The organism is Streptomyces sp. A1136 (assembly GCF_004795055.1).
Classification (GTDB): Bacteria; Actinomycetota; Actinomycetes; order Streptomycetales; family Streptomycetaceae; genus Streptomyces.
In genome coordinates this window covers 57226-113442 of sequence record NZ_SSBJ01000025.1, presented here as the reverse complement: position 1 = coordinate 113442, position 56217 = coordinate 57226, and the positions used below count along the sequence as shown (strand labels likewise).

The following is a 56217-nucleotide window of genomic DNA, read 5'->3' as shown; positions in this document are numbered from 1 at the left end:
GTCGACACCCTGCACACGTACCTCTCCCGCCGGGGGTCCATGGACGACGTCGTGGGGAAGCTGCTCGACACCATGCGGACGTCCGTGCCCGAGCACCTGACCCACGCGCCGAAGGACTTCGTGAACCGCGTCGACTACCAGCCGATCGCGTTGTTCCACCGCCTCGTCGCGGGCGACCGGGACGCCTTCGCGCAGACGCTCGCCGAAGCGCTGTCGGAGCACGGCGGATACTGGGGAGACTCGGCGGCGCCGCGTGCCCGAGTGGCCCTGGGACCGCTCGCGATGGCGAGCATCGCCTACGACCGGGGGTTCCCGATCGACGCCAGGCAGCCGTACCTGCCGGCCTACCTGCTCAATCGGGAGCGGATCGAGACCATCCCCGACGCCGGGGCGCCGTCGTGATTTGTGCCGTGGTCGGCCGGAACCCAAGATGAGCGGATGTTCGGATTCCTCTTCCTCGCCGTCCTGGCCGTGCTGACGGGCCTGCTGGTCCGGCGCCTCAAGCGCCGACGGGCGGCGGCAGGCCCCCCGGCCGGCGTCCCCTGCATGGCCCGCCGGCCGGCGGGTCGGGGACGCTGGAGGGCCGGCCGGGTGGAGGTCGACCGGGGAGCGGCCCGTCTCGCCTGGCGGGGCCCGGACCTCGACCTCGCCGGGGCTCGCGCCACCGCCGTCCGGCCGCCGTCGGTGCGGGAGGGCCTCTCCATCAACCCCGGCTCCCGCATCGTCACCTGCGCCCTCCCGGACGGCCCCGCCATCGAGATCGCCGTGATGTCGCCGGACCTCGGGGAACTGCTCGCGGCCGTGCCGGAGGCGCCGGTGGAGACGACGCCCTAGCTGTTGAGTTCGGCGAGGACCCGCAGGGTGTGGGGGTCGGGGGCGGTCAGGAGGAGGTCGGTGACCGGGCCCTCGCGCCACAGGTCGAGGCGCTCCGCGATCCGCTCGCGCGGTCCGATCAGGGAGATCTCGTCGGCGAAGGCGTCGGGGACCGCCAGCACCGCCTCCTGCCTGCGGCCGGCCAGGAAGAGCTCCTGGATGCGGCGGGCCTCCTCCTCGTAGCCCATCCGGGCCATCAGGTCGGCGTGGAAGTTGCGGGCCGCATGGCCCATGCCGCCGATGTAGAAGCCCAGCATCGCCTTCACCGGCAGCAGTCCCTCCGCCACGTCGTCGCAGACCTTCGCGCGGGCCATCGGCGCGATCACGAAGTTCTCGGGGAGCGCGGCGAGGGAGGCCACGTAGACGTCGGTGCGGGTCGGCGACCAGTACAGGGGGAGCCAGCCGTCCGCGATCCGGGTCGTCTGCGCGATGTTCTTCGGCCCCTCCGCGCCGAGCAACAGGGGCAGGTCCGCGCGCAACGGGTGGGTGATGGACCTCAGGGCCTTGCCGAGGCCCGTGCCGTCCGCGCCGGCGTACGGGTGGCTGTGGAAGCGGCCGTCGAGGGAGACGGGGGCCTCGCGGCGCAGCACCTGGCGGATGACGTCCACGTACTCCCGGGTGGCGGTGAGCGGGCTCGCGGGGAACGGGCGCCCGTACCAGCCCTCCACCACCTGCGGCCCCGACAGGCCGAGGCCCAGCGTCATCCGGCCGCCCGAGAGGTGGTCCAGGGTCAGGGCGTGCATGGCGGTGGCGGTGGGGCTGCGGGCGGCCATCTGCGCGATGGCGGTACCGAGCCGGATGCGGGAGGTGTGCGCGGCGATCCAGGTCAGCGGGGTGAAGGCGTCCGAGCCCCAGGCCTCGGCGGTCCATACCGAGTCGTACCCGAGCCGCTCGGCCTCCTGCGCGAGGGCGAGGTGGTCGGGGCCGGGGCCGCGGCCCCAGTAGCCGAGTGCGAGTCCCAGGCGCATGTGCGGTCCCCCTGTGAGTCCCGGTGAGGCCCCGGCGGGTGGCGCGGCCCTTACCTGACGATGCGTCAGGAAACTGTAGGGCAACGGCCCCCCCACCCGGAAGGGTGGGGGGCCGTCGGGGAGACCGGGGGCGGTTACCCGCGCTGGATGCCCGAGGTGTCGTTCAGAACGCCGCGGCGGCCGTCCTGGGTCTGGGCGACCAGGGTGGAATCGCCGCGCTGCTCCACGGCCAGGTACCAGGTGCCGGGCGCGAGTTCCGCGATCGGGGTGGGCGAGCCGTCCTCGGCGAGGAGCGGACGGGCCACGGGGACGGCGAACCAGAACGGGGAGAAGTCCGCCGCCGGCGCGGGGGCCGGGGCCGGGGTCGGGTTCGCGTCGTGCGGGCCGGGGCCGGGCGTCGGCGTGCCGCCGTAGGGCGGGACCGGCTGCGGGGTGGCCCCGTACGGCTGCTGCTGGGCGCCCGGGTATCCGTAACCGGCGCCGGGCTGGCCCCCGTACGGCGGGACGGCCGCCGGCCGGGGCTCGGGGACGAGCTGACCGGCCAGCGCCGGGATCATCGGCCCGGCGACGGCCACGCCGGCCAGCGCGAGGACGGCGAGGAAGGACAGGATGCAACCGGCGCCGAGGTCAAGCCGGGACGGGCAGACGATGAGCGACCACAGGGCGTTCCAGGCGGCCGCGACGGCGAGCACCGTGCCCCACGCGGCCAGGGGCAGACCGAGGACCTTGCGGGACTCCGGCTGGAAGCGGGCGGCGATCAGCAGCCCCGCCGCGACGAAGCCGAGCAGGAAGATGGCCGGCAGGGCGAGGCCGCTGTAGTCGGTGTTCCACACGCTCGGCATGTCGGCGCCGGTGACGGTGTAGAAATCGAGGAACGAGGCGATGAACAGCAGCACCGCTGCTCCGATCACCACGCCGTCGCCTCGAGTGAGGGAGCGGATGTTCACGTCTTAGGTGTCCTTCTCGGTCTCGGTCGTCTCGTGGTGCCGCGGTCGCAGGTCAGGGCTGGAGCGGGGCGGGCGGCACCATGGTACGTAGGTTTCCGTGGCCGAGAGGGCCGGGGCGGCGGGCCGCCCCGGCAGGACTACCCGCCCAGGAAGCCGACGATGCCGTCCGCGATCCCCTGTGCCGCTTTCTGGCGCCACTGCGGATTGGTCAGTTGCGCCGCGTCCTTGCTGTCACGCATGTTGCCGCATTCGATGAACACCTTGGGCCGGGTTGAGAGGTTCAGTCCGCCCAGATCGTCGCGGATCACCAAACCGGTTCCGCCGCCGAGGTAGTTGGCGGGGCTCGATCCCGTGGTGCGGGCGAAGTTGCGCGCGATGCGTTCGCCGAGCAGTCGGGAGGGTTCCACGATCTTGGCGGTGTCCGCCTTGCCGCCCTTGACCTCGGCCGGGAGGATCACGTGGTAGCCGCGGTTGCCCTCGGAGACGCCGTCCGCGTGGACGGAGACGACGGCGTCGGCCTTCGCGTCGTTGCCGATGCGGGCCCGCTCGTCGATGCACGGACCCCAGGCACGGTCCGTCTCGTGGGTGAACACCACCTTCAGGCCCTTGGCCTCCAGGAGGGTGCGCAGCCGACGGGACACGTCCAGGGTGAACTCGGCTTCCATGTAGCCCGAGTTGGTGGTGGTGCCGGTGGTGTCGCACTCCTTGCGGTTGGTGCCGATGTCCACCTGGCGGTCGATCTCGGTGGTGTGGTCGAAGTTGCCGGTGTTGTGCCCGGGGTCGACGACCACGGTCCGGCCGGTCAGCGGGCCCTTGGCGGGCGGCTGCGCGGAGGGGGAGCCGCCGGTGGGGGTGGCGCCGGCGGCCGGGTTCGGCTTGCCGTCCAGGGGGGTGGTGTGGGAGGCGGGCACCGCGGCGGCCGGGGGCGGCTGTCGGTCCCGGCCGGACCCGGCCTGCGTCTGGGTCAGCACCCAGGCCGCCAGCGCGGCCGGGGCGAGGGACGCGACCGCGATGGTGAGGGCGGAGCGGCGCGTGAACCAGCGCCGGTCCGGACTGATCGAGGAGGCGGACTCTGGGGGCGGGGGACTCTCGTCGTAGCGCACGTCGCGATGCTAGACCGGCCCCACCCGGGGAGGCCCGGGCTGGGCCATCCGAGGGCGTGGTCGGGTTATATGCCCGGGGTCGGTGCTTCCGGCCGGTGCTTCCGGGCGGGGCGGCCGGGTGGTGTTTCCGGACGGTGCGTCCGGGCGGTGCGTCCGGGCGGGGCGGCGGGCCGGGCTCGATGTCAGACGCCCTCGCGGGTGCGTCGCAGCACGCGCAGCGAGTCGGTCACCGAGACCTCCTCGAACGCCCCGGAGGCGAGGGCGCGCAAGTAGACCCGGTACGGGGCCTGTCCGCCGTCGGCCGGGTCCGGGAAGACGTCGTGGATCACCAGGGTGCCGCCCACCGCCAGGTGGGGGGCCCAGCCCTCGTAGTCGCCGTTCGCGTGCTCGTCCGTGTGCCCGCCGTCGATGAAGACGAGGCCGAGCGGGCCGCCCCAGGCGGCCGCGACCTGCGGGGACCGACCGACGATCGCGATCACGTGCTCCTCCAGACCGGCCCGGTGCAGGGTGCGGCGGAAGGTCGGCAGCGTGTCCATCAGTCCGACCTCGGGGTCCACCACCGTCGGGTCGTGGTACTCCCAGCCGGGCTGCTGCTCCTCGCTGCCCCGGTGGTGGTCCACGGTCAGCGCGGTCACACCCGCCTCGCGGGCGGCGTCGGCGAGCAGCAGGGTGGAGCGCCCGCAGTACGTGCCGACCTCCAGCAGCGGCAGCCCGAGCGCGGCCGCCTCGGTCGCGGCGGCGTACAGGGCGAGCCCCTCGCCCACGGGCATGAACCCCTTGGCGGCCTCGAAGGCGGCGAGGGTCTCCGGCTTGGGGCTGGCCATGGTGTTCCTCCTGCTGGGCGGCGTGCGCGTGGGCGGCCCATGCTGCCCTACCCACTGGTAGGGCGCCACGCCCGGGTCCGGTGTGGAAGGGGCGGGGGTGCGGGGTCGGGCGTGACCGAGGGTGAGGCCTTGGGTGGCGGGCGGGGCAAAATCCGCTCGGAAGTGTTCAGTTGGGACCTTCGGGCCACGCGGTAGGTCATGGCGCGACTACGCTCGGCAACAGACCGCACGTGTACGCCGCAGGGCGTGTAGTTGGGGGTGACCGCTCCATGGTCGGCAGCCGCGAACTCGATCCCAGCGCCTCTCCGCTGGATTACTACGGCGCCGAACTGCGCCGATTCCGGGAGAACGCCGGAATGAAACAGGCGGAGCTCGGGAGCAGTGTCTTCTGCACCGGCTCGCTGGTCGGCATGATCGAGAAGGCCCGCCGGGTGCCGACCCGGGACTTCTCGGAGCGGGTGGACGCGGTGCTCAACACGGGCGGCTTCTTCTCCCGGCTGGTGGGGCTGGTGCTGCGAAGCCAGCTGCCGGCGTGGTTCCAGGCGTACGCGGAGATGGAGGCGTCTGCGACGTACATCTCCTCGTACCAAGCGCAGCTGATCGATGGTCTGCTGCAGACGGAGGCGTACGCGCGGGCGGTGCTGGGGTCACGGAGCAACGGCGACCTCGACGCGAAGGTGGCCGCGCGGATGGACCGGCAGCGCATCCTGGACCGCGAGAACCCGCCGCTGATGTGGGTGGTGATGAGTGAGGCCGCCCTGCACCAGGAGATCGGCGGCCGGGAGGTCATGCGGGAGCAGTTGGCCCATCTGCTGGAGCAGCGGCGACAGGAGTGGGTGCAGGTACAGATCTTGCCGTTCGAGGCAGGAGCGCATGCGGGGCTGCCGGGCTCGTTCAACCTCCTGCGGCTCGATGACGGACATGACCTCGTCTATACCGAGGACTTCGTCCAAGGCCATATGACGGCCAATCCACAAGCGTTCAGGGAAGGTTCGCTCCGATACGATCTTTTGCAGGCCGCCGCCCTCTCCGTGGAGGACTCGGCGGCACGGATCGCCCGCGTAGTGGAGGAACGTTATGGACACCATCCAGCAGATGACGGGCACGTCGTGGCGTAAGTCCTCGTACAGCTCCGACACCGGCGGCCAGTGCGTCGAGTGCGCCCCCCTCGGCGGAGCCGCCTGGCGCAAGTCCTCGTTCAGTGGCGACACCGGCGGTGACTGCGTCGAGGTCGCCGCTCGACCCTGCCTCGTCGCCGTCCGGGACTCCAAGAACCCCGGTGGGCCCGCGTTCACCGTGACTCCCGACGCCTTCGCGGTGTTCGTGCGCGGTCTCTGACCCCACCGGGCGCACGCGCCCGTCCGGGCCCGGCCCGGCCCCCTTCCGGCGCGAGGTACCTGCCTCGCGCCGGTTTTCGTGTGCCCGCGCCGCGTCCGGGGCGCCACCGACCCGGACACGTCGTGGAGCCGGCGAAAACGACGACGATCTGACCTTCCGTCAGAATGGAACGTGTTCTAATCTGCCGCGCATGGGCATCGGAATCACGCAAGAGCACCGGGAGTTGGTCGACGCCGTGCGCGGTCGCCTCGCGCGGGACGTGCCGGTCGAGGAGGTGCGCAAGCTGCTCGACACCCCGCCGCGGACCGGGGTGCGGCCCGCCTACTGGGACGCCCTGGCCGATTCGGGGTTGCTGTTCCCGCACCTGGAGGGCGGGACCCTGCTCGACCTCGCCGTCGTCGTGGAGGAGGCCGCCCGGGCGGCGCTGCCCGGGGCGTACCTGCCGAGCGCGCTGGCCTCCGTACTCCTGGGGCGGGCCGGCGCCGAGCCGCTCGGCGGGCGGGTGGGGGCCGTCGCGCTCGGGCCGGGGACCATGACCGCCGTCGCGGTCGAAGGCGGCGGCCGCCTGCTGGACGGTCTCGCACCGCCCGTGCTCGGGGGCGGGGAGGCGGAGCTCGTGCTCGTCGCCGCCGAGAGCGGGCGGGGGACGCTCTGGTTCGCCGTCGACGCCACCGCCCTGGAGGTCCGTACCCACGACAGCGCCGACCCGACCCGGCCCACCGCCGAGGTGCGGGCGCGCGGGGTCGTCGTACCGGCCGGGCGGCTGTTGAAGCTGGACTCCGACCTGGTGCGGGACGCCGCCTGCGCGCTGTTCGCCGCCGACGCCTGCGGGACCGCCGCCTGGGCGGTGCACACCGCCGCCGAGTACGCGAAGGTGCGCGAACAGTTCGGCCGGCCCATCGGGCGGTTCCAGGGCGTCAAGCACCTGTGCGCCGACATGCTGGTACGGCTGGAGCAGGCGCGGGCCCTGGCCTGGGACGCAGCCCGGGTGTTGGACGAGCCGGTCGGGGTGCGCTCTCTCGTGACGGCGCTCGCGGCCGCGACCGCCCTGGACGCCGCGTACTCCTGCGCCAAGGACTGCATCCAGGTGCTCGGCGGGATCGGCTTCACCTGGGAGCACGACGCGCACATCCACCTGCGCCGGGCCCTCGTCGCCCGCCAGCTCCTCGGCTCCGGCGACGCGCACCGGGTCCGGGCCGCCGGACACGCGGCGGCGGGCGCACGTCGGGAGCTGCGGCTGGACCTCCCGGCGGAGGCCGAGGCGTACCGCACGCGGGCTCGCGGGGTCATCGAGGGGGCGCGGGGCCTCGACCCGGCCGCGGCCCGCAGAGCCCTGGCACCGACCGGCTACGCGGCCCCGCACCTGCCGGCGCCGTACGGCCTGGGCGCCGGGCCCGTCGAACAACTGGTGGTGCAGGGGGAACTGGCGGCGTCCGGCGTCCGGCTCCCCGAACTCGGGATCGCCACCTGGGTCGTGCCCTCCCTGATCGCCTACGGCACGGCGCGCCAGCGGGACACCTACCTGCTGCCCACCCTGCGCGGGGACGTCACCTGGTGCCAGCTCTTCTCGGAGCCGGGCGCGGGCTCGGACCTCGCCTCGCTGCGGACCAGGGCGGAGCCCGCGGCCGGGGGCGGCTGGATGGTCAACGGACAGAAGGTGTGGACGAGTTCCGCGCACAGCGCCGACTTCGGCATCCTCCTCGCCCGGACCGACCCGCGAGCGCCCAAGCACAAGGGCCTCGGGTACTTCATCGTGGACATGCGCACGCCCGGCATCGACATCCGGCCCCTCAGGGAGATCACCGGCGAGGCGCTCTTCAACGAGGTCTACTTCGACGATGTCGCGCTCCCGGCCGACGCGCTGGTCGGGGCGGCCGACGAGGGCTGGAAGGTGGCCCGCCACACGCTCGGCAACGAACGCGTCCACATGGCCGACCAGATGACCTTCGACACTCCCCCTGGGCCTGACGGCCCGGGAGGTGCCCCCAGCTTGGAGGCGCTGATCGCGGCCTGCGCCGCCGCACCGGACCCCTCGTACCGGGCACGGGTCGGCGCGCTGGTCGCCGAGGCGCACGCGCTGGCCTGCATCGGCCTGCGGACCACGCTCCGGCAGGTTTCCGGGCTGGAGCCGGGCGCCGGGGCGTCCGTACGCAAACTCGTCCAGACGCCGCACCAGCAGCGGCTGGCCGAACTGGCGCTGGAACTGCTCGGGCCGGCGGGCGCGGTCCGCGAGGGGGCGGGGGAGCGGGCGGTGCACGCCCTGCTCATGTCCCGCTGCCTGACCATCGCCGGGGGCACCACGCAGGTCCAGCTGAACGTCGTCGCCGAGCGCATCCTCGGCCTTCCCAGGGACTGAAGAGGAGCGGCAGGGATGAAGTCGTACATCGTGGGCGTCGGCATGACGAAGTTCGAGAAGCCGGAGTCGCGGGACTGGCAGTACTGGGACATGGCGAAGGAGGCGGGGAGCGCGGCGCTGGCGGACGCGGGGATCGGGTACGAGCTGGTGGAGCAGGTGCCGGTGGGGTACTGCTTCCAGGCGTCGACGGCCGGGCAGCGGGCGGTGTACGAGCTGGGGCTGAGCGGGGTGCCCGTCTACAACGTGAACAACAACTGCGCCACCGGCTCCACGGCGTTGATGATGGCGAGGCAGTTCGTGGAGGGCGGCCTGAGCGACTGCGTGCTGGCGCTGGGCTTCGAGAAGATGAAGAAGGGCGCCTTGGGCGGCGGCGCGGACGGGGGCGACTTCAAGGTCTCGCCGGTCGCGCGGCACTACGGGATCATGGCAGCCGGCCACGGCTTCGAGATGTCGCCGCCGACCGCCCAGATCTTCGGGAACGCGGCGCGGGAACACATGGAGCGGTACGGGACCACGGCCGCGCAGCTCGCGGCGGTGGCGGCGAAGAACCACCGGCACTCGGCGAACAACCCCAACGCGCAGTTCCGCGACGTGTACACGGTCGACGAGGTCCTCGCGGCGAAGAGCATCCACGAGCCGCTGACGAAGTTGCAGTGCTCGCCGACCTCGGACGGAGCCGCGGCGGCGCTGGTGGTGTCGGAGCGGTTCGTGGTCGCCCACGGGCTGCACGACAAGGCGGTGGAGATCGTGGCGCAGGCGATGACGACGGATACGGAGGCGTCGTTCGCGTCCGGCTCGTGCATCGACGTGGTCGGCAAGCCGATGTCGGCGGCGGCGGGCCGGGCGGTGTTCGAGGCGTCGGGGCTGGGCGTCGAGGACGTGGACGTGATCGAACTGCACGACTGCTTCTCCGTCAACGAACTGCTGACGTACGAGGCGCTCGGGATGTGCGCGGAGGGCGGGTCCGGCGAACTGGTGGCGAGCGGCGCCACGACGTACGGGGGACGGTGGGTGGTGAACCCGTCCGGGGGCCTGATCTCCAAGGGCCACCCGCTGGGGGCGACGGGGCTGGCGCAGGCGGCGGAGCTGGTGTGGCAGCTGCGGGGCGAGGCCGGCGCGCGTCAGGTCCCCGGGGCCGGGGTGGGGCTGGCGCACAACATCGGCCTGGGCGGCGCGGCGGTGGTGACGCTGCTGCGGCGGTAGCCGCCGGGCGTGACGCCGGGGCGGTGGTGGTGGGGGCCTGTGGCTGCGGTGCGCTGCGCGACCCCCGGCCACATCGGGCTTTCGGGGCCCCGCCCCGGACCCCGCGCCGCACACGCAGGCGGGGCCCGGCTCGGCCGACGCGGCCGTAGGGGGCGCGGGACGCCCCTGCGGGCCGGACGAGGGGTCAGGGGACGTCCAGGGCCGGGTCGATCACCGGTTCGCCGCGGGAGGCCCGGTGGAGGGACAGGGTCAGGTCCGAGACCGGTCCGTCCCGCAGGACCAGCCCCGCCGCGCCCGCCGCCAGGGCGGCCTCCCGCAGGCCCGGCCGGGCGGAGCCCACCAGTACCAGGACCGCGCACTCCGGCGCCTCCTCCCGCACCTCCCGGACCCCGTCCACCGACTCCACCAGGGCCACCGCCGGGCGGCCCATCGGTGAGGACACCACCTCGATGTCCTGCTCCAAGCCCAGCCGCACGGCCAGCGCGGGGTTCGCGGGCCACAGCAGAACCCGCAGGGACCGCCCCGTTTCGTCCATCCGGCCAGGGTAGGGTCCCCGACCCCCGCACACCGTGGAACCATGCCGCGAAACGACCGATCTGACGTTGGGTCAGCGGTCTTCCCAACTGTTGGGGGGTGCGTTATACATGGCCTCACCGGCCGCCTAGAACGCGTTCTACCCGCTCGTCGGCGGCCCGCAGACGACCTCGGTGCGGCCGACGGTGCGGACGACCGCGCCGAGGTCTTCCCCTCACGGAGCACCCACCCAGCACCCACCAGCACTCACCGGCACCCACCCAGCAAGGAGCAGCATCCGAATGCCGATCGATGCCGCCAAGGCCCTCGCCGCCGAACCCCGTCGGGGGGACATCGCCTGGGACCACAAGGACATCCAGCTCTACCACCTCGGCGTCGGCGCCGGCCTGCCCGCCACCGACCCCGACGAGCTGCGCTACACCCTGGAGTCCGAACTCCACGTACTGCCCAGCTTCGCGACCGTCGCCGGCGCCGGCATGGCCATGCTCGGCGGCCTCGCCGCCCCCGGCATCGAGGTCGACCTCGCCTCCGTCCTGCACGGCGGCCACTCCATCGAGCTGCACCGCCCGATCCCCGTCAAGGGCCGCGCCACCTCGCGCTCCGCGGTCGCCGCCGTCTACGACAAGGGCAAGGCGGCGGTCATCGTGCTGCGCTCCGAGGTCGAGGACGCCGACGGGCCGCTGTGGACCAGCGACGCGCAGCTCTTCGTGCGCGGCGAGGGCGGGTTCGGCGGCGACCGGGGGCCCTCCGTCCGGGAGGAGGCGCCCGAGCGGGCCCCCGACCGCACCGTCGAGCGGCACATCCGTGAGGACCAGGCACTGCTCTACCGGCTCTCCGGCGACTGGAACCCGCTGCACGCCGACCCGGAGTTCGCCAAGCTCGCCGGTTTCGACCGGCCGATCCTGCACGGCCTGTGCTCCTACGGGATCACCCTCAAGGCCGTCGTCGACACCGCCCTGGCCGGGGACGTGGCCCGGGTCCGGGCCTACCGCACGCGTTTCGCCGGGATCGTCTTCCCGGGCGAGACCCTGCGCATCCGCATGTGGGAGGAGCCCGGCCGGGTGCGGGTGGCGGTGACCGCCGTCGAACGGGACGACGCGCCGGTCCTCGCCGACACCGTCGTGGAACACGCCTGACCGCGCCCCCCGGGTCCCGCCCACGCCCACGAACGAACCGAAGGAGCCGCACCGTGCGCGCAGCACTGCAGAGCGAGATCGGCCAGGACAAGCTGGAGGTCGTCGAGGACATGGAGGCCGTGGGCTTCGGCCCCGGCAAAGTCAGGCTCCGCATCAAGGCCACCGGCCTGTGCCACTCCGACCTGTCCGCGATGAGCGGCGTACTGCCGCAGCCCGCGCCCTTCATACCGGGCCACGAGGGCTCCGGCGAGATCACCGACGTCGGTGACGGCGTCACACAGTTGAAGATCGGCGACCGGGTGCTGGTGTGCTGGCTGCCCCCGTGCGGCCACTGCCCCTCCTGCAAGCGCGGCCAGGGCCACCTGTGCCTGGAGGCCTTCGGGAACGTCGCCACCCCCAACTTCCGTCGCGCGGGCCACGAGATCTTCGGCTTCGCGGGAACCGGCACCTTCGCCGAGGAGGTCGTCGTTCCGGCCGGGTGCGCGATACCGATCCCCGACGACCTGCCCCACGACATCGCCGCCCTGATCGGCTGCGGCGTGACCACCGGACTCGGCGCGGCGATCAACACCGCCAAGGTGGAGGCGGGTTCGTCGGTCGCGGTCATCGGCTGCGGCGGCGTCGGCATCTCCGTCATCCAGGGCGCCAAGGTGCAGGGCGCGGCGCAGATCGTCGCCGTCGACCCGGTGGCCTCGCGCCGCGAGGCGGCGCTGCGCTTCGGGGCGACGGAGGCGGTCGCGCCGGACGCCTTCGGCGACGCCAAGAACCGGATCACCGCCGGGGAGGGCTTCGACTACGTCTTCGAGGTGGTCGGAAAGTCCGCGACCACGCAGACCGCGTACGAGATGACCCGGCGCGGCGGCTCCGTCGTGGTGGTCGGCGCGGGAGCGCTGGACGACACCTACTCGATCAACATGTTCTCGCTGTTCTTCGACGAGAAGAAGATCCTGCCCTCGATGTACGGGGGCGGTGACGTGCTCCGCTCCTACGACCGCACCATCGCGTTGTGGCGGGCCGGCCGGGTGGACCTGGCGGGCCTGATCACGCACCGCGTGCGGCTCGGGGAGATCAACGACGCCCTCGACCAGATGCGTACGGGCGTGGCCCTGCGCACCTGCATCGAACTCTGAGCGCGACGAGAGGAATGCGGTAGATGTCACTGCCACTTGAGGGGCTCGGCGCCATCGTCACCGGCGCGGGCCGGGGGCTCGGCCGGGCCGAGGCGATCGAGTTGGCGCGGCTCGGGGCGAGCGTGGTCGTCAACGACTTCGGGCAGCCCGGCCGCGACGGCTCGGGGGAGGCGTCGGCGGCCCCGGCGCAGGAGGTGGCCGACGAGATCCGGGCCGCGGGCGGGCAGGCGGTCGCGCACCTCGGTGACGTGGCCGACTTCGCGCAGGCGCGCGAGCTGGTCGACCTGGCGGTGTCGAGCTTCGGCAAGCTCGACATCCTGGTCAACAACGCGGGCATCCTGCGCGACCGGATGGTCTTCTCCATGTCGGAGGAGGAGTGGGACTCGGTGATACGCGTCCACCTCAAGGGCCACTTCAACACCACCCACTTCGCCTCCGCGCACTGGCGGGAGCGATCCAAGGCCGCGGGCGGCCCGGTCTACGGCCGGATCGTCAACACCTCCTCCGAGGCCTTCCTCGGCGGCAGCGCCGGGCAGCCGAACTACGCGGCGGCCAAGGGCGGCATCGTGGGCCTGACCACCTCGACCGCCTTGGCCCTGGCCAAGTACGGGGTCACCGTCAACGCGATCTGCCCGCGCGCCCGTACCCGGATGACCGAGGACGTGTTCGCGGGCTTCCAGGAGCCGGAGGAGGGCAAGCTGGACGCCCTCGCCCCCGAGCACGTCTCCCCGTTGGTCGGCTACCTGGCCTCACCGGCCGCCGCGAAGGCCAACGGGCAACTGTTCGTGGTCCACGGCGGGATCGTGGCGGTCATGGAACGCCCGAGGGTGGCGGCCAAGTTCGACACCACCAAGGAGGCGTTCAGCTTCGAGGAACTCGACGGGCTCCTCACCCCGCACTACGAGTCCCGCCCGCCGAACGAGACCTTCGCCGCGACGGAGGTCCTGGGTCTCAAGCACGACTAGCCCGACGAGCCGACGAGCCGACGAGCTGACGAGCCGACGGGCCGACGGGCCGACGAGCCGACGAGCCGACGGGCCGACGGGCCCGACGAGCGCGACCGGCGGAACCCCGGCCGCGCCGGGGCTCAGTTCAGCGGGGCCTGCTGGAGCGGGACCGGTCGCGGGACGGTGGGCGCGGTGATCCGGACCGGGGGCGGCTGGGCCGCCGGCTGGATCAGGGTGGCGATCCCGCACGGCACCTCCGCGGTGGCGTAGGGCAAGCGCAGCACGCCCTGGGGGGTCCACAGGCCCGTGCCCAGCCACCCCGCCGGGGCGGAGATCCGGAAGACGTGCCGGTCGGCCGGACGCCACAGGGCGATGCCCTCGGGCACCCGCAGCGCGACCCCGCAGCTCTCCGGCATCAGCACCTGCCCCGGCTGCACCGCGAAGGGCACCGCGTCCGCCGCCCGCAGGCACTCCGGGAAACGGACCGGCCGCTCGCTGCCCAGCACCCCCCAGCCCAGCCGGGGCTCACCGGGCGCGTCCGAGCGGATCAGCAGCAGCCCGCTGTCCGGCTCGGCCAGCAGCAGCCGGTCGTCGCTGTCGTCCGCGATCTGGAGCAGCGGGGTCACCTGCCCGTCCCGGGCCAGGTCGACGGCCACCGCCTTGGTGCGGCCGTCCAGCTCGCGGTCCAGCGCCAGCAGTCGGCCCGCACGGTCCAGCCAGACGCCGCCCGAGCAGCGCCCGGGGACCCGGGCCACCCGCCGGGGGCCGCCGGGGGCCCCGGCGACCTGCCACAGCACGGTCTCCTCGGCGCCCACCGCGAGGGCGAAGGCGCCGTGTCCGTCCGGGGACGGCGGCAGCAGGAAGATCCGTACGTCCCGCGCCTCCGGCTCGATCGAACCCAGCGGCAGTTCGCCGGTGCGCGGCCCGACCCCGGCGCCGCCCGTCGGGTACAGCAGCGCGAAGGCGTGCCGGTCCGCGACCCGGCGGTGGATCAGTACCCGCCCGTCGGCCAGCGGCAGCACTTCGCTGTCCGCCTCCTCCGGCTGCGCGAGCGGCAGCGGAACCGCGTACGGCTCGGGCCCGGCCAGGGTCCAGCGCTCCGGGTACCGCGCCTGGCCCACCCCGGCCAGCCGCGCGGCGTACGCCCCGTCCGCGGCGATCGTGAACGCGGCAGCCGTCGTCATCTCGATGGCACAGACAGTCATCCGTGCGTCACCTCCGGTGAGGAAGCTAGTTTTCGCACTTCCTGCCGAACAACACGACCTTCCCCGCTTCACACATACGGGTGGCCACTCGGCGGTTCACGTGTGGCGCCGGGGGCGGTTGTGCTGTCGGCCGCCCGGTCCGCCGGCGCCGCGACCCGGGGCCGCCACGGACGGTAGCCTTGGCCCGTGCCCCGTCTCCGCGAAGTCATCGCCGCCCTCGACGCTCTCTGGCCCCCCGCGCGGGCCGAGCAGTGGGATGCCGTCGGAACCGTCTGCGGTGACCCCGACGCCGAAGTCACCCGGGTCCTGTTCGCCGTCGACCCCGTACACGAGGTCGTCGACGAAGCCGTCACGCTCGGCGCCGACCTGCTCGTCACCCACCACCCCCTCTACCTGCGGGGCACCACCACCGTCGAGGCGGGCACCTTCAAGGGCCGCGTCGTGCACACGCTGATCAAGAACGACATCGCGCTGCACGTCGCCCACACCAACGCCGACACCGCCGACCCCGGTGTCTCCGACGCCCTCGCCGGCGCCCTGGACCTGCGCGTCACCGGCCCCCTCGTGCCCGACCCGACCGACCCCGCGGGCCGCCGCGGCCTCGGCCGGATCTGCGAACTCGACCACCCCGAGACCCTGCGCGAGTTCGCCGCCCGCGCCGCCGCCCGACTGCCGCACACCGCGCAGGGCATCCGCGCCGCCGGGGACCCCGACGCACGGATCAGTACCGTCGCCGTCAGCGGCGGCTCCGGGGACAGCCTGTTCGCGCAGGTCCGCGCCGCGGGCGTGGACGCCTTCCTCACCGCCGACCTGCGCCACCACCCCGCGTCCGAGGCCCGCGAACAGAGCCCCCTCGCGCTGGTCGACGCCGCCCACTGGGCCACCGAGTGGCCCTGGTGCGAGCAGGCGGCCACCCAACTCGACGCGATCTCCGAGCGCCACGGCTGGGGTCTGCGTACCCACGTCTCGCGCATCGTCACCGACCCCTGGACGGCGCACGCGCCGTCCGTCACCTCCTCTACCAACCCTGGAGCCCCCAACTGAACGCCGAGCCCGCCGACCAGATCCGACTTCTCGACGTCCAGGCCCTGGACGTCCGGCTGTCTCAGCTCGCCCACAAGCGCAAGTCGCTGCCCGAGCACGCCGAGGTCGACTCCCTGACCAAGGACCTCACCCAGCAGCGGGACCTGCTCGTCGCCGCCCAGACGCAGGCCAGCGACGCCGCGCGGGAGCAGACCAAGGCGGAACAGGACGTCGACCAGGTCCGCCAGCGCGCTGCCCGTGACCAGGCGCGACTGGACTCCGGCACGGGCGTCTCCGCCCGGGACCTGGCCAACCTCCAGAGCGAGGTCGTCTCCCTCGCCAAGCGGCAGGGCGACCTGGAGGACGTGGTCCTGGAGGTCATGGAACGCCTGGAGGCCGCGCAGGCGCGCGTCACCGAGCTGACCGAGCGGGTCTCCGGCCTGGAGACCGAGCTCGCGGACGCCACCGCGCGCCGCGACGCCGCCACCGCCGAGATCGACGCCGAGGCGGCGGGCATCGCCAAGGACCGCGAGGTCATCGTGGGCTCCATGCCCGAGGCGCTGATGGCCCTGTACGAGAAGATCCGCGTCAAGCAGGGCGGCGTCGGCGCCGCGCGCCTGTACCAGCGCCGCTGCGAGGGCTGCCGGCTGGAGCTCGACATGGCCGAGGTCAACGAGATCAAGGCCGCCGCCCGCGACCAGGTCGTTCGGCACGACAACTGCGGTCGCATCCTGGTCCGTACGGCGGACTCGGGCATCTGATGCAAAGGCTCGTCCGGTTCGTCGTGGAGGCGGACGGCGGGTCCCGGGGCAACCCCGGGCCCGCCGGCTACGGCGCGGTGGTCCTCGACCCGGCCACCGGCGAGACGCTGGCCGAGCGCGCCGAGTACATCGGCGTCGCGACGAACAACGTCGCCGAGTACAAGGGGCTCATCGCCGGACTGAAAGCCGCCCGCGAACTGGCCCCCGACGCGGAGGTCCTCGTACGCATGGACTCCAAGCTCGTCGTCGAGCAGATGTCGGGCCGCTGGAAGATCAAGCACCCGGATATGAAGCCGCTCGCCGGCGAGGCCGCCACGATCCTGCCGCGTGCGCAGGTGACGTACGAGTGGATCCCGCGCGAGCGCAACAAGCACGCCGACCGGCTCGCCAACGAGGCCATGGACGCGGGCAGGCACGGCCGGCAGTGGGAGCCGTCCGCTTCCTCCGCCGCCCTGGACACCTCGGCGGCACGCGCCCTGGCGACCCCGCCGCCCGCGGGCCCTCCCGGCGACGCCACGGCCGGGGCGGCCGCCGTCCGCGCGGCGCTCGCCGCGTCCTCCTCCGTCGCGTCGGCGCCCGCCGCTGGGGTCGAACAGGCGGCGGACACCCTGTTCCCGGAGCCCGGCCCCACGACGACGGCGCCGCCGCCGTCCGCCGGCTGGGGTCCCGACATGGGCACCCCGGCCACCTTCGTCCTGCTGCGCCACGGCGAGACGGCGCTGACCCCGCAGAAGCGCTTCTCCGGCAGCGGCGGCACCGACCCCGAACTGTCCCCGGCCGGCCGCCGTCAGGCCGCCGCCGTGGCCGGGGCGCTCGCCGCGCGGGGCACCGTCGAGGCCGTCGTCAGCTCCCCGTTGCGCCGCTGCCGGGAGACCGCGCAGGCGGTCGCCGATCGGCTGGGACTGCCTGTCGTGGTCGAAGAGGGCCTGCGCGAAACGGACTTCGGCGCTTGGGAGGGGCTCACCTTCGCGGAGGTGCGGGAGCGGTTCCCGGACGACCTCCAGGCGTGGCTGGACTCCCCGAAGGCGGCCCCCTCGGGCGGCGGCGAGAGCTTCACCGCCGTCACCCGCCGGGTGTCCGCCGCCCGCGACCGCCTGCTGGACGCCTACGCGGGCCGTACGGTGCTGCTGGTCACGCACGTGACCCCGGTCAAGACGCTGGTGCGCCTCGCGCTCGGCGCGCCCCCGGAGTCCCTGTTCAAGATGGAACTGTCGGCCGCCTCCCTCTCGGCGGTGGCCTACTACGCCGACGGCAACGCCTCGGTCCGCCTCCTGAACGACACCTCGCACCTGCGCTAGCGCCTACGCGTCGAAGCCCCCGCCACGGTGTGGCGGGGGCTTCGACGTCGGCGTGAGGACAGACGAGCCGGCCTGTACGCCGGGTTCTGTCGCCCGGAGACCTCGCGGTCGCCGGGGAGACGGCCATCCATCTAGGACCGGCGTTGCCACCGGCCTCGTGCGGTCTACCCGCGAACTCGGGCGGGCAGCCCTCGAACGCTCGCGCAGGGTCGTCCGAGAACGACCCCTCTTGACCTTGCTCCGGGTGGGGTTTACCTAGCCGCCTGAGTCACCTCAGGCGCTGGTGGTCTCTTACACCACCGTTTCACCCTTACCGAGGGCCGAAGCCCCCGGCGGTCTGTTTTCTGTGGCACTGTCCCGCGGGTCACCCCGGGTGGGCGTTACCCACCACCCTGCCCTGTGGAGCCCGGACGTTCCTCGGCGGGACCCGGAGGTCCCGACGCGGCCGTCCGGCCGACTCGTCTGTCGTGTCGACCATGCTACCGGCTGTGCCGTCGCGGCTTGACCTGAGCGCGTGCGCGGGGACGGGACCTCGCGCGGTCCTCCCCGAGCGGGGGCGTCCTCGCGCGGTCGTCCCTAGGCGGGGGTGAAGAGGATCTTCGCCGTGCCGGGGTCGGCCCGGGTCAGGCGGACCCGGATGCGTTCGCCCAGCGGCAGCTCCGCCGTCGGGGACTCGACGCGGCCGACCACCGCCGGGTCCTCCAGGTGGACCGTGCCGACCCCCGGCTCGTGATCCTTGATGTCGATCACCGTCGCCTCGAAGGTCTCGCCGACCCGGTCCTTGAGCAGGGCCGCCTCCACCAGGTCCACGCACTCCCGCTCGGCCGCGTTGGCCCGCCGGGTGCCCTCCTCCATCTCGTGCGGCAGCGTCCCCAGCGCGCCCACGGCCCACTGCGGCGGCTCGACCCCGGCGGAGGCCGCCAGGCACAGCTCGCCGGCGTACCGGTCGACCAGCCGGCGCAGCGGTGCGGTGCAGTGCGCGTACGGCGCGGCCACGGCGGCGTGCAGGAGCGGATCGGGGGTCTGCCCGCCGGTGAAGGACGTGTACCCGGCGCCGCGCAGCAGGGTCGTGCACTCCTGGAGGAAGGCGGCGTGGTCGGGCCGGCGCGGGTCGAGCGAGCGGACCAGCTCCGCGTACGGGACGTGGTGGGGCCAGTCGATCCGCAGGGCCTTCGCCGCGCGCCGGAGCCGGCCCACCGCGCCGTCGGGGGCGCTGGGGAGGGTGCGCAGGATCCCGGACCCGGCGGCGAGCATGAGGTCCGCGGCGGCCATGCCCGTCATCAGGGAGATCTGGGCGTTCCAGCCGTCCGCGGGGAGCGGGGCCCGGTAGGTGAGGGAGTACGAGCCGTCCTGCTCGACGACCTCCTGCTCGGGCACGCCCAGCGAGATGCCGCCGCGCTCCGCCTCCAGGGTCTCGCGGAGCGTCCCGATGACCTTGAGCAGGGCCACCGGCTCCTCGGCCGTGCCGGAGTCGATGGCCTCCTGGACGCCGGCGTAGTCGAGCTTGGCCCGGCTGCGGACCAGGGCCCGGCGTACCTCGGCGGTCTCCACCCGGCCGTCGGAGTCCAGGTCGAGCCGCCACACGAGCGCGGGGCGGGTCCGGTCGGGCAGCAGGCTGGCCGCGCCCTCCGAGAGCGCGACCGGATGCAGCGGGACCTTCTCGTCGGGGAAGTAGAGCGTGGTGACCCGCCGGTGCGCTTCGGCGTCGAGGGCTCCGCCGGGAGTGACGAAGGCGGCGACGTCGGCGATCGCGTAGTGCACGCGGTAGCCGCCGGAGGGACGTTTCGCCAGGTGCATGGCCTGGTCGAGGTCGACGGATTCGGGCGGGTCGAGGGTGAAGAAGGGGATGCCGGTGACGTCGGTCGAGGGGAGGCGGGGGTGCGCGGCGGCCTGTTCGGCCTCGGCGAGCACGGCGGTGGGGAACTGCGCCGGCACGTCCAGCCTGGTCCGCAGTTCGCGCAGCGCGGTCCGCAGAGCAGCCCCGTCTGCGCCGGTCATGTGCAGATGACGGCGTGGCATGGACCGAGCCTAGGGGGGACGGGGCCGGGCTGCCCGTCGAGCCCGCCGCGCGGCCCCGCCCCCGGCCCCGCGTCCGCTGCGGCTCCCTCGCCCCGCGTCCGCCGCCGGCCGTCGTCGAGCCCATGGTGTGGACGCGTCGAGCCGCTTCCGGCACGCCGTCTACGCTGGGCGCCGGGGGCCGCACCCCCGCGCCGTGCCGTACCGAAGGAGAACCACCGTGCTCGTGCTGCTGCCGCCCTCCGAGGGAAAGGCCGCCGGGGGCTCCGGCGCACCGCTGGACCCGGGGGCGCTGTCCTTGCCGGGTCTGGCCGGGGCGCGGGCGGCCGTGCTGGACGAGCTGGTCGAGCTGTGCGCGGGCGACGAGCCGAAGGCACGCGAGGTGCTGGGCCTGAGCGAGGGCCTGCGCGGCGAGGTCGCCAAGAACGCCGCGCTGCGGTCGGCGGTCGCGCGGCCCGCCGGGGAGATCTACACCGGGGTCCTGTACGACGCCCTCGACCTGGCCGGCCTCCCCGACGCCGCGCGGGCGACGGCCGAGCGGTCGCTGCTGGTGTTCTCCGGGCTGTGGGGCGCGGTGCGGATCACGGACGCGATCCCCTCCTACCGGTGCTCGATGGGCGTCAAACTGCCGGGCCTGGGCGCCCTGGGGGCGTACTGGCGGGCGCCGATGGCGGAGGTCATGCCCGAGGCGGCCGGGGACGGTCTCGTCCTGGACCTGCGCTCTTCCGCGTACGCGTCCGCCTGGAAGCCGAAGGGCGAGCTCGCCGGGCGCACCGCGACCGTGCGGGTGCTGCACTCCCAGATGGTCGACGGGGTGGAGAAGCGCTCGGTGGTGAGCCACTTCAACAAGGCGACGAAGGGCCGACTGGTCCGGGACCTGCTGCTGGCGGGCGCCGTCCCGGGCAGCCCCGCGGAGCTGGTGGAGGCGCTGCGGGAGCTGGGGTACGTGGTGGAGGCGCGGGAGCCGGGCAAGCCGGCGAAGGCGTGGGCGCTGGACGTCGTGGTGACACAGATCCACTGAACCGGATGCCGCAGCCCGGCCGGCCGACCCGGGCCCGCGCTACCACAGGCGGTCGGTCGTCCCCGGGTACAGCGGGACCCGGGCGCCCGTGAACAACGCGCGGGCGGCCGCCGCGTGCGGGGTGAGGAAGGCCGCCAGGACGGACTTGTCGAAGCCCGGCCGGTCGCTGGGCAGCGGATCGTCCGGGGTGCCGCCGAGCAGGACCGTGCCGGGCAGGCGTTCGAAGCCGGCCGCCTCGTAGAACGGGGTCAGCTCCCGGTCGCAGCTGAACAGGGCCAGGTCCACGCCGGGGTCGGCGGCCAACACCTCGCGTGCCGCCGTCACCAGACGCCTCCCTAGGCCCCGCCCGCGCAGGTCCGGCCGGGTCACCACCGAGCTGAGCCCGGCCGCGCGGTAGGTGGCGCCGCCGAGCCGGATCTCCTTGTGCAACAGCGTCAGGCAGGCCGCCACCGCCCCCTGCCCGGCCCCTTCCCGCAGCAGCACCGTGCGCGGGGCCAGAGCCGGGTCGTGGCCCGACCCCGCGCCGGGCCAGGCCGCCGCCTCCAGCGCCTCCACCTGCGCGGCGAGCCCGGCCGGGAGCACCTCGTACGGGAGCACCTCGCACACGCCGATCACGCGGTAGGGCCCCTCACCCGGCCGCGCCCGTCACGCGAGGGCCACCGCGGCGCCGCCCACCCGGACCCGGGCGTCGCCCGGCCGCAGCTCCACCGTCAGCACCCCGGGCCGGCCCATGTCCTCGCCCTGGCGCAGCGTCAGCGTGGCGGCGTCCGGGACGAGCCCGAGCTCGCGGGCGTACGCCCCGAACGCGGCGGCCGCCGCACCGGTGGCGGGGTCCTCGACGACGCCGCCGACCGGGAACGGGTCCCGTACGTGGAACAGCTCCGGGCCCTCCCGGTGCACCAGTTGGACCGTGGTGAGGTCCAGGCGGCGCATCAGCGCCTCCAGCCGGTCGAAGTCGTAGTCCAGGTCGGCGAGGCGGGCACGGGTGGCGGCGCCGAGCACGAGGTGGCGCGCCCCGGCATAGGCGATCCGCGGCGGGAAGGCCGGGTCGAGGTCGCCGGCCGGCCAGTCCAGGGCGGCCAGCGCCTGCGCGAGGTCCTCGGGGGAGACGGCCTCCGTGTGCGGCTCGACGCTGGTCAGGACGGCCCGCAGGCCCCCGTCGGCCTCCGTCACCGAGACCGGTACCCTCCCCGCGGGGGTCGCGAAGACGAGTTCGCCCGGACCGATCCGCTCGCCCAGCGCCACGGCGGTGGCGACGGTGGCGTGCCCGCAGAAGGAGACCTCCGCCTTCGGGCTGAAGAACCGCAGGGTGAAGCCCCGTCCGGGCTCGGCGTCCAGGTCCCGGGGCGGGGCCGTCAGGAACGCGGTCTCGCTGTAGCCCAGCTCCGCGGCGATCGCGAGCATCGCCGCGTCGTCCAGCGCGCTCGCGTCGAGCACGACCCCGGCGGGATTGCCGCCGGCCGGGTCGGTGGAGAAGGCGGTGTAGCGCAGGACCGGGGTCGGTGCCGTCGTATCAGTCATGATCAGCCCAACTCCCAAGGCACCGGCCGTCATTCCCGGGCCGCTCAGCCCCGCCCGATGTACGGCATGGCCGTCGCCATCACCGTCGCGAACTGCACGTTCGCCTCCAGCGGCAGCTCCGCCATGTGCACCACCGTGCGCGCGACGTCGGCGGCGTCCATCACCGGCTCCACGGCCAGCTGCCCGTTGGCCTGGAGGATGCCGCTACGCATCCGCTCCGTCATCTCGGTCGCCGCGTTGCCGATGTCGATCTGCCCGCACGCGATCCGGTACGGGCGCCCGTCCAGCGACAGGGACTTCGTCAGGCCCGTCATCGCGTGCTTGGTCGCGGTGTAGGCGACGGAGTTGGGGCGCGGCACGTGCGCCGAGATGGAGCCGTTGTTGATGATCCGGCCGCCCTGCGGGTCCTGCGCCTTCATCAGGCGGAACGCGGCCTGAGCGCAGAGGAAGGAGCCGGTCAGGTTGACGTCCACGACCGAGCGCCAAGCCTCGTACGTGATGTCCTCCAGCGCTACGCCGCCCGGGCCGAAGGTGCCGGCGTTGTTGAAGAGCAGGTCGAGCCGCCCGTACCGGGCGCGGACGGCCCCGAAGAGGGCGTTCACCTCGTCCGGGTCGCTCACGTCCGCCGGTACGCACAGCACGTCGGCGTCGTTCCCCGCCGCCTCGGCGGTCTCCTCCAGGGGCCGCGGACGGCGCCCGGCCACGGCCACCGACCAGCCCGCGCCCGCCAGGGCGAGGGCGACGGAGCGGCCGATGCCGGAGCCGGCCCCGGTCACCACAGCGATCTTCTTCCCAGGTGCGTTCATGGGGCCGCAGAGTACGTCACACCGGACATTCGAACACGGACGTTCCGACAGCTGAGAGCATGGGCCGGTCAGGGGTGCGAAAACACACGAAGAGAGTGGAGTCCCGCATGTCGGAGAGAGCCCCCGGGACGGCCCGCGAGCGGAAGTCGTCGTCCGTCGCCCGGAGCTCACCTCCCACGGCGCGCCGGACGGGTCTGCTGGTCACCTTCATACTCGGCGGGCTGACCGCGCTTCCCCCGCTGTCGATGGACATGTACCTGCCCGCGCTGCCGCAGGTCACCTCCGCCCTGCACAGCCCGGCCGCCACGGTTCAGCTGACCCTCACCTCCTGCCTCGCCGGCATGGCCCTGGGCCAGCTCGTGATCGGCCCGATGAGCGACAAGTGGGGCCGTCGGCGCCCGCTGTTGACCGGCATGATCGTCTACGTGCTGGCCACCGCCGTCTGCGCGCTCGCCCCCAGCACCGAACTGCTCGTCGGCTTCCGGCTGGTCCAGGGTCTGGCGGGCGCCGCGGCGATCGTCATCGCCCGCGCCGTCGTGCGCGACCTCTACGACGGGGTCGAGATGGCCCGGTTCTTCTCCACCCTGATGCTCATCTCCGGCGCCGCCCCGATCATCGCCCCGCTCATCGGGGGCCAGGTGCTGCGCTTCGCCGACTGGCGCGGGGTCTTCGTCGTCCTCACCGCCGTCGGCACGGCACTGACCCTGGTGGTGTGGCGCCGGCTCGACGAGACGCTGCCGCCCGAGCGGCGCCACACCGGCGGCGTGGGCGCCGCCCTGCGGACGATGCGCGGGCTCCTCGGCGACCGGGTCTTCGCCGGGTACACCCTGGCCGGCGGCTTCGCGTTCGCGGTGCTCTTCTCGTACATCTCCGCCTCGCCGTTCGTGGTGCAGGAGATCTACGGGGCCTCGCCGCAGCAGTTCAGCCTGCTGTTCGGGCTGAACTCGGTCGGCCTGATAACGGTCGGTCAGATCAACGGCAAGCTGCTGGTGGGCCGGGTCAGCCTGGACAAGGTGCTGGCCGTCGGGCTCGCGGTGATCACCGCGGACTCCGTCGCGCTGCTGTTGATGGCGGGCGGGGCGTTCGGGAAGGTCGGGCTGCTGCCGATGGCGGCCGGGCTGTTCGTGCTGATGTCCGCGATGGGCGTGCTGATGCCGAACACCAACGCACAGGCACTGATGCGCACCCCGCACGCCGCCGGATCGGCGTCCGCCCTGCTCGGCACCTCCTCGTTCCTGGTCGGCGCGGTCGCCTCGCCGCTGGTCGGGATCGCGGGGGAGGACACGGCGGTGCCGATGGCCCTGGTCCAGCTCGTCTGCGCGCTGCTGTCGGCGGCCTGCTTCCTGGGGCTGTGCCGTCCCTGGCAGCCCCGGGAGCCGACGCCGGCGGCCGGGACGTAGCGGGCGCCGGGGCACGGCGGCCGGGGCGCGGCCCGCGCCCGGCGCCGTAAACTTCCCAGGTGAACGCCTCCGCCGCCCTTCCCGCTTCCGGTCCCACCACCGCCGAGACGCTGCGCTCCGCGCTCGGCGGCCTGCTCGACGGGCTCCCGCCGAAGCAGGCCTCGGCCGCCGTCGAGCGGCTGATCGCCAACTACCGGGGCACGACACCCACCGACGTGCCCGTGCTGCGCGACCGCTCGGACGTGGCGGCGTACGCGGCGTACCGCATGCCGGCCACCTTCGAAGCCGTACGCTCCGCCCTGGACGCCCTGGCGCAGGCCGCCCCGCGGTGGACGCCGGGCTCGCACGTCGACGTGGGCGGCGGCACCGGCGCCGCCACCTGGGCGGTGGACGCCACCTGGGACGGCCCCCGCACCACGACGGTCCTGGACTGGGCCGAGCCGGCGCTGGCCCTGGGCCGGGAACTGGCCTCCGGCTCCTCGTCGCCCGCGCTGCGCGCGGCCGAATGGCGCCGCGCCGTCATCGGCTCCGGGATCGCGCTCCCCGAGGCGGACCTGGTGACCGTGTCCTATGTGCTCGGCGAACTCACCCCCGACGCCCGCCGGGCGGTCGTCGCCGAGGCGGCCCGCGTCGGTCGGGCCGTGGTACTGATCGAGCCGGGCACCCCCGAGGGGTACCTGCGCGTCCGCGAGGCCCGCGAGCAGCTGATCGAGGCCGGGCTGACGGTGGCCGCGCCCTGTCCGCACGACGCGGCCTGCCCGATCGAGGTCGGCCGGGACTGGTGCCACTTCTCGGCGCGGGTCAGCCGGTCCTCGCTGCACCGGCAGGTCAAGGGCGGGTCCCTGCCGTACGAGGACGAGAAGTTCAGCTACGTGGCCGCGACGCGTTTCCCCGTGGAGCCGGCCGCCTCCCGGATCACGCGCAGGCCGCAGATCCGGAAGGGGCTGGTCCTGTTGGACCTGTGCGGTCCGCCGGAGGCCGGCCTGACCCGGGCCACCGTGACCAAGCGCCACGGTGACCTGTACAAGGCGGCGCGGGACACCGACTGGGGCCGGGAGTGGCCGCCCGCCCCCTGAGCCGGACCGGGCCGCCGGGTCAGGGCCCCGTCAGGGCCGCAGCTCCTGGGTGCAGCACTTGACGCTGCCGCCGCCCTTGAGCAGCTCGCCCAGGTCCATCGGGATCGGCTCGAAGCCCCGCTCGCGCAGGGGTGCGAGCAGGCCGGCCGCGGCCTGGGGGAGCAGCACGTGCAGGCCGTCGGAGACGGAGTTCAGGCCGAAGGCCGCCGCGTCCTCGGCGTCCACGATCAGGGCGTCGGGGAACAGCCGCCGCAGGACGGCCTGGCTGCCGGGCGAGAAGGCCTGCGGGTGGTACATGATCTCGTCGCCGTCGAGGACGCACAGGGCGGTGTCGAGGTGGTAGAAGCGCGGGTCCACCAGGTCGAGGCCGATGACGGGGCGGCCGAAGAACTCCTGTGCCTCGTCGTGGGAGAGCGGACTCGAGCGGTACCCCCGGCCCGCCAGGATGTAGGTGGCGGTGACGGCGAAGTCGCCCTCGCCCTCGTTGATGTGGGACGGCTCGTGGATGTCCCGGAAGCCGTGGGCCCGGAACCACTCCAGGTGGATCTCCGCCTCGGCGGAGCGCTCCGGGTAGGCGAAGCGGGCCCCGAGCACGCGGCCGTCGATGACCAGGGCGCCGTTCGCCGCGTAGACCATGTCGGGCAGCCCGGGGTGGGGCACGAGGGTCTCGACGGTGTGGCCGAGTGAGCGGTAGCGGTCCCTCAGGTCTTCCCACTGGGCTTGTGCGAGGGGCAGGTCCACCGGTTTCGCGGGGTCCATCCACGGGTTGATGGAGTACGTGACCTTGAAGTGCGCGGGTGGGCACATCAGGTAGCGCCGGGGTGTGGCGTCTCTGCGCAAAGAAGGCTCCTCACGACTGACTCGCGGTGCGTGTGCTGTGCGTGTGCAGAGAATCGTCCCTCCTGGACGGGGACCGCGCAGTGAACTGATTGGGTGGTTTATCGGAATGACCGGAACCGGAAGACGATCCGTCTCGCATTGATACGTTGTGGGCATGAGCAGGACCGCCCACGCCAAGACGTCCGGGGTCGACGCGCCCCGCACGAAGTCGCCCGAGATCCAGACGGCCGCGGTCAAGACGCCCGAGGCCAAGACGCCCGATCCGAGCCGTCGCAGCGACCGGTCCCGGCGGGCCATCCTGGACGCCGCCCTCGCGCTCGTCGGGGAGGTCGGCTACGACAAGCTGACCATCGAGGCCATCGCCGCCCGCGCGGGGGTCGGCAAGCAGACCATCTACCGCTGGTGGCCCTCGAAGGCGTCCGTGCTGCTCGACGCCTCGCTCGCGCTCTTCGGGGAGGCGGAGGCCGACGTCGGCCGGACCGGCTTCCCGGACACCGGAGACCTCGCGGCGGACCTCAAGCTGGTGCTGCGGGCGACGGTCGACCAGTTCGACGACGAGAAGTACGCGGCCCCCACGCGCGCCCTGACCGCCGCCGGGGCCACCGACCCCGAGCTGGGCGCCCGCTTCACCGGCCAGTTGCTGGAGCCGCGGCTCGCCCTGTACGAGGACCGGTTGCGGACGGCCCGCGCGGCCGGACAGCTGGCGGAGGGAGTCGACCCCCGACTGATGACGGAGATGCTCCTCGGCCCCCTGACGTACCGCTGGCTCCTGCGGACGGGCCCGCTGACGCACGCGTTCACGGACGCCCTGGTGGACGCCGTGTTGGGCGGCGCGGTGCCCGCCGGGGCCCCGGCCGCGACCTCCGCGTGACCGAGAACATATGGCCGAATTCGGCGGTTTTGGGGGGCCCGATCCGGGGGTGCGGTCACCCGGCGCCCCGGAGGGTGGGACCATGGGGAGGTCCGCCGGGGGCAACGGTGAGGTGAGGGGATAGATGGGGTCCGAGTCCGGCCGCGTCAAACGCGGCGAGCAGAGCAGGATTTCCCAGTGGCTGCGTCGCCGCGCGAAACCGGCTCCCGAAGACCCGGGCAGGGAACGCGAGGCCCTCCTCCTGGCGGTCGCCGCCGCCGGCCTCCCGATCGCCCCCGCCGCCCACCCGGCCGGCTACCGATGTTCTTGCGACCGCATCGGCTGTCCGACGCCCGCGCGGCACCCTCTCTCCTTCGCCTGGCAGACTCAGGCGACCACCGACCGCGCGCAGGTCGAACGGTGGGCGCGCGACCAGCCCCAGGCGAACTTCATCACCGCGACCGGCATGGTGCACGACGTCCTGGACGTCCCGCTCGACGCCGGACGAGACGCCCTGAGCCGCCTGCTGGCGGCCGGCGTGGACGTCGGCCCGGTGGCCGAGTCCGGCGGTACGGGCGACCAGGCCCGCATGCTGTTCTTCACGGCGACCCGGGGGACGCCGGAGGACGAGGACGAGTGGTGGCCCTGCGAGCTGGACTGCCACCCCGAGACGATGGACGAACACCCGGGCCTGCGCTGGCACTGCCGAGGCAGCTACGTGCTCGTCCCGCCGGCCTCCCTCCCGGGGGGCCAGAGCGTCGCCTGGCTGCGCGGCATCGACCACGTGCTGCCGGACCCGCTGACGCTGCTCGAAACCCTGACCGACGCCTGCGCGCAGTACGCGGGAACCTCCGAGCAGACCCCCGCCGCCGTCGCCTGGCCACTGGGCCGCTGACGGCGTAGACGAAGACGGGCCGGACGACAGCTGTCGTCCGGCCCGTCTTCGTCTACGCCCCGCAGGTGCTCGTCGTCAGCCCCGCGCGTCCGCGGCGGGGGCGCCCGCCGGCTGCCGCTCCGCGGGCTCGCCCTGGCCGCCCCGGCCCTTGGCGGCCGTCGGGGCCAGGAACAGGCCGAGCACCGCGAGCAGGTACAGCACCCACACCACCAGCTGGACCACGGTCGGGTCCGGTTGGAAGTTGAGGGTTCCCTTCAGCAGGGTCCCGTACCAGCTGTCCGGCGGGACCGTGTCGCTGATGTCGAACGCCTTCGTCAGGATGCCGGGCAGGAATCCGGCCTCCTGGAGGTCGTGGATGCCGTACGCGAGAACGCCCGCGGCGACCACGACCAGCATGCCGCCGGTCCACGTGAAGAACTTGGCGAGGTTGATGCTCAGGGCCCCCCGGTAGAACAGCCAGCCCAGCAGCACCGAAGTGCCGATGCCCAGCAGCACGCCGGCCAGCGGGCCCGCGCCGTCACCGGCCGCCTTCACCGAACGCCACACGAACAGGGAGGTCTCCAGGCCCTCGCGGCCCACCGCGAGGAACGCCGTCGTGACCAGCGCGCCGGTGCCCATCGCGAGCGCCGCGTCCAGCTTCCCGTGGAGCTCGGCCTTCAGGTGCCGCGCGGTGCGCTTCATCCAGAAGACCATCCAGGTCACCAGGCCCACCGCGACGACGGACAGGGACCCGCCGATCGCCTCCTGCGCCTCGAAGGTCAACTGCTCGGTACCGAATTCGAGCGCGGCGCCGAAGCCGAGGCTGAGGGCGGCCGCCAGGCCGACACCCAGCCACAGCGGCCCGAGCTTGTCCTTGTGGCCGGTCTTCACCAGGTAGGCGATGAGGATGCAGACGACGAGGCTGGCCTCCAGCCCCTCGCGCAGACCGATCAGATAGTTGCTGAACACGTGGTTCCTCCTACGGGCTACGGGTCTACGCGAACAGCGTCCGGCCCCACCAGTCGTCCTTGTCGCGGACGCCCGGCGGGACGGCGAAGACGGCCGAACCCACGTGCTGGATGTATTCGTTGAGCGCGTCGTTCTTCGACAGGTTGCGCTGTACCGGGATGAACCCCTTGCGGACGTCCCGCTGGTAGGCGAGGAAGAACAGGCCCGCTTCGAGGCGGCCCAGCCCGTCCGTGCCGTCCGTGAAGGAGTAGCCGCGGCGCAGGATCGTCGCGCCGCTGTTGCTGTCCGGGTGGGCGAGGCGGACGTGCGCCGAGGGCTTCATCGCCTTGAGGAAGGGCTCGTCGCGCTCCTTCGACTTGCCGACGGGGGCGCCCTCGCCCTTGTCGCGGCCGAAGACGTCCTCCTGCTCCTGGAGCGAGGTGCGGTCCCAGGTCTCGATGTGCATCCGGATGCGACGGGCGACCAGGTACGAGCCTCCGGCCATCCAGGCGCTGCCGTCGGAGGCGGCCGCCCAGACGTGCTCGTCCAGCGCGGCCCGGTCGGTGCCCGAGACGTTCCGGGTGCCGTCCTTGAAGCCCATCATGTTGCGCGGGGTCTGCGCGTCCGGGGTGGTGGACGAGGTCTTGCCGAAGCCGAGCTGCGACCAGCGGACCGCCGTCTTGCCGAAGCCGATGCGGGCCAGCTGGCGGATGGCGTGCACGGCGACCTGGGGGTCGTCCGCGCAGGCCTGGACGCAGAGGTCGCCGCCGGAGCGGGCCGGGTCCAGGTTGTCGCCGGGGAACTGCTCCAGGTCGACCAGGGCCTCGGGGCGCTTGTCCTCCAGGCCGAAGCGGTCCTTGGCGAACAGGCCGGGGCCGAAGCCGATGGTCAGGGTGAGCCGGGAGGCCTTGAGCCCCAGCGCCTCGCCCGTGTCGTCCGGCGGGGCCTCCGGGAGGCCGCCGTAGCCGCCCTCGCCGACGGGGTGACCGGCCGTCATCAGCCGCGCCGCCGCCGTCCAGTCCTTGAGGAGCTGGATCAGCTCCCCGCGGTCCTTCGTCTTCACGTCGAAGGCCGCGAAGTGCAGGCGGTCCTGGACGGCGGTGGCGATACCGGCCTGGTGCTCGCCGTGGAAGGGCACGGCCGCCCCGGTCGAGGCCGCGGGCACCACGTCCGTGCCGCCGCCGAACGCCGCGACCGCGCCGCCGGCCGCGGCGGCGCCGAGCGCCAGCCCGGCCCCGCCCCAGCCGAGCAGGGCACGCCGCGAGGGCGCCTTGGCCCCTTCCCGGGCGTCGTCGCGCTCTTCCACCGTCACCGACTCCGAGTCAGTCATCCCGTGCCTCCCGCCTGCTCCGCTGTTCCCGACCGTTACTTCGCGACCGCCGCCGCCAGCTTGGACAGCGGCTCGGCCAGCGCGTTCACGGCGTCCGAGAGCTCCTTGCGCTCCGCGTCGCCGACCTTGTCGTAGGAGGTGAAGTCGTAGCCGTTCTTGTCCGCGCGGTGCTTGTCGAGCAGCGTGTCCAGCGCGGCGAACTGGGAGTCGAGCGTCTTGACCAGCTCCGCGTCGTTCTTCGCGGCGACCGGCTTGAGCAGCTCGTACGCCTTCTGCGCGCCCTCGACGTTGGCCTTGAAGTCGATCAGGTCGGTGTGGCTGTAGCGCTCTTCCTCACCCGTCACCTTGCCGGTGGCGACCTCGTCGAGGAGCTCCTTGGCGCCGTTGGCCATCGAGGTGGGGGTGATCTCCGCCGTGCCGATCCTCTTCTGCCAGTCGGTCACGTCGTTCATCAGGGTGTCGGCGAGCTTCTTCTCGTCGTCGCCGATCTTGTTGTCGGCCCAGAGCGACTTCTCCAGGCGGTGCCAGCCGGTCCAGTCCTTCGCGGGGTCCTGGCCCGCCTCCAGGCCGTCCTCGCGGACGTCGATCTTCGGGTCGATGTCGCCGAAGGACTCCGCGACCGGCTCGGTGCGCTCCCAGCCGAGGCGGGAGACGGCGTAGGCCTTCTTCGCGGCCTCGACGTCGCCGGCCTTCACCGCGTCCACGAAGGTCTTGGTGGTGGGGAGGGAGTCGTCGGCCTGCGCCTGGACGTACTTGCGGTACTCGGCGACGGCGGCGTCCAGCTCGGGGCTGCGCTTGGCCGCGGCGCCGCCGGTGGCCTTGACCTTCTGGCGGATGCCGTCGCCCTTCATGCCGGGCTTGCAGTTGACCTCGTAGTCGCCGGCCTTGATCTCGGCCGTGATGGTGGCCTTGGTGCCGGGGCCGATGTTCTCGCGCTCGGCGACGATGCGGTCGTCCGGGAAGAGGACGTAGACCTCGGTGACCTTGGAGCCCTTGTTGTCGACCTCGATGGTGACCTTGCCCGCCGGGAACTCCTTCTTGGAGATGTCGCAGGCGCTGTCGGAGGCGGCCACCTGAATCGTGCCCTCGGCGCCCGCCGCGCTCTTCTCGGCGCAACCGGTGACGGCGGTGAGCGCGGCCACTGCGGCGGCCGCGGTGACGACGGTGAGGCGGGCGGGGCGCATACGGGCTCCTGGCGGGTCTGGCGTTCGGCAGAAGGCCGCCCCGTCGGGTGGGGGCGGCCGGGTGAGGCGGACCTAACTTAACCGAGGCTTACCTGACCTCGGACCGCGCGTCCAGTGATTCGGCGCACACAGGTCGCCGCCGGACACGAGGTCGTCACGGCATCACCACCGGTGGCCCATGGAAAGGTCAAGCGGAGGTAAAGTGGGGTGCCCGTGCTTGAATGCCGGGGTGAATGATCTCGACCTGCTTTCCGTCTTCTGCGCGGGCGACGGCCGTCACGGCAATCTGCTCGGCGTCGTGCGCGACGGCCGCACCTGCCCCGACGACGCCTCCCGGCAGGCACTGGCGGCGGAGCTCGGATACAGCGAGACGGTCTTCGTGGACGACCCCGAACGGGGGATCGTCGACATCCGCACCCCCGGCACCCGGATGGACTTCGCGGGCCACCCCCTGGTCGGTGTCGCCTGGCTGCTCGACATCGAGGAACTCCGGCCGCCGGTCGGCACCGTCTGGGCCCGCGACGACGGGGAGTTCACCTGGATCACCGCCCGCCCCGAATGGGTCGAGGGCAAGCGCACCGAGCAGTACGCGAGCGCCGCCGAGGTGGAGGCGCTGCCCGCGCCGCCGCCGGGCGAGGGCTGGCTGTACGCCTGGGCCTGGGAGGACGAGGCCGCCGGACGCATCCGGGCCCGGGGGTTCCCGCGCCGCCCGGACGGGGCGATCACCGAGGACGAGGCCACCGGCTCGGCGGCGATCCTGCTGACGGCGGAGCTCAACCGGGCCCTGAACATCACTCAGGGCGCGGGCTCCCAGATCCTCACCGCCCCCGGCCCGGACGGCACGATCGAGGTCGGCGGCCGGGTCCGCTTCGCGCGCCGGGAGCCCTGACCGGGGCCGCTTCCCCGGGCCTCGGCCCGGGGAAGCGGCCACGTGACGGCCCCGGGTGGCGTCCACGTGATGGGCCCGGGTGGCGGCCGAGCGCCGGACCGCCCGACGCCCGCGGCGTTCTCCGCGGTCCTCGGTCCGCGACAGGGGCCCGGGGTCCCTACCGCCCGGAGCGCCGCCCGGCCGGCGCGGGCGCCCCGGGAAACGCCCGGGCGGGGCTCACGCACTCAGCGGGAACTGCTCGCCCAATTCCCGGAAGACGGCGCCGTTGAGGTCGAACGCGTGCTTGCACTCATCGATGATGCGCTGCTTCTCCAGGTCGTCCGCGACGATCGCGTCGAGCAGTTCCCGGTAGTCCCGCTTGAAGGCGGCCGGGTTCGCGATGTCCGTGAAGACGTAGAAGCGCACCCCGTCGCCCTTGCGGGCGAAGCCCCAGGTGCGCTCCGCCTTGTCCCGGATGATCTGGCCGCCCGACAGGTCGCCCAGGTACCGGGTGTAATGGTGGGCCACGTACCCGCCGGGCCAGGACGCCGCGCACTCGGCGACCCGGGCCGCGTACGCGCGCGTCGCGGGCAGGGCGGAGAGGCTCTCGCGCCACCCCGGGCCGCGCAGGTGCGCCAGGTCGCGCTCGATCTGCGGGACGCGCATCAACTCGGGCCGGATGAACGGACCGGCCACCGAGTCGCCCCGCAGCGCCCCGGCCGAGTCCTCGAGCGCCCGGTAGACGAACCACAGCTGCTCGGTGTAGCGGGCGTAGGCGACCACGCCGAGCCGGCCGCCCAGCAGGTCGCTCATGAACGTCGAGTTCTCGGCCTCGGTGTGCTGCGCGTGCGAGGCGACACGGATGGCGGTGGAAAAGGCGTCCAACGCGGACCTCCGAGGGTCATCGGAAAGAGCGCGGGCGGGCGCACGGCGGCGCCGCCGCCCCGACCGGTCTCCCGGGCAGTCTTCCCGACGGCGTGTCGGCAAAAACCTGCTCCGCTCCCCGCCCCTACGGGAGGGTGAGGATCTCCGCCCCGGAGTCGGTCACGACCAGGGTGTGCTCGAACTGCGCGGTGCGCTTGCGGTCCTTGGTGACGACCGTCCAGCCGTCGTCCCACATGTCGTACTCGTGCGTCCCCAGCGTCAGCATCGGCTCGATGGTGAAGGTCATGCCGGGCTCGATGACCGTGGTGGCGTGCGGGCTGTCGTAGTGCGGGATGATCAGGCCCGAGTGGAACGACGAGCTGATGCCGTGGCCGGTGAAGTCCCGGACCACGCCGTAGCCGAAACGCTTCGCGTACGACTCGATGACCCGGCCGATCACATTGATCTGACGGCCCGGCTTGACCGCCTTGATGGCCCGGTTCAGAGACTCCCGGGTGCGCTCCACCAGCAGCCGCGACTCCTCGTCCACCTCGCCGCACAGGTAGGTGGCGTTGTTGTCCCCGTGCACCCCGCCGATGTACGCGGTCACGTCCAGGTTCACGATGTCGCCGTCCCGCAGGACCGTCGAGTCCGGGATGCCGTGGCAGATCACCTCGTTCACCGAGGCGCACAGGGACTTCGGGAAGCCCCGGTAGCCGAGCGTCGAGGGGTACGCGCCGTGGTCGCACATGTACTCGTGCGCGACCCGGTCCAATTCGTCGGTGGTCACCCCCGGCGCGATGTGTGTGGCGGCCTCCTCCATCGCCCGGGCGGCGATCCGGCCCGCGACGCGCATCGCCTCGATGGTCTCGGGCGTCTGCACCTCCGGTCCGGTGTAGGGAGTGGGCGCGGGCTTGCCCACGTACTCGGGCCGGCGGATGTTGCCGGGAACGGAACGGGCGGGGGAGAGCTCGCCGGGTACGAGCAGCGACTGGCCAGACATGCAAGCGAGTGTAACCAGCGGTGATGGGGCAGCATGGCGGCAAAGAGCGGTGAGAGCCGCGACGAGAGGAGCCGGCGGACGATGGCCCTGTTCAAGAAGCGCCAGACGGGCAAACCGGGCGAGTGGTACTACTGCCTGGTCCACAAGAAGGTCGAGGAGGGCCCCGAGTGCCCGGCCAAGGACCGGTTCGGCCCCTACTCCAGCCGGGAGGAGGCGGCCCACGCCATGGAGACCGCCGAGGAGCGGAACCTGGAGTGGCAGAACGACCCCAAGTGGAACGACAAGACGGGTGGGCCGGGCGAGGCCGGTGAGCCGGGCGACATCGCCTAGCCGTCGCCGTCCCGCGGCCGCGCCGGGCGGCGCGTCCCGGGCGCGGCCCTACCAGCGGCTGGGTGGCGGCGCGGTCAGCTGATCGGCCAGCCGTGCCAGTCGGTCCCGGAACCGGCGGGCGCCGCCGCGCGGGGCGGGCAGACCGTTCTCCCCGGCCGCCGCGCTCACCAGGTGCTGCACGGTGTCCAGATCCAGCTCGGCGGTGGCGTCCGGCACCGACAACGCCTCGTGGGCCAGCGTGCCAAGGTCGCGGTCCCCGCCGTCCAGGGACAGTACGGTCGCCCCCGCCCGCCGGGCGTCGTGGACCCGCTCCAGCAACGGGCCGCCCGGCTGCTCCGGGGCCACCACCAGCAACGTGTGCCCGCGCCGCGCCGCCTCCAGCCGGCCCAGCCCCACCGACAGGTGCGGCGGCTCACCGGGCCGCACCCGGTGGCGCACGAGGGTCGGCACCAGCTCGGGCAGCCCCGACCAGGCGGCCTCGTCGACCAGGTGCGCGGCCAGGTGCCAGGGCTCGTACCGCTCCGTCCCCACCAGCAGCAGGTTCCCGCCGGCGGGCACCACGGAGCGGCGCAGCGAACCGGCGAACCGGCGCGCGGCCCCGGGCCACTGCGTACCGGCCAGCACCTCGCGCAACAACGCGACCCTCACTGCGTCCATGGCGGCATCCTCCCGCACCCGGGGACGCGGGGCGGCCACTTGGGCGCGATACGTCCCCACGGGTATGGGCGCGGGTACTCGGCAGTACCTTTGCCCCCATGACTTCCTCAGACAGCACCCAGAAGCCGCCGGCCAAGGACCCCTGGGACCTCCCGGACGTCTCGGGCCTCGTCGTCGGCGTCCTCGGCGGCACAGGTGACCAGGGCCGGGGCCTGGCCTACCGCTTCGCCCGCGCCGGCCAGAAGGTGATCATCGGCTCCCGCGCCGCCGACCGCGCCCGCGCCGCCGCCGCCGAACTGGGCCTCGGCGTGGAGGGCGCGGACAACGCGGAATGCGCGCGGCGCAGTGACATCGTGATCATCGCGGTTCCGTGGGAGGGCCACGCCAAGACCCTGGAATCGCTGCGCGAGGACCTCGCGGGCAAGCTCGTCGTGGACTGCGTCAACCCGCTCGGCTTCGACAAGCAGGGCGCGTACGCCCTCCAGGTCCCCGAGGGCAGCGCCGCCCAGCAGGCCGCGGCCCTGCTCCCCGATTCCCGGGTCACGGCGGCCTTCCACCACCTCTCGGCGGTGTTGCTCCAGGACGAGTCGGTCGAGGAGATCGACACCGACGTGATGGTGCTGGGCGAATCCCGCGCCGACACCGACCTGGTCCAGGCCCTCACGGCCCGCGTCCCGGGCATGCGCGGCGTCTTCGCGGGCCGCCTGCGGGGCGCCCACCAGGTCGAGGCCCTGGTCGCCAACCTCATCTCCACGAACCGCCGCTACAAGGCCCACGCCGGCCTCCGCATCACCGACGTGTGACCGGCGCTTCCGCCGCGGCGGTCGGCGGCCGGCCGCCGCGGGTGGGGGCGTGGGGGACACTGGAGGGGCTCGACCCCTTCTGCACCGCCGAGGAGCTCTGCCGCATGCCCCGCCTTGCCGTGTTCGCCGTTGTCGTCTGCGTCCTGTCCGTGGCCGCGGCCGTGGTCGCCTTCGTGGAGGGCAGCTTCCTCGGGATCGTCTGGGTCCTGCTGGCCGGTCTGACCTCCAACATGGCCTGGTACTACCTGCGCAAGGCGAAGGCGGAGAAGCGGGCCTGACCGGGACGATCGACGGGATGGTGCCGCTCCCGCGCGGCCTGCCTCGACGGTGACGGCCCGGCCCGGGCCCTCCGGGGCCGGGGCCAAGGCGATCGGGCACGGTTCAGCGGGACGGGATCCGGCAGTAGCCGTCCGTCTCCTCCCAGAAGCGGTACAGGTCGTGGCCGCAGTACGTCTCCAGGTCGGACACGCCCAGGGCGCCGAGGATGTCGGTGACCCGGTCGAAGAAGAACGTGTTCACCTCGGGAATCCACAGCAGGGCGAACACGCCGATCAGGGCGAACGGCGCCAGTGGCGCCACCTCGCGCCGCACCCGGTGGGACAGCCACGGCTCGATCACCCCGTAGCCGTCCAGACCCGGCACCGGCAGGAAGTTCAAGATGGCCGCGGAGACCTGGAGCAGCGCGAGGAACGCGAGCGCGAAGCGGAAGACCCAGGGCACGCCGTCGAGGGCGTGCAGCCAGAACGGCGCCGTGCACACGACCGCGAACAGTACGTTCGTCAGGGGGCCCGCCGCCGAGACGAGGCTGTGCTTCCAGCGGCCGCGGATCCGGTCCCGCTCGATGTACACCGCGCCACCGGGCAGACCCAGACCGCCCAGGATCACGAAGACCACCGGCAGCACGATGCTCAGCAGCGCGTGCGTGTACTTCAGCGGGTTCAGCGTCAGATATCCCTTGGCGCCCACCGTGATGTCCCCGCCGTGCAGGGCGGTACGGGCGTGCGCGTACTCGTGCAGGCACAGCGAGACCACCCACGCGGAGGTCACGAAGAGGAACACGGCGAGCCCGGGGCTCGTCGCGTAGCCGGTCCACACGGCCCAGCCGGTGACCACCATGACCGCGACGATGCCCAGAAACACGGAACTGATCTGCCGCTCGGCGCGGCTCCCCTGGTGACCCATGCGGCGAAACCTATCCCGGCCCGGAAATCGGTCGGCCCCGGGGGCCCGGGCAGCGACAATGGGCCGGTGCGTTACGCGATTCTCGGCACCGCCCAGGCCGTCCGCGACGACGGGACCCCCGTCGCCGTCGGCGGCGCGCGCCTGCGCGCCCTCCTGACCGCCCTGGCGCTGCGGCCCGGCCGCACGGTGCCGGCGGACCTGCTCGTCGACCAGGTCTGGGACGGCGATCCGCCGGCCGACGCGGTCGCCGCGCTCCAGGCGCTCGTGGCGCGGCTGCGGCGGACGCTGGGCCACGAGGCCGTGCGGTCCGCCGAGGGCGGCTACCTGCTGGCCGCGGGGCGGGACGACGTCGACCTGTACCGCTTCGAGCGGCTGTCGGACGCCGCCGCGGCGGAGTCGGACCCCGCCCGGGCCGCCGCCCTGTACGACGAGGCCCTCGCCCTGTGGCGCGGACCGGCGCTGGCCTGCCTCCCCGACCCCGGGGCGGAGTCCGCTCGCTGGGAGGCCGTACGGACGGACGCGCGCCGGGGCCGGCTGGCCGCGGCCCTCGCGCTGGGGCAGGCGGAGCGGGTGCTGCCCGAGCTGGGCGCGCTGTGCGCCGAGCAGCCCCTGGACGAGCCGTCGCAGGCGTTGCGGATCCGCGCCCTGCGCGACGCGGGCCGGCCGGCGGAGGCGCTGGCCGCCTACGACGAGGTCCGACGCGACCTCGCCGACCGGCTGGGCACCGACCCGGGCCCCGCGCTGCGCGCCCTGCACGCCGAATTGCTGGACCCGACGGCGCCCGTGCCCCTACCCGTCGCCGCCCCGACCCCCGAGGCGCCGCCGGTCCGGGGCAACCTGCGATCCCGGCTCACCACCTTCGTCGGCCGCGAGGAGGACATCCGGGCCATCGGCGACGACCTCGCCCGTGCCCGCCTCGTCACGCTGCTCGGCCCCGGCGGCGCGGGCAAGACCCGGCTGTCCCAGGAAGCCGCGGAAGCGGGGACGGCCGACGCATGGCCGGACGGGGTGTGGCTGGTCGAGCTGGCCCCCGTGGACGACCCCGAGGACGTACCCGAGGTGGTCCTCGCCGCGCTCGGGGCCCGAGAGACCAAGTTGCGCGGCGCCGCCGCCGAGGAACTGCGGGCGCTCACCGACCGAAGCGGCGACGATCCCCTCGAACGTCTCGTCGACCACTGCGCGCGACGACGGCTCCTGCTGCTCCTGGACAACTGCGAGCACGTCGTCAAGGCCGCCGCCGGGCTCGCCGAGGAACTCCTCGCCCGCTGCCCCGGCGTACGCGTCCTGGCCACCAGCCGCGAACCCCTCGGGGTGCCGGGGGAGACCCTGCGCCCGGTGGAACCGCTGCCCGACCCGGTCGCGCTCCGGCTCCTCGCCGACCGGGGCGCCGCCGCCCGCCCCGGGTTCCGTACCGAGGACGACCCGGACGCCGCCGCCGAGATCTGCCGCCGCCTGGACGGACTGCCGCTCGCCATCGAACTCGCCGCCGCCCGACTGCGGTTGCTGACCGCGCGGCAGATCGCCGACCGGCTCGACGACCGGTTCCGGCTGCTCACCAGCGGCTCCCGTACTCTGCTGCCCCGCCAGCAGACGCTGCGCGCCGTGGTGGACTGGTCCTGGGACCTCCTCGACGCCCCCGAACGGGCCGTGCTGCGGCGGCTGTCCGTCTTCGCGGGCGGCTGCGACCTGGCCGCCGCCGAAGCCGTCTGCTCCGAGGTCGTATCCGAGGCGGTCTGTTCCGAGGCCGTATCCGAGGCCGGGCGGGGCGGGGCCGGGCGGGACGACGCCGACGTACTGCTCTGCCTCGGCTCGCTCGTCGACAAGTCCCTCGTCGTGGCCGCCCCCGGTCCCGGCGGCGACATGCGCTACCGGCTGCTGGAGACGGTCGCCGAGTACGCGGCCGAGCGCCTCGCCGAGGTCCCCGGCGACCGCGAGGCCACCGAGCGCCGGCACCTGACCCACTACCGCGAACTCGCCCGCACCACCGAGCCGGTGCTGCGCGGCCACGGCCAACGGGAGGCGGGCGAGCGGCTGGCCACCGAGTACGAGAACATCCGTACCGCCTTGCGCCGGGCCATCGCCCTGAAGGACGCCGGCGAGGCGTTGTGCCTGGTGCACGCCCTGATGTGGTACTGGCACATGCACGACCTGCGCGCCGAGAGTCGGCACTGGTGCGGTCTGACCGCCGCCCTCGGCCCCGACCCGTTCGCCCCGCCGGCCGCCCCCGCCCAGCCCGTCTGGGAACGGGTCGTCGACTCCCCGCCGCCCTACACCGGCGAACTGCTCTGCGAGGCCTGGCGCGGTGTGCGGATGATGTGCCTGGCCTCCCGCGACCAGAACAGCGGCGACTGGAACACTCCCGGGGTCCGGGCCCAGGTCGATGCCATCGTGCAGGTCTACCGCCCCGGCCTCCCGCAGACCTGTCAGGTCCCCGGCGCCCTGTGGATCTACCTCTACGCCGTCATGATCAACGGGGACGTCGACCTGCTCCGGCGCGTCCTCGACGCGGCCGTCGACACCTCCCGGGAGCTCGGCGACCGCTGGGCGTACGCCTCCGCCCTCCAGTTGCGCGCCAACGTCCTCGCCAACCGGGCCGACTGGAGCGGCGACGCCGCCCGCGACGCGGAGGAGAGCCTGGCCGCCTTCCGGGAGCTCGGCGACGCCTGGGGCTGCGCCGAGGCCCTGTCGGCCCGCGCCGAATCCCTGGAGAAGCGGGGCGAATTCGCTTCGGCCGCAGAGGACTTCCAGGCCGCCATCGCCTACGCCGAACACCTCGGCGCCAAGGCGCAGGCGGCCGTCCTGCGCGTGCGTCGGGCCGGGTCCCTCGTCGAGGACGGTCAGATGGAGGAGGCCGAGAGGATCCTCGACGAGGTCGTCGGCGGCGTACGGGAGCTCGGCAACGAGGCCATGCCGGCCGCGCGATTGTTCCTCGCGGGCGTCTACGGACGCACCGGCCGCATCCCCCGGGCCCGTGCCCAACTCCACACCCTGCGCGAGGAGTTCCCGAGCACCGGGTTCGCCGTCTTCGACTGCTTCCTGCACGCGACCCTGGCCTGGCTCGACAACCAGGAGGGCAGCTACCACGAGGCCCTGGAGTCGACCCGGCAGGCCCTGGACGCCGCGCAGGACCCGCTCGCCCGGATGGTCGCACCCCAGATCCCGGCCGTTCTCCTGATCACGGCGGCCAACTCCCTCGTCGGTCTCGGCGGCCCCGAGCGCGCCTACGACGCCGCCCGGCTGGTCGGGGCCTACCGGGCCCTGCTCCCGCCCGGGCACGTGCCGGTCTTCACCGAGCGCACCGACGCCGCCCACGCCGAGGAGCGGGCGCGGGCGGTGCTGGGCGACGCCGCCTTCGAGGCGGCGCGCGCCGAAGGCGGCGGCCTCTCCCTGGAGGAGGCCGCCGCCCTCTTCTGATCCGGCCCCCCCGTACGGGGCCCGCCCGGGACGCGATCCGGAACGGACCGGCTCCCGGATCAGGTCTTCTGGCGGAACTTGCGCACCGCGAGCGGCATGGTGACGACGGTGATGGCCACGGACCAGGCCAGGGTCACCCAGACCGGGTGGGCGACCGCGCCGCCGTTGATCAGACCGCGCGCCGCGTCGGCCAGGTTGGACAGCGGGTTGTAGTCGGTGAAGGTCTGCAGCCACCCCGGCATGGTCGACGGCGGGGCGAAGATCGAGCTGCCGAACTGGAGCGGCATCAGGACCAGCATGGCCATGCCCTGGACGGCCTGCGCGGTCTTCATGGTGAGACCGAGCAGGATGAAGATCCACATCAGGGAGGCGCCGAACACCGCGGACAGCCCGATGGACAGGAACAGGTCCAGCACCGACGTCTTGATCGACAGACCCAGGATGAAGCCGACGCCGAGCAGGATCGCGATGGCGACCATCATCCGGCCGAGTTCGACCACGATCTTGGCTATGAGGACGGAGGACCGGGCGATGGGCATGGACCGGAAACGGTCCATCACGCCCTTCTTGAAGTCGTCGTTCACCCCCGTGCCGACGCCCATGGCGATGTTCATCCCCATCATGGCCATCAGGCCGGGGACGACGTAGTTGACGTACGCCTCCTGCTGGCCCTTCCCGGAGATCGCGCCTCCGAAGACGAACACGAACAGCAGGGTGAAGATGATCGGCATGAACACGACGTCGAACATCGACTCGGGGTCCTGCTTGATCTGGAGGGTGTTGCGGCGCACCAGGGCGCCGATGTGCCGCAGGTTGGCCCGCAGACCGATCCGGCCCTCGCCGGCGGGTCCCGCTGCCGCGGCGGCCGGAGCGGCCACGGGGGTGCTGGGCTTGGGCGTGGTGACGGTACTCATGCCGCGACCTCCTCGGTCTGCTGGGCGGAGGCCTCGGAAGAGGGCTTCTGGCCGGTGATGGAGAGGAACACCTCGTCGAGGCTGGGGAGGTAGGTGCCGACATCGGCTATCGGGTAGCCCCGGGCGGCCAGCACGCCGACAACCGCGGTCAGTTGCTCGTCGCTGAGGATCGGCACCAACAACACGCCCTCGTCGGGAACGGCCTGGGAGCCGGCCGCCCCGTCCAGCCCGGCCTCGGCCAATGCCCGGGCCATGCCGGGCAGGTCGGCGGAGGAGACGGGCCGGATGCGCAGGGTGCGGCCGCCGACGCGGGCCTTCAGCTCGTCGACCTTGCCCTTGGCGATGACCTTGCCCCGGTCGATGACCGTCAGCTCGTCGGCGAGCTGCTCGGCCTCCTCCATGTACTGGGTGGTCAGCAGGACGGTCGCGCCCTCCGCGACCATCCGCTGCACCTCGTCCCACACCTCGTTACGGGTGCGGGGGTCGAGGCCGGTCGTCGGCTCGTCCAGGTACAGGACGGCCGGGCGGCCGATCATCGACGCCGCCAGGTCGAGCCGGCGCCGCATGCCGCCGGAGTAGTGCATCGCGGCCTTCTTGGCCGCCTCGGTGAGCGAGAACCGCTCCAGCAGCTCGTCGGCGCGGGACCGGGCCTCCTTGCGGGGCAGGTCCAGCAGCCGGCCGATCATGTAGAGGTTCTCCCAGCCGGAGAGCTTCTCGTCGACCGAGGCGTACTGGCCGGTCAGGCCTATGGTGCGGCGCAGTTGCCGGGGCTGGCGGACCACGTCGAAGCCGGCGACCCGCGCCGTCCCGGCGTCGGGGGTGATCAGGGTGGACAGGATGCGGACCAGGGTGGTCTTGCCCGCGCCGTTGGGCCCGAGGACCCCGAGGACGGTCCCCTCGCGCACATCGAGGTCCACACCGTCGAGGGCCCTGGTCTCGCCGTAGTGCTTGACCAGCCCCCGTACCTCTACGGCGTGCGAGCCGTTCAGGGGATTCTTGTCGTTTCGCGTCATGTCCATCATGGGACCACCTCCCACTGACAAACCGCCGACAGGCGACCGACACCGAACCGACGGGCGACCGGCGGGCCGAAGCCGCAGTGTGCCGGTCGCTCCCGCCCGGGAGCGCCGACAGCCCGCCGGCGCGGAAGCCGACGGGCTGTCAGGAGGGTGAGGCGCAGGGTGGGGCCCGCGGCGGGACCTCGGGTGAGGCCTCGGCGCGAGCCCCGGGAAAAGCCTCGGGAGAAGCCTCAGTGGAAGGCGTGCTCCGGCTGCGGGAACGATCCGCCGATCACGTCCTCGGCGAACGCCTTGGCCGCGTCACCCATGGTCTGCCGGAGGTTCGCGTACTGCTTCACGAACTTCGGCATCTTGCCTCCGGTCAGACCCATCATGTCGGTCCACACCAGCACTTGGGCGTCGCACTCCGAGCCCGCGCCGATGCCGACCGTCGGGATGTGCAGCGACCGCGTGACCTCGGCGGCCAGTTCGGCCGGGACCAGCTCCAGCACCACCGCGAACGCGCCCGCGTCCTGTGCCGCCTTCGCGTCCCGCAGCAGCTGGTGCGCGGCCTCGTCGCCGCGACCCTGCACCCGGTAGCCCATGGCGTTCACGGACTGCGGGGTCAGACCGAGGTGGGACATGACCGGGATGCCGGACTGCACGATGAGCTCGGTCTGGGCCAGCGAGCGCTCGCCGCCCTCCAGCTTGACCGCTCCGACGCCCGCCTCCTTGACCAGCCGGGTCGCGCTCCGCAGCGCCTGCACGGCGCCTTCCTGGTACGAACCGAACGGCATGTCGCCGATGACCAGTGCGCGGCGGGTGCCCCGTACGACGGCCGCCGAGAGCAGGGTCATCTCGTCCATCGTCACCGGGACGGTGGTCTCGTAGCCGAGGTGACAGTTGCCCATGGAGTCGCCGACGAGGACGACCGGGATGCCGGCCTCGTCGAACACCGACGCGGTCATCGCGTCGTACGCCGTGAGCATGGGCCACTTCTCCCCGCGCTCCTTGGCCAGGGCCAGGTCGCGGATGGTGATGCGGCGGGTGCCCGTGCCCCCGTACAGGGTGGGGCCGGAAGCTTCGCGGGCAGGCGAAACGGCATGCGTCATTGCTGCTGCTCCTTGTGTCATCTCGAGGCGTCCTGACGACGTCCCCGGACTCATCCACCATGGTGGCACTCTTCGGCCCGGAGGAGGAAGTGGTGGGACGACCGGTCCGTCACACTCCAGGGTCGGCTCCTGCCCGGACTTCAGTCGCGCCGGATCGAATGTGCGCGTTTCGTGACAACCGGAACCCCGGGCGGACAGCTGTTCGTCCTCTCGGTCGTACGGCCGGAACGTACGGCACGGATGGCTGCGTCGATCGCCTAGGGTCAAGGGGCGGGGACGGAGCGCGAGCACGGCAGCGAGGGCAGTCACATGGCACAGGCGTACATGACGGAGACGGGGAACGGCGGCGGCTCGGAGCCGGGGCCCTCCGGATCCGGTCTGCGGCGCCGAATCTCCGAATTGCGCGGGGACCGAGGGATCTGGCGGCGCGGGATCGTGACGGCGGCCCTGGCCGCCCTGGTCTCGCTGGTGATGATCTTCCACGCGGAGTTGCCGAACGACGTCGGCAACCTCGGCAGCCTGACCGAGACCTTCCTGCCCTGGTTGGGGCTTACGGTCCTGTTGCTGCTGGTCGCGGCTTTGATCAGGAAGTCGGCGACCGCGCTCGTCTCGATAGCGGTGACCGCCGCCGTCTGGGTGAACCTCTTCGGCGGACTGGTCACCGACAAGTCCGGAGGCGGCGGCGACCTCACGGTCGCCACCCACAACGTGGACGCCGCCAACCCGGACCCGCGCGGCACCGCCGAGTCGGTCGCCAAGGCCGGGGCCGACGTGCTGGCCCTGACCGAGCTCAAGGCGGGCGCCGTCCCGGCGTACGAGAAGGCGCTGGCGCCCACGTACAAGTACCACGCCGTCGAGGGAACCGTCGGCGTCTGGAGCAAGTACCCGCTCACCGCCGCCCGGCCCGTCGACATCAAGATGGGCTGGACGCGGGCGATGCGCGTCACGGTGAAGACCCCCGCGGGGGACATGGCCGCCTTCGTCGCCCACCTGCCGTCCGTCCGGGTCAAGCTGAACGCCGGATTCACCGCGAACCAGCGCGACAACAGCGCCGACGCGCTGGGCGCCGCGCTCGCCGCCGAACCGCTGAAGCGGGTCGTGCTCCTCGGCGACCTCAACGGCACCGTCAACGACCGGTCCCTGTCGGAGATCACCTCGCAGATGCGCTCCACCCAGGGCGCGGCGGGGGACGGTTTCGGGTTCACCTGGCCGGCCCGGTTCCCGATGGCCCGCATCGACCAGATCCTGGTCCGGGGCGTCACGCCGAAGGCCTCGTGGACCCTCCCGCGCACCGACAGCGACCACCTGCCCGTCGCGGCCCGGGTCGCGCTCACGCCGTAACGGTCTCCGTACGGCCCGCCGGGCACGGCGTACGCCGGGGCCCCGGCCGCTCGTCGCGGCGGCCGGGGCCCCGGGCGGTGGATGCCGTCCGCCTCACGCGTGCTCGCGCCAGCCGTTCGTGATGGGCAGCCGCCGGTCCTTGCCGAAGCCCTTCGCGGAGATCTTGGTGCCCGGCGGGTACTGGCGGCGCTTGTACTCGGCCGTGTCGACCATCCGGAGGATCCTGGCGACCAGCTCGCGGTCGTAGCCGGCCGCGACGATCTCCTCCAGCCCCTGGTCGCGGTCCACGTACAACGCCAGGATCGTGTCGAGCACCGGATAATCCGGCAGCGAATCCGTGTCCACCTGGCCCGGGCGCAGCTCGGCGCTCGGCAGTTTCACGATCGAGTTCTCCGGGATCGGCGGCGTCTCGCCGCGCTCGGCGGCGGCCCGGTTGCGGTACTCGGCCAGACGGAAGATCACCGTCTTGTAGACGTCCTTGATCGGGCCGTAGGCGCCGACGGAGTCCCCGTAGAGGGTCGAGTAGCCGACGGCCAGCTCCGACTTGTTGCCGGGGGCCAGCACGATGTGGCCCTCCTGGTTGGAGACCGCCATCAGCATGGTGCCGCGCAGTCGCGACTGGAGGTTCTCCTCGGCCAGACCGGTCAGACCCAGCGACCCCATGTACGCGTCGAACATCGGCTCGATCGACACGGTGCGCAGGTTCAGGCCGGTGCGCCGGGCGAGCTCGGCCGCGTCGTCCTTGGAGTGGTCCGAGGAGTACTTCGAGGGCATCGAGATGCCGTACACGTTCTGCGCGCCGATGGCGTCACAGGCGATGGCGGCGACGAGCGCGGAGTCGATGCCGCCCGACAGCCCGATCAGCACGGAACGGAAACCGTTCTTCTTGACGTACGCACGCAGACCCACGACCAGGGCGTCGTAGATCTCCTCGTCGTCGTCGAGACGTTCGGCGTAGCCGCCCGCCACGACCGGCTCGTACGGCTCCACCGGGTCCTCCGAAAGGATCACCCGGTCGATCCGCAGACCGTCCTCGACCACGCCCTCGGGGGCGTCCGCCGGGGCGGCGGGCAGGTCGAGGTCGACCAGGACGCAGCCCTCCGAGAACTGCGGGGCCCGCGTGATGACCTCGCCGTCGGCGCCGACGACGATCGAGTCCCCGTCGAAGACCAGCTCGTCCTGGCCGCCGATCATCGCCAGGTAGGCGAGCGTGCAGCCGGCCTCCTGGGCACGCTTGCGCACCAGCTCCAGGCGCGTGTCGTCCTTGTCGCGCTCGTAGGGCGAGGCGTTGATGGACACCAGCAGACCGGCTCCCGCGGAGCGGGTCGCGGGGACGCGACCGCCCTCCTGCCACAGGTCCTCGCAGATGGCGAGCGCCACGTCGACGCCGCGCACCCGGATCACCGGCTGGGTGTCGCCCGGCACGAAGTACCGGAACTCGTCGAAGACGCCGTAGTTGGGCAGGTGGTGCTTGGCGAAGCGCAGCACCACCTCCCCGCGGTGCAGCACGGCGGCCGCGTTCTCCGGGGACCCGGGCGGCAGGCCGAGCCGCTGCGCGGCCCGCTCGGCGCGGTCGAGGTACCCCACGATGACCGGGAGCTCGCCGAGGCCCTCGGTCGCGAGGCGCCGCGCGAGGTCGCGCAGCGCCTGGCGGGAGGCCTCGACGAAGGAGCCGCGCAGGGCGAGGTCCTCGACGGGGTACCCGGTCAGCACCATCTCCGGGAACGCCACCAAATGGGCGCCCTGCTCGGCGGAGTGCCGGGTCCAGTGGACGACCGAGTCGGCGTTGGCGGCGATGTTGCCGACGTGCGAGTCGATCTGATTCAGAGCGAGGCGTAGTTGAGGCACGGCCCCAGTGTAATCGTCTTACTGACGCGATGTCCTGGGGGGCGGACGGTCGGGCCGGACGTGTCAGCCGATGCTGCCGAGGAACCGGGCGGGCGGCCCGGGGATCACGGGAGAGACGTCGGCGCTGATCCTCGTGGTGCCCTCGGGGACCTCGTACGCGGCGAATCCGGTGGCGCTGGCGCCGGGCTGGATCGTGCCGGTCACCATCTTCGGCGTCAGGCCGTCGAAGACGAGCTTGCCGCGGTCGCCGTGTTCGTCGCGGACCGTGGGGACCGCGTAGATGACCTCGATGGGCTTGTCGGAGCTGTTGGTGATCGTGATGTCGATCCCCACGGCGTTGCCGACCTCGATGTACTTGCTCTTCGTGACGTACTTCTTCGGCTCGGACAGGCTGACGCGGACGCCGTTCGAGTAGCTGACGGTGCTGCCGAAGGGGACCGGGATGTCGAAGCCCTGGCCGGAGTCCGGGTCGGGGGCGGTGGTCTCGTCCGGGTCGACCGGGTCGTCCGGCAGGTTCCAGTCGTGGTCCAGCCGGCGGTCCACATGGTCGGACGCCTTGTGGAGGACGGCCACGGTGAGGAAGTAGCCGCCGACCGAGGCGAAGAGGCCCAGGACGCAGAGGATCGCGGCGATCACCGACATCGCCTTGCGGGGTGCGCCGCGGGAGGCCTTGACGATGGCGGCGATCCCGAGCCCGAGACCGACGAGGCCGACGATGGTGCCGATCCAGAAGGCGAACGGGATGACGCCGAAGCAGATCGCGGCGAGGCCGAGGACGAGGGCGGCGATGGCCAGGTGGTTGGACGGCCGCGCGGGGGCGGCGGGGTAACCGGGGTAGCCGGGATACCCCGGGTGGCCGGGCTGCCCCGGATATCCCGCGTATCCGGCGCTTTCGGGGCGCCCGGGCTGTCCGGTGGTGCCGGTGTAGGCGAAGGGGTTGGACTGGGGGGCCTGGCCGGGGTGGGTCGGTCCGGGCCCGCCGGGGTATCCGGCGTAGGGCGCGCCCCCGGGCGGCGGAGCCTGCGGCGGGACGGGCGGCGGGGCGAGCGGCGCGAAGTGGGAGTGGGCGGGCGTGGCCGGGGGCGGCGCGGCGTCCTCGGGAGCGGCGTCCCGCGGGTCGGTCCGCGGGTCGGTGTCCCACGGCGCGGGCCGGGGCTTCTTGGTCAGGGAGAGCGGCTCGGCGGCGGGGCTCGGGGCTTTGGCCGGCGAGAGGGGTTCGGCGGGAGGCGCCGTGTCCCCGGGTCCGGGGTGCCGCGGGGCCGGGGGTACGGCGTCCTCGGGTGCGGCGTCCTCGGATATGGCGCGCGCGGGTATGACGTCGTCGGGCACGGGGGTCCCCGAAGGCTCCGTCGGCGGGTCGCTCGGGCTGCTCGGCGGGTTCGGGGGCGTACTCATGCCTGGAGGTGTCCTTCGGAACGGCGTTGGCGGTGCCCCGCGTCGGCGGCCGACGCGGTGATCACCAGCCTGCCACGCCCCCCGATCCCCTCCAACAGCTTTCGGCCCACCGCTTTCGGCCCGGCCGTGCCGGCTCCCGCCCCGGTCGTGCCGGACCGCCCGCGCCGGGCGGCGCGGGCGGTCCGGCACGCGGTGGGCCGGCCCTCCGGTCAGCGTCGGGCGTAGACCTTCTCGACGAAGCCGGCGATCTGCTCCTCGGAGAGGTGCTGGGCCAGGTCCGCCTCGCTGATCATGCCGACCAGCCTCTTGTCCTGGATCACCGGGAGCCGCTTGATCTGGTGGCTCTCCATCTCGTCCAGTACGTCGGAGATGTCGGCTTGGGCGTCGATCCAGCGCGGCGTGCCCTGGCAGAGGTCACCACAGGTGACCACCGACGGGTCGTGCCCCTTGGCCACGCACGACACCACGATGTCGCGGTCCGTGATGATGCCGCAGAGGCGTTCGTTCTCGTCGCTGACGGGCAGGGCGCCCACGTTCAGCCGGGCCATGAGCTGAGCGGCCCGGTCCAGGGTTTCACCGGCCGGGATCCACTGTGCCCCGGGGTGCATGATTTCTGCGGCGGTCGTCATGGCGTGTACCTCCTGAGAGCGCCGTGCGGGCGGGCGCGGGCGCACCCGTCCCGGCGTCCCCATCGTCGTTCGGCCGGACGGACCACGCGACCCCACTCGGACGGGTGTAGGCCCGTACGGGTGAAGGACCACGTGAAAGGCCAGGTGGGAGGCGTGAGGGTCGACCCGCGAGGTATCGGCCCAGGTGCCTCCCACCACCGTACGGGCGTCACCGGTCACGCGCGCGGCGCGGCCCCGCGCTGCTTCAGCATGTCGGCCATCAAGGTGAGCTCCGACCGCTGCGCGGCGACCATCCCCTCGGCCAGCTTCCGCTCCGCCGGGGTCGCGCACTGGGTCGCGCAGCCCTGGGCCATCGCGACGCCGCCCTTGTGGTGGTCGGTCATCAGCTGGAGGTAGAGCACCTCCGCGTCCCGGCCCTGGGCCGTGCGCAGCCGGTCCATCTCCTCCTTGGTGGCCATGCCGGGCATCAGCGCGCCGGGCTTGGTGGTGGCGCCGCCCATGTCGTGACCGCCCATGTCGTGACCGGCCATGTCCTGCCCGCTCATCCCCTGCCCGGACGTGCCGTGCCCGTCGCCGCCGCTGCCCATCCACGACATCGGCGGTTCGTCCGCCACCACCTTCGGCAGCCCCCACAGGTCGAGCCAGCCGAGCAGCATGCCCCGCTGGTTCGCCTGGGTGTTGGCGATGTCGTAGGCGAGGCTGCGGACCGCCTCGTCCTGGGTGCGGTCGCGGACGATGAAGGACATCTCCACGGCCTGCTGGTGGTGCACCGCCATGTCCCGGGCGAAGCCGGCGTCCGCCGAGTAGAGGCCCGGCGCCCGGGAGGAGGAGCCCGAACCGTCGTCCCCGCCCCCGCCGTTCGCGGTGGCGACCGTGGCCCCGACCGCGAACAGCGCGGCGACGACCACCGCCGCGCCCGCCGCCCAGTACGTACGGGACACGCGCCGCGCCTGGGGCGGGGTCACTTCTGGGCCAGCCCGTTGGTGCAGGCCGCGCCCGGCTCGGGGGTCTGCGGGCCCTGCACGTACTTGGTGAAGAACTGCGCCACCCGCGGGTCGGCCGCGTCGGCCACGGTCAGCTGCTTGCCCCACGCACTGAGCATGATCGCCCCGGCCTGGGTCTTGTCCGGGCTCATCAGCGTGTACGGGGTCTTGCGGACCTTCGCGGCGAGCGTGTCCACGTCGGCCTTGGCGGCCTTCTCGTTGTACGTCACCCAGACCGCGCCGTGCTCCAAGGAGTGCACCGCGTTCACCTCGGGCAGCGGGTTCGGGTAGACGTCGCCGTCGCAGTTCATCCAGCGCGGGTTGTGGTCACCGCCGACCGGCGGGTTCATCGGGTAGGTGACCGGGGTCTCGACGTGGTTGCGGCCCAGCGTCTTGGCGTCCCAGCTGCGCTCGCCGCTCACGGGCGCCTTGCGGGCCGCGGCGGCGTCCTTCTCCTTCTGCTTCTGGTTGATCAGCATCCAGGAGCCGAAACCGATGAGGGCGGCGACGACCGCGGTGGAGGCGGTGATCGCGATGATCTTGTTGCGCCGGTCGCGTGCTTTCTCCGCGCGGCGCATCTCGGCTATGCGGGCCTGTCGCGCGTTGGTGTCGGTGGTGGTCTTGCCGGACTTGCTGGCCATGTGCCCTGTTCCTTCTGCTGAGGGGGGTGGAATGCGGTTCCGCTGCGAGGGGCGCGCGTCCGGCGCGCCCGACGGCGTCAGGTCCGCAGTACCTGGAGGGCGTGCAGATCGGGGGCGCGCGCGAGCGTCCCCGGTGCCCGGACCGGACCGGCGCACGCGGGGCGCGCGCCCACCACCGCCCCGGCCCCCACCGCGGCGAGGGCCGACGGCGGGACGGGCAGTACGGCAAGGGGCGTGTCGGAACGGGGGGCACAGCCGGGCAGCTCGGACGGCGCCACACAGTCGGCATGCGTCGATCCGGGCGCCGATCCGGGCGCCGCTACGTGTACCGGGCGGCCCGCCGACGCGCGCGCCGGGTAACGCGCCGGGCCCTGCTCCACGCCGCGCGCCGTGGAGTGCGCGGGGTGGTGCGCCCGCGCGACGGCCACCCGGAAGCCGTGGGCCGCCAGATTCCCCGCACAGGGGAACGCGGCCCCCCACAGCAGCATCCCGAGGGCGAGCGCGGCGGCCACCGCGGCCGGTGCGCCCGACCGGGCGGCACGCCGGGGCGGGGGACCGCTGTGGCCCCCGAGCTCCGTGTGCTTCCAGCCCCCCATGGCCGCAGATGGTAATGCTCATGACGGGCCCGCAGTCAGTGCGGGGGTGCCACGACCTTTCAGGGGTGCGTAATGTGGCGGAAACCACGGGTGGCGATACTGGGCCGGCCCGACTGTGCTCCCCCTCCGGGGGGCGGTGGTGCACACGCCGTCTGAACTGCGAGGATGAAGGCATGGACAAGCAGCAGGAATTCGTCCTCCGGACGCTCGAGGAGCGCGACATCCGCTTCGTGCGCCTGTGGTTCACCGACGTGCTGGGCTTCCTGAAGTCCGTCGCGGTCGCGCCCGCGGAACTGGAGCAGGCCTTCGACGAGGGCATCGGCTTCGACGGCTCCGCGATCGAGGGCTTCGCGCGGGTCTACGAGTCCGACATGATCGCCAAGCCGGACCCGGGCACCTTCCAGATACTGCCGTGGCGCGCCGAGGCCCCCGGGACCGCCAGGATGTTCTGCGACATCCTGATGCCGGACGGCTCCCCGTCGTACGCGGACCCCCGCTACGTCCTCAAGCGCATCCTGAACAAGACCTCCGACCTGGGCTTCACCTTCTACACCCACCCGGAGATCGAGTTCTTCCTGCTCAAGGACAAGCCGCTGGACGGTACCCGGCCGGTGCCCGCGGACAATTCCGGCTACTTCGACCACACCCCGCAGAACGTCGGCATGGACTTCCGCCGCCAGGCGATCACCATGCTCGAATCGATGGGCATCTCGGTCGAGTTCAGCCACCACGAGGGCGCCCCCGGCCAGCAGGAGATCGACCTGCGCTACGCCGACGCGCTGTCCACGGCCGACAACATCATGACCTTCCGCCTGGTCATGAAGCAGGTGGCCCTGGAGCAGGGCGTCCAGGCCACCTTCATGCCGAAGCCGTTCTCGGAGTACCCGGGCTCGGGCATGCACACCCACCTCTCCCTCTTCGAGGGCGACCGCAACGCCTTCTACGAGTCGGGCGCCGAGTACCAGCTCTCGAAGGTCGGCCGCTCCTTCATCGCCGGCCTGCTCAAGCACGCGGCGGAGACCGCCGCCGTCACCAACCAGTGGGTCAACTCCTACAAGCGCATCTGGGGCGGCTCGTCCCGTACCGCCGGCTCGGGCGGCGAGGCCCCCTCGTACATCTGCTGGGGCCACAACAACCGCTCGGCCCTGATCCGCGTCCCGATGTACAAGCCGGGCAAGACCGGCTCCTCCCGCGTCGAGGTCCGCTCGATCGACTCGGGCGCCAACCCCTACCTGACGTACGCCGTGCTCCTCGCGGCGGGCCTCAAGGGCATCGAGGAGGGCTACGAACTCCCGGCCGGCGCCGACGACGACGTCTGGGCCCTCTCCGACGCCGAACGCCGCGCCATGGGCATCGAACCCCTGCCCCAGAACCTCGGCGAGGCCATCTCCTTGATGGAACGCAGCGAACTGGTCGCCGAAACCCTCGGCGAGCACGTCTTCGACTTCTTCCTGCGCAACAAGAAGCAGGAGTGGGAGGAGTACCGCTCCGAGGTCACCGCCTTCGAACTCCGCAAGATGATGCCGGTGCTGTAGCCGCCGTCCGGACGCGCCGAAGGCCCCGCCTCCCGGGAATCGGGGGCGGGGCCTTCGGCGTGGCGGGGTCAGGCGCGGGGGGTCGGGAGGGGGAAGACCGCCGGGTGCCAGGTGGGGCGCGGGGTGCCGGTGGGCGGGGTCGTGGTGGTGTGGAGCGCGGCGTCGAGGCCGAGGACCGCCGTCGTGGCGCCGCCCGAGTGGTCGAGGGCGGCGGACGGGGCGCCGGTGTAGAGCATGGCGGACTCCACCCAGGCCGGCGGGCCGCCGATCGAGGTGGTGCTGATGGTGCCGGTGTCGGCGCGGCCCACCACGAGGTGGCCCGCGACGCCGACCGCGCCGTAGCCGGCCCGCCCGCCGGACTCGCTGAGGGCGGACACCTCCGGCTTGCCGGGGCCGGCCGTGACCAGGGCGCTGCGGACCACGCCGGAGTCGGGGCGGCGGAAGTAGAGCCGGACGCCCGCGCCGTCGGGGGCCGCCGTGATGGGGACCGTGGTGGCGGGGAGGTTCGTCTGGAACGGCCCCTGGAGGGGGGCGTCCGGGGCGGCCTGGGTCCAGGCGAGGACGGAGGTGGTGGTGGTCCCGTAGACGTGGCGGCGGCCGGCGGCGTCCACCGCCACCACCGGGTCGCTCTGCAGGTCGGCGCCGCCCAGGTGCTGCCACTCGCCGAAGGCGCCCGACGGCTGCTGGACGGCGGCGCGCAGCGTGCGGTGGGAGTCGCGAAGGTACACCGTCAGCCGGCCGTCCGCGCCGACCACCGCCGCGGGTGCACTGATCGCCGAGGTGCCGGTCTCGTCCGCGGCCTCGGGGGTGCCGAGCGACTGCCAGGCACCGAACGGGCCGCCCGGCGCCGACTGGGTGAGGGTGACGACCTCGCGGAGGTAGTCCTTCCCCCGCCGGCCGAAGGAGGTGCGGGTCGCGACGACCGTGATCCGGCCGTCGGGCAGGCGGGTGGCGAAGACGCCGGGGTCGATGCCCTCACCGGGCAGCAGGGTCGGGCCGGTCCAGATGCCGGAGGGCTCCCGGGTCCAGAGGGCCAGCCGGCCGTCGAGCGCCGCGAAGGCGTAGAGCCGGCCGAGGGCGCCCTCCGTCATCCAGGAGGTGTTGTCGGCGCGGGCGTAGCGCAGCGACTGGGCCCAGTTGCGGCCGGTGGGGCTGCCCGCGACCTTCCGGTCGCCGCAGCCGGCGATGCTGCCGCAGTAGTTCTCGTGGTCTAGCCAGGCGTAGGTCTTGAGGTAGCCGATCTTGGTCTCGGCCGTCTGCGGGTCCAGCGCGTGCGGGAGGCTGCCGGTGTGGTAACCGAGGTAGTTCTGGATGGCGAAGTGGGGGCGGTCGCTGATCTGGCGGGCGTACGCGGCGTACCCGGCCTGCACGAAACGGGCGCCGTACATGTGGTCCTGGTGGTCGGTGTACTTGCCGGACAGCTGCTCCCGGCCGGGGGTCGGGTCCTGCATCCGTATCGTCGTCGGACGGTACTTCGTCAGGACCCCGGCTATGACCTGGACCACCTGGTCCTTGGTGTACGTGAACGGCTGCGTGACGGGAGAGCCCGAGGCGAGCTGGGCCTCCAGGGCGGGTATCTCGCCGTTCCACAGGCCGCGCAGGCTCTCGGGGGTCTCCGCGGTGGTGGTGCGGGCCTCGCGCATCTGGAGCCAGACCAGGTTGATCTGCGGGTGGCCGACCAGGACGTCCACCTCGGCCTGGCCGCCGCCGACGGTGGGTATGACCGTGCGCTGCCACGCGCTCGTGCGGTCCCCGGTCACCATCTGCGCGTATGCGCACCGTATGCCGTTCTGGCGGGCCTCCGCGTAGTGCGCGCGGTCGGCGGGCTGCTCGGGGTCCTTGGCGGCGCCGCCCGCGGCCTCGTTGCGGCCGTCGGCCTCGCCGGAGGTGAGGTAGACGGTGGTGAGCGGGACGCCCGCCGTCAGGGACCGGCTGAGGTCCGGGTTCATGAAGAACAGGTCGTCGTCCGGGTGGGCCACGATCTGCACCACCGTGCCCGTCGTGGTGCTCGCCGGTATGACGGGCGCGGCGGGGTGCTTCTCCTGGCTGGCTTCTGCCGATGTCTGTTCGCCCGAGGCGATGGCGAGTACGCCGGTGGTGCCGACCGTCAGCACGGGCAGCAGTGCGGCAGCCAGCAGCAGGCGGCGGCGGGTCATCGGCATGGTCACGCCTTGGGGTCGTTCCGGGCGGGAAGAACCGCTAAGCGGTCACTCAAAGAGAGGTCAATCCGGGCGACTTGGTTCATCGATGTCGCCGATGACTCGTGCTTTCCGAAAAACGACCGGATGTGATTGTGCCTTGCGCGGGTTCGATCGAGGCAATTGCCCGCCATGCGGACGCGTTTGTCCCGACCCGTGGGCCAACTTCCGTCATCATATGTGGCGTTAGGGGCGTAATAGGCGACTTGCCCTTCTTGGGTGGATTTAGACCTTATGGCTCCCGCCGTCGCCGGTCCGCGCACGGGCCCCGACCTGAGTACGCGGCACCCCGCGCCGCCCGCACGAGGCACGTTTGCGCCGGTCATCGCGGTGGGCGGCGTCCCGACGAGACGCCGGGGCGACCGACGCGCCCGTCGGCGGCGCGGCGGCGACGGGCGCGTACACCGGCGGGCCTGTGAGGTTGTTCACGTCGCCCCCCCTCCACCGGAAGCGGGCGTCCCCCTTCCGCGTGGGGCCGGCGCGCCCCGCGCCCCGGTGAGCCGCACGCCCGCTCCGGCTAGGCTCGGCCCAGGCCGGCCGGGCCACCCCCGGCAGCGACGCACGCGGGAGGCGGCGGGATGACAGTCCCGGGACGCAGGAGCAGCACCTTCATCCGGCTGCTGCGGAGCGGGTTCACCGACCCCTCCGCCGCCGCCCGGCTGCTGGAGAGCGCGGTGCTGGCCTCCGTACGGACCGACCCCGTGCTCCTCGACGCGCTCGGGGCCACCGCGGACCCCGACCTCGCCCTCCTCGGGCTCGTCCGGCTCGCCGAGGCGCAGCAGCCCGACGAACTGCCCGTGCTCCTCGACACCCTGCTCAGCGCGAAACCGCTGCGCGACCGGCTGCTCGGCGTACTCGGCGCCTCGGAGGCCCTCGCCGACCACCTCGCCCGCCACCCCCGCGACTGGCAGGCCCTCGTCACCTACGAAGCCGTCGACCTCCACCCCGGCCTCGCCGACTTCGAACGCGGCCTCGCCGGCGCCCACGACCCGGTCACCCTGCGCATCGCCTACCGCCGCTGCCTGCTCTCCATCGCCGCCCGCGACGTCTGCGGCACCATCGACCTCGCCGAGACCGCCGCCGAACTCGCCGACCTCGCCACCGCGACCCTCCGCGCGGCCCTGCGCATCGCGAGCGCCGCCGCCCCCGAGGACGCTGCCCGGTGCCGCCTGGCGGTCATCGCCATGGGCAAGTGCGGCGGCAACGAACTCAACTACGTCTCCGACGTGGACGTCATCTTCGTCGGCGACGCGACGAAGGCAACCGACGAGGGCGAGGCCGTCCAGGCCGCCACCCGCCTCGCCTCCCACCTCATGCGGATCTGCTCCGAGACCACCGTCGAGGGAACCATCTGGCCCGTCGACGCCAACCTGCGCCCCGAGGGCCGCAACGGC

53 protein-coding genes and 1 other RNA gene (2 of these 54 cut by a window edge) are annotated in these 56217 nt (G+C 73.1%); 25 read left to right on the top strand and 29 right to left on the bottom strand.

All coding sequences use genetic code 11. The features are described 5' to 3' along the window. Together E6R62_RS24015 and E6R62_RS24010 are read left to right on the top strand one after the other, a co-directional pair. Positions 1-402: the 3' portion of an immunity 49 family protein gene (locus E6R62_RS24015; protein ID WP_240801851.1), read on the top strand. Its footprint begins 1317 nt before the window's first position; the window shows 402 of its 1719 coding nt (coding positions 1318-1719); its start codon lies off the left edge, out of view; it ends in the stop codon at positions 400-402. 36 nt (positions 403-438) lie between these two features. Continuing rightward, positions 439-834: a hypothetical protein gene (locus tag E6R62_RS24010; protein WP_136215592.1), complete on the top strand. Its 396-nt coding sequence runs from the start codon at positions 439-441 to the stop codon at positions 832-834. Here E6R62_RS24010 and E6R62_RS24005 read toward each other — a convergent pair. The 4 genes from E6R62_RS24005 to E6R62_RS23990 all read right to left on the bottom strand — a co-directional run bounded on the left by E6R62_RS24005 (position 831) and on the right by E6R62_RS23990 (position 4715). Further along, positions 831-1841, bottom strand: coding sequence for an LLM class F420-dependent oxidoreductase (locus E6R62_RS24005; RefSeq protein ID WP_136215591.1), 1011 nt, complete (start codon positions 1839-1841; stop codon positions 831-833). The two genes, E6R62_RS24010 and E6R62_RS24005, sit on opposite strands and share 4 nt — an antisense overlap. A gap of 134 nt (positions 1842-1975) precedes the next feature. After that, on the bottom strand, positions 1976-2788 hold the full coding sequence (locus E6R62_RS24000) for a hypothetical protein (RefSeq protein ID WP_136215590.1): 813 nt from the start codon (positions 2786-2788) through the stop codon (positions 1976-1978). 137 nt (positions 2789-2925) lie between these two features. Next, a complete protein-coding gene (locus tag E6R62_RS23995; protein WP_136215589.1) occupies positions 2926-3891 on the bottom strand; it encodes an N-acetylmuramoyl-L-alanine amidase in 966 nt (321 codons plus the stop codon). A gap of 182 nt (positions 3892-4073) precedes the next feature. Continuing rightward, on the bottom strand, positions 4074-4715 hold the full coding sequence (locus tag E6R62_RS23990; protein ID WP_136215588.1) for a class I SAM-dependent methyltransferase: 642 nt from the start codon (positions 4713-4715) through the stop codon (positions 4074-4076). 269 nt (positions 4716-4984) lie between these two features. On the opposite strand from E6R62_RS23990, the gene E6R62_RS23985 reads away from it, so the two are divergent. The 4 genes from E6R62_RS23985 to E6R62_RS23970 all read left to right on the top strand — a co-directional run bounded on the left by E6R62_RS23985 (position 4985) and on the right by E6R62_RS23970 (position 9612). Then, positions 4985-5833, top strand: coding sequence for a helix-turn-helix transcriptional regulator (locus E6R62_RS23985; protein WP_136215587.1), 849 nt, complete (start codon positions 4985-4987; stop codon positions 5831-5833). After that, positions 5793-6053 (top strand): DUF397 domain-containing protein, encoded by a 261-nt coding sequence (locus E6R62_RS23980; protein ID WP_136215586.1) that lies wholly within the window; start codon positions 5793-5795, stop codon positions 6051-6053. The genes E6R62_RS23985 and E6R62_RS23980 overlap by 41 nt, the downstream gene beginning before the upstream one ends. A gap of 190 nt (positions 6054-6243) precedes the next feature. Beyond that, entirely contained in the window at positions 6244-8409 is a 2166-nt protein-coding gene (locus E6R62_RS23975) for an acyl-CoA dehydrogenase (RefSeq protein ID WP_136215585.1), read from the top strand. A 15-nt stretch (positions 8410-8424) separates the two neighbouring features. Further along, entirely contained in the window at positions 8425-9612 is a 1188-nt protein-coding gene (locus E6R62_RS23970) for a lipid-transfer protein (RefSeq protein WP_136215584.1), read from the top strand. A gap of 184 nt (positions 9613-9796) precedes the next feature. On the opposite strand, the gene E6R62_RS39715 is transcribed toward E6R62_RS23970, so the two are convergent. Then, positions 9797-10147 carry a response regulator transcription factor gene (locus E6R62_RS39715; RefSeq protein WP_168714153.1) on the bottom strand — a complete coding sequence of 117 codons (351 nt, stop codon included), beginning with the start codon at positions 10145-10147 and terminating at the stop codon, positions 9797-9799. Between the two features lie 280 nt (positions 10148-10427). Here E6R62_RS39715 and E6R62_RS23960 point away from each other — a divergent pair, with 280 nt between their 5' ends. From E6R62_RS23960 to E6R62_RS23950, 3 genes are read left to right on the top strand one after another with little or no spacing between them, the layout of a single operon-like run. Next, the gene (locus E6R62_RS23960) at positions 10428-11282 is read left to right on the top strand and encodes a MaoC/PaaZ C-terminal domain-containing protein (protein WP_136215583.1); all 855 of its coding nucleotides are present in this window, start codon (positions 10428-10430) and stop codon (positions 11280-11282) included. A 53-nt stretch (positions 11283-11335) separates the two neighbouring features. After that, positions 11336-12412, top strand: a complete 1077-nt coding sequence (locus tag E6R62_RS23955) for a Zn-dependent alcohol dehydrogenase (protein ID WP_136215582.1) — start codon at positions 11336-11338, stop codon at positions 12410-12412. 23 nt (positions 12413-12435) lie between these two features. Continuing rightward, positions 12436-13377 (top strand): 3-oxoacyl-ACP reductase, encoded by a 942-nt coding sequence (locus E6R62_RS23950; protein ID WP_136215581.1) that lies wholly within the window; start codon positions 12436-12438, stop codon positions 13375-13377. A 122-nt stretch (positions 13378-13499) separates the two neighbouring features. Here E6R62_RS23950 and E6R62_RS23940 read toward each other — a convergent pair whose 3' ends face one another. Beyond that, complete coding sequence (locus E6R62_RS23940) at positions 13500-14564, bottom strand: hypothetical protein (protein WP_136215580.1); 1065 nt, start codon at positions 14562-14564, stop codon at positions 13500-13502. Between the two features lie 186 nt (positions 14565-14750). Here E6R62_RS23940 and E6R62_RS23935 point away from each other — a divergent pair, with 186 nt between their 5' ends. Genes E6R62_RS23935 through E6R62_RS23925 form a run of 3 tightly spaced genes read left to right on the top strand, consistent with a single transcriptional unit; the run spans position 14751 to position 17646 of the window. Next, positions 14751-15608, top strand: a complete 858-nt coding sequence (locus tag E6R62_RS23935) for a Nif3-like dinuclear metal center hexameric protein (RefSeq protein ID WP_136215579.1) — start codon at positions 14751-14753, stop codon at positions 15606-15608. After that, the gene (locus E6R62_RS23930; protein WP_206308828.1) at positions 15605-16348 is read left to right on the top strand and encodes a zinc ribbon domain-containing protein; all 744 of its coding nucleotides are present in this window, start codon (positions 15605-15607) and stop codon (positions 16346-16348) included. Before E6R62_RS23935 ends, E6R62_RS23930 begins: the two co-directional genes overlap by 4 nt. Then, a complete protein-coding gene (locus tag E6R62_RS23925) occupies positions 16348-17646 on the top strand; it encodes a bifunctional RNase H/acid phosphatase (protein WP_136215578.1) in 1299 nt (432 codons plus the stop codon). Before E6R62_RS23930 ends, E6R62_RS23925 begins: the two co-directional genes overlap by 1 nt. Before the next feature lie 59 nt (positions 17647-17705). Here E6R62_RS23925 and rnpB read toward each other — a convergent pair. Together rnpB and E6R62_RS23915 are read right to left on the bottom strand one after the other, a co-directional pair. Further along, positions 17706-18107, bottom strand: an RNA gene (rnpB, locus tag E6R62_RS23920) — RNase P RNA component class A. 115 nt (positions 18108-18222) lie between these two features. After that, the gene (locus E6R62_RS23915) at positions 18223-19665 is read right to left on the bottom strand and encodes an RNB domain-containing ribonuclease (RefSeq protein WP_136215577.1); all 1443 of its coding nucleotides are present in this window, start codon (positions 19663-19665) and stop codon (positions 18223-18225) included. A 217-nt stretch (positions 19666-19882) separates the two neighbouring features. Here E6R62_RS23915 and yaaA point away from each other — a divergent pair, with 217 nt between their 5' ends. Next, positions 19883-20683, top strand: a complete 801-nt coding sequence (gene yaaA, locus E6R62_RS23910; RefSeq protein WP_136215576.1) for a peroxide stress protein YaaA — start codon at positions 19883-19885, stop codon at positions 20681-20683. Positions 20684-20722: 39 nt separating this feature from the next. On the opposite strand, the gene E6R62_RS23905 is transcribed toward yaaA, so the two are convergent. The 3 genes from E6R62_RS23905 to E6R62_RS23895 are packed head-to-tail and all read right to left on the bottom strand — an operon-like array spanning position 20723 to position 23010. Beyond that, the gene (locus tag E6R62_RS23905; protein WP_240801850.1) at positions 20723-21298 is read right to left on the bottom strand and encodes a GNAT family N-acetyltransferase; all 576 of its coding nucleotides are present in this window, start codon (positions 21296-21298) and stop codon (positions 20723-20725) included. A gap of 30 nt (positions 21299-21328) precedes the next feature. After that, a complete protein-coding gene (locus tag E6R62_RS23900; protein WP_136215575.1) occupies positions 21329-22204 on the bottom strand; it encodes a PhzF family phenazine biosynthesis protein in 876 nt (291 codons plus the stop codon). 44 nt (positions 22205-22248) lie between these two features. After that, positions 22249-23010, bottom strand: coding sequence for an SDR family oxidoreductase (locus E6R62_RS23895; protein WP_136215574.1), 762 nt, complete (start codon positions 23008-23010; stop codon positions 22249-22251). A 107-nt stretch (positions 23011-23117) separates the two neighbouring features. Here E6R62_RS23895 and E6R62_RS23890 point away from each other — a divergent pair, with 107 nt between their 5' ends. Then, positions 23118-24410, top strand: coding sequence for a Bcr/CflA family multidrug efflux MFS transporter (locus E6R62_RS23890; RefSeq protein ID WP_136215573.1), 1293 nt, complete (start codon positions 23118-23120; stop codon positions 24408-24410). Between the two features lie 59 nt (positions 24411-24469). Next, positions 24470-25486: a small ribosomal subunit Rsm22 family protein gene (locus tag E6R62_RS23885; protein WP_136215572.1), complete on the top strand. Its 1017-nt coding sequence runs from the start codon at positions 24470-24472 to the stop codon at positions 25484-25486. 30 nt (positions 25487-25516) lie between these two features. Here the strand turns inward: E6R62_RS23885 and ddaH are convergent, their stop codons facing one another. Next, positions 25517-26482, bottom strand: a complete 966-nt coding sequence (gene ddaH, locus E6R62_RS23880; RefSeq protein WP_368773871.1) for a dimethylargininase — start codon at positions 26480-26482, stop codon at positions 25517-25519. Here ddaH and E6R62_RS23875 point away from each other — a divergent pair. Then, positions 26481-27197, top strand: coding sequence for a TetR/AcrR family transcriptional regulator (locus tag E6R62_RS23875; RefSeq protein WP_136215570.1), 717 nt, complete (start codon positions 26481-26483; stop codon positions 27195-27197). The two genes, ddaH and E6R62_RS23875, sit on opposite strands and share 2 nt — an antisense overlap. A 124-nt stretch (positions 27198-27321) precedes the next feature. Then, complete coding sequence (locus E6R62_RS23870; protein ID WP_136215569.1) at positions 27322-28071, top strand: bifunctional DNA primase/polymerase; 750 nt, start codon at positions 27322-27324, stop codon at positions 28069-28071. A gap of 75 nt (positions 28072-28146) precedes the next feature. On the opposite strand, the gene efeU is transcribed toward E6R62_RS23870, so the two are convergent. From efeU to efeO, 3 genes are read right to left on the bottom strand one after another with little or no spacing between them, the layout of a single operon-like run. Further along, positions 28147-29019, bottom strand: a complete 873-nt coding sequence (efeU, locus tag E6R62_RS23865) for an iron uptake transporter permease EfeU (protein WP_136215568.1) — start codon at positions 29017-29019, stop codon at positions 28147-28149. A 25-nt stretch (positions 29020-29044) separates the two neighbouring features. Then, a complete protein-coding gene (efeB, locus tag E6R62_RS23860; protein WP_136215567.1) occupies positions 29045-30328 on the bottom strand; it encodes an iron uptake transporter deferrochelatase/peroxidase subunit in 1284 nt (427 codons plus the stop codon). Positions 30329-30363: 35 nt separating this feature from the next. Next, positions 30364-31512, bottom strand: a complete 1149-nt coding sequence (gene efeO, locus E6R62_RS23855; protein WP_136215566.1) for an iron uptake system protein EfeO — start codon at positions 31510-31512, stop codon at positions 30364-30366. A gap of 229 nt (positions 31513-31741) precedes the next feature. On the opposite strand from efeO, the gene E6R62_RS23850 reads away from it, so the two are divergent. Further along, the gene (locus tag E6R62_RS23850; RefSeq protein WP_240801849.1) at positions 31742-32401 is read left to right on the top strand and encodes a PhzF family phenazine biosynthesis protein; all 660 of its coding nucleotides are present in this window, start codon (positions 31742-31744) and stop codon (positions 32399-32401) included. Between the two features lie 216 nt (positions 32402-32617). On the opposite strand, the gene E6R62_RS23845 is transcribed toward E6R62_RS23850, so the two are convergent. Continuing rightward, positions 32618-33265, bottom strand: a complete 648-nt coding sequence (locus tag E6R62_RS23845; protein ID WP_136215564.1) for a heme oxygenase (biliverdin-producing) — start codon at positions 33263-33265, stop codon at positions 32618-32620. A gap of 124 nt (positions 33266-33389) precedes the next feature. Further along, complete coding sequence (gene map, locus E6R62_RS23840) at positions 33390-34247, bottom strand: type I methionyl aminopeptidase (protein WP_136215563.1); 858 nt, start codon at positions 34245-34247, stop codon at positions 33390-33392. Positions 34248-34328: 81 nt separating this feature from the next. Here map and E6R62_RS23835 point away from each other — a divergent pair, with 81 nt between their 5' ends. Continuing rightward, on the top strand, positions 34329-34577 hold the full coding sequence (locus tag E6R62_RS23835) for a hypothetical protein (RefSeq protein WP_136215562.1): 249 nt from the start codon (positions 34329-34331) through the stop codon (positions 34575-34577). Between the two features lie 48 nt (positions 34578-34625). Here the strand turns inward: E6R62_RS23835 and E6R62_RS23830 are convergent, their stop codons facing one another. Further along, positions 34626-35234: a hypothetical protein gene (locus E6R62_RS23830; RefSeq protein ID WP_136215561.1), complete on the bottom strand. Its 609-nt coding sequence runs from the start codon at positions 35232-35234 to the stop codon at positions 34626-34628. A gap of 98 nt (positions 35235-35332) precedes the next feature. Here E6R62_RS23830 and npdG point away from each other — a divergent pair, with 98 nt between their 5' ends. Together npdG and E6R62_RS23820 are read left to right on the top strand one after the other, a co-directional pair. Further along, positions 35333-36037, top strand: a complete 705-nt coding sequence (gene npdG / locus E6R62_RS23825; RefSeq protein WP_136215560.1) for an NADPH-dependent F420 reductase — start codon at positions 35333-35335, stop codon at positions 36035-36037. Then, positions 36034-36315: a hypothetical protein gene (locus tag E6R62_RS23820; RefSeq protein ID WP_136215559.1), complete on the top strand. Its 282-nt coding sequence runs from the start codon at positions 36034-36036 to the stop codon at positions 36313-36315. Before npdG ends, E6R62_RS23820 begins: the two co-directional genes overlap by 4 nt. 103 nt (positions 36316-36418) lie before the next feature. Here the strand turns inward: E6R62_RS23820 and E6R62_RS23815 are convergent, their stop codons facing one another. Beyond that, entirely contained in the window at positions 36419-37219 is an 801-nt protein-coding gene (locus E6R62_RS23815; RefSeq protein ID WP_136215558.1) for a site-2 protease family protein, read from the bottom strand. A 66-nt stretch (positions 37220-37285) separates the two neighbouring features. On the opposite strand from E6R62_RS23815, the gene E6R62_RS23810 reads away from it, so the two are divergent. Further along, on the top strand, positions 37286-40633 hold the full coding sequence (locus E6R62_RS23810; RefSeq protein ID WP_136215557.1) for a BTAD domain-containing putative transcriptional regulator: 3348 nt from the start codon (positions 37286-37288) through the stop codon (positions 40631-40633). 59 nt (positions 40634-40692) lie between these two features. Here the strand turns inward: E6R62_RS23810 and E6R62_RS23805 are convergent, their stop codons facing one another. The 3 genes from E6R62_RS23805 to panB form a co-directional block, all read right to left on the bottom strand. Further along, on the bottom strand, positions 40693-41547 hold the full coding sequence (locus tag E6R62_RS23805; RefSeq protein ID WP_136215556.1) for an ABC transporter permease: 855 nt from the start codon (positions 41545-41547) through the stop codon (positions 40693-40695). Beyond that, on the bottom strand, positions 41544-42569 hold the full coding sequence (locus E6R62_RS23800) for an ATP-binding cassette domain-containing protein (RefSeq protein ID WP_136215555.1): 1026 nt from the start codon (positions 42567-42569) through the stop codon (positions 41544-41546). The genes E6R62_RS23805 and E6R62_RS23800 overlap by 4 nt, the downstream gene beginning before the upstream one ends. A 227-nt stretch (positions 42570-42796) precedes the next feature. Next, positions 42797-43678 (bottom strand): 3-methyl-2-oxobutanoate hydroxymethyltransferase, encoded by an 882-nt coding sequence (gene panB, locus E6R62_RS23795; protein WP_136215554.1) that lies wholly within the window; start codon positions 43676-43678, stop codon positions 42797-42799. Positions 43679-43966: 288 nt separating this feature from the next. On the opposite strand from panB, the gene E6R62_RS23790 reads away from it, so the two are divergent. After that, positions 43967-44998 (top strand): endonuclease/exonuclease/phosphatase family protein, encoded by a 1032-nt coding sequence (locus E6R62_RS23790; RefSeq protein WP_136215553.1) that lies wholly within the window; start codon positions 43967-43969, stop codon positions 44996-44998. Positions 44999-45091: 93 nt separating this feature from the next. Here the strand turns inward: E6R62_RS23790 and E6R62_RS23785 are convergent, their stop codons facing one another. The 6 genes from E6R62_RS23785 to E6R62_RS23760 form a co-directional block, all read right to left on the bottom strand. Then, complete coding sequence (locus E6R62_RS23785) at positions 45092-46846, bottom strand: NAD+ synthase (protein WP_136215552.1); 1755 nt, start codon at positions 46844-46846, stop codon at positions 45092-45094. A 63-nt stretch (positions 46847-46909) separates the two neighbouring features. Beyond that, positions 46910-48241 carry a DUF4190 domain-containing protein gene (locus E6R62_RS23780; protein ID WP_136215551.1) on the bottom strand — a complete coding sequence of 444 codons (1332 nt, stop codon included), beginning with the start codon at positions 48239-48241 and terminating at the stop codon, positions 46910-46912. Between the two features lie 209 nt (positions 48242-48450). Next, complete coding sequence (locus tag E6R62_RS23775; protein WP_136215550.1) at positions 48451-48870, bottom strand: CBS domain-containing protein; 420 nt, start codon at positions 48868-48870, stop codon at positions 48451-48453. A gap of 215 nt (positions 48871-49085) precedes the next feature. After that, on the bottom strand, positions 49086-49811 hold the full coding sequence (locus E6R62_RS23770; RefSeq protein WP_240801848.1) for a DUF305 domain-containing protein: 726 nt from the start codon (positions 49809-49811) through the stop codon (positions 49086-49088). A 20-nt stretch (positions 49812-49831) separates the two neighbouring features. Further along, positions 49832-50494 (bottom strand): DUF3105 domain-containing protein, encoded by a 663-nt coding sequence (locus E6R62_RS23765; protein ID WP_136215548.1) that lies wholly within the window; start codon positions 50492-50494, stop codon positions 49832-49834. Between the two features lie 77 nt (positions 50495-50571). After that, positions 50572-51090 (bottom strand): hypothetical protein, encoded by a 519-nt coding sequence (locus tag E6R62_RS23760; protein ID WP_136215547.1) that lies wholly within the window; start codon positions 51088-51090, stop codon positions 50572-50574. A 173-nt stretch (positions 51091-51263) separates the two neighbouring features. Between E6R62_RS23760 and glnA the strand changes: the two genes are divergently transcribed. Continuing rightward, entirely contained in the window at positions 51264-52625 is a 1362-nt protein-coding gene (gene glnA / locus E6R62_RS23755) for a type I glutamate--ammonia ligase (protein ID WP_136215546.1), read from the top strand. A 68-nt stretch (positions 52626-52693) separates the two neighbouring features. Here the strand turns inward: glnA and E6R62_RS23750 are convergent, their stop codons facing one another. Next, a complete protein-coding gene (locus E6R62_RS23750; RefSeq protein ID WP_136215545.1) occupies positions 52694-54787 on the bottom strand; it encodes a PIG-L family deacetylase in 2094 nt (697 codons plus the stop codon). Positions 54788-55401: 614 nt separating this feature from the next. On the opposite strand from E6R62_RS23750, the gene E6R62_RS23745 reads away from it, so the two are divergent. Beyond that, on the top strand, positions 55402-56217 hold the start of the coding sequence (locus E6R62_RS23745; RefSeq protein WP_136215544.1) for a bifunctional [glutamine synthetase] adenylyltransferase/[glutamine synthetase]-adenylyl-L-tyrosine phosphorylase. The gene runs 2172 nt beyond the window's last position; 816 of the gene's 2988 nt are visible here — the first part of the coding sequence; the start codon lies at positions 55402-55404; its stop codon lies beyond the right edge, outside the window.

Bases quoted from the DNA above. Each gene is read 5' to 3' on its own strand.
- E6R62_RS24010 (WP_136215592.1), top strand. From the start codon at position 439: ATGTTCGGATTCCTCTTCCTCGCCGTCCTGGCCGTGCTGACGGGCCTG.
- E6R62_RS24005 (WP_136215591.1), bottom strand. From the start codon at position 1,841: ATGCGCCTGGGACTCGCACTCGGCTACTGGGGCCGCGGCCCCGGCCCC.
- E6R62_RS23990 (WP_136215588.1), bottom strand. From the start codon at position 4,715: ATGGCCAGCCCCAAGCCGGAGACCCTCGCCGCCTTCGAGGCCGCCAAG.
- E6R62_RS23985 (WP_136215587.1), top strand. From the start codon at position 4,985: ATGGTCGGCAGCCGCGAACTCGATCCCAGCGCCTCTCCGCTGGATTAC.
- E6R62_RS23980 (WP_136215586.1), top strand. From the start codon at position 5,793: ATGGACACCATCCAGCAGATGACGGGCACGTCGTGGCGTAAGTCCTCG.
- E6R62_RS23975 (WP_136215585.1), top strand. From the start codon at position 6,244: ATGGGCATCGGAATCACGCAAGAGCACCGGGAGTTGGTCGACGCCGTG.
- E6R62_RS23970 (WP_136215584.1), top strand. From the start codon at position 8,425: ATGAAGTCGTACATCGTGGGCGTCGGCATGACGAAGTTCGAGAAGCCG.
- E6R62_RS39715 (WP_168714153.1), bottom strand. From the start codon at position 10,147: ATGGACGAAACGGGGCGGTCCCTGCGGGTTCTGCTGTGGCCCGCGAAC.
- E6R62_RS23960 (WP_136215583.1), top strand. From the start codon at position 10,428: ATGCCGATCGATGCCGCCAAGGCCCTCGCCGCCGAACCCCGTCGGGGG.
- E6R62_RS23950 (WP_136215581.1), top strand. From the start codon at position 12,436: ATGTCACTGCCACTTGAGGGGCTCGGCGCCATCGTCACCGGCGCGGGC.
- E6R62_RS23940 (WP_136215580.1), bottom strand. From the start codon at position 14,564: ATGACTGTCTGTGCCATCGAGATGACGACGGCTGCCGCGTTCACGATC.
- E6R62_RS23925 (WP_136215578.1), top strand. From the start codon at position 16,348: ATGCAAAGGCTCGTCCGGTTCGTCGTGGAGGCGGACGGCGGGTCCCGG.
- E6R62_RS23915 (WP_136215577.1), bottom strand. From the start codon at position 19,665: ATGCCACGCCGTCATCTGCACATGACCGGCGCAGACGGGGCTGCTCTG.
- E6R62_RS23900 (WP_136215575.1), bottom strand. From the start codon at position 22,204: ATGACTGATACGACGGCACCGACCCCGGTCCTGCGCTACACCGCCTTC.
- E6R62_RS23895 (WP_136215574.1), bottom strand. From the start codon at position 23,010: ATGAACGCACCTGGGAAGAAGATCGCTGTGGTGACCGGGGCCGGCTCC.
- E6R62_RS23890 (WP_136215573.1), top strand. From the start codon at position 23,118: ATGTCGGAGAGAGCCCCCGGGACGGCCCGCGAGCGGAAGTCGTCGTCC.
- E6R62_RS23875 (WP_136215570.1), top strand. From the start codon at position 26,481: ATGAGCAGGACCGCCCACGCCAAGACGTCCGGGGTCGACGCGCCCCGC.
- ddaH (WP_368773871.1), bottom strand. From the start codon at position 26,482: ATGCCCACAACGTATCAATGCGAGACGGATCGTCTTCCGGTTCCGGTC.
- E6R62_RS23870 (WP_136215569.1), top strand. From the start codon at position 27,322: ATGGGGTCCGAGTCCGGCCGCGTCAAACGCGGCGAGCAGAGCAGGATT.
- efeB (WP_136215567.1), bottom strand. From the start codon at position 30,328: ATGACTGACTCGGAGTCGGTGACGGTGGAAGAGCGCGACGACGCCCGG.
- efeO (WP_136215566.1), bottom strand. From the start codon at position 31,512: ATGCGCCCCGCCCGCCTCACCGTCGTCACCGCGGCCGCCGCAGTGGCC.
- map (WP_136215563.1), bottom strand. From the start codon at position 34,247: ATGTCTGGCCAGTCGCTGCTCGTACCCGGCGAGCTCTCCCCCGCCCGT.
- E6R62_RS23835 (WP_136215562.1), top strand. From the start codon at position 34,329: ATGGCCCTGTTCAAGAAGCGCCAGACGGGCAAACCGGGCGAGTGGTAC.
- E6R62_RS23830 (WP_136215561.1), bottom strand. From the start codon at position 35,234: ATGGACGCAGTGAGGGTCGCGTTGTTGCGCGAGGTGCTGGCCGGTACG.
- npdG (WP_136215560.1), top strand. From the start codon at position 35,333: ATGACTTCCTCAGACAGCACCCAGAAGCCGCCGGCCAAGGACCCCTGG.
- E6R62_RS23815 (WP_136215558.1), bottom strand. From the start codon at position 37,219: ATGGGTCACCAGGGGAGCCGCGCCGAGCGGCAGATCAGTTCCGTGTTT.
- E6R62_RS23805 (WP_136215556.1), bottom strand. From the start codon at position 41,547: ATGAGTACCGTCACCACGCCCAAGCCCAGCACCCCCGTGGCCGCTCCG.
- E6R62_RS23800 (WP_136215555.1), bottom strand. From the start codon at position 42,569: ATGATGGACATGACGCGAAACGACAAGAATCCCCTGAACGGCTCGCAC.
- panB (WP_136215554.1), bottom strand. From the start codon at position 43,678: ATGACACAAGGAGCAGCAGCAATGACGCATGCCGTTTCGCCTGCCCGC.
- E6R62_RS23790 (WP_136215553.1), top strand. From the start codon at position 43,967: ATGGCACAGGCGTACATGACGGAGACGGGGAACGGCGGCGGCTCGGAG.
- E6R62_RS23780 (WP_136215551.1), bottom strand. From the start codon at position 48,241: ATGAGTACGCCCCCGAACCCGCCGAGCAGCCCGAGCGACCCGCCGACG.
- E6R62_RS23775 (WP_136215550.1), bottom strand. From the start codon at position 48,870: ATGACGACCGCCGCAGAAATCATGCACCCCGGGGCACAGTGGATCCCG.
- E6R62_RS23765 (WP_136215548.1), bottom strand. From the start codon at position 50,494: ATGGCCAGCAAGTCCGGCAAGACCACCACCGACACCAACGCGCGACAG.
- E6R62_RS23760 (WP_136215547.1), bottom strand. From the start codon at position 51,090: ATGGGGGGCTGGAAGCACACGGAGCTCGGGGGCCACAGCGGTCCCCCG.
- glnA (WP_136215546.1), top strand. From the start codon at position 51,264: ATGGACAAGCAGCAGGAATTCGTCCTCCGGACGCTCGAGGAGCGCGAC.
- E6R62_RS23750 (WP_136215545.1), bottom strand. From the start codon at position 54,787: ATGCCGATGACCCGCCGCCGCCTGCTGCTGGCTGCCGCACTGCTGCCC.